The 56,886-nt window shown below is 73.8% G+C and carries 46 protein-coding genes (2 of these 46 cut by a window edge); 32 read left to right on the top strand and 14 right to left on the bottom strand.

The window, feature by feature from the left end:
* On the bottom strand, positions 1–689 hold the 5' portion of the coding sequence (locus AB0F56_RS17735; protein ID WP_362010126.1) for a DUF4118 domain-containing protein. The gene continues 64 nt to the left of window position 1, outside the view; the window shows 689 of its 753 coding nt (coding positions 1–689); the start codon lies at positions 687–689; its stop codon lies off the left edge, out of view.
* Between the two features lie 121 nt (positions 690–810).
* On the bottom strand, positions 811–2,649 hold the full coding sequence (locus AB0F56_RS17730; RefSeq protein WP_362010123.1) for an APC family permease: 1,839 nt from the start codon (positions 2,647–2,649) through the stop codon (positions 811–813).
* A gap of 216 nt (positions 2,650–2,865) precedes the next feature.
* On the opposite strand from AB0F56_RS17730, the gene AB0F56_RS17725 reads away from it, so the two are divergent.
* Positions 2,866–3,651: an ABC transporter ATP-binding protein gene (locus tag AB0F56_RS17725; protein ID WP_362010120.1), complete on the top strand. Its 786-nt coding sequence runs from the start codon at positions 2,866–2,868 to the stop codon at positions 3,649–3,651.
* Here AB0F56_RS17725 and AB0F56_RS17720 read toward each other — a convergent pair.
* Complete coding sequence (locus AB0F56_RS17720; protein WP_362010117.1) at positions 3,614–6,796, bottom strand: BTAD domain-containing putative transcriptional regulator; 3,183 nt, start codon at positions 6,794–6,796, stop codon at positions 3,614–3,616. The two genes, AB0F56_RS17725 and AB0F56_RS17720, sit on opposite strands and share 38 nt — an antisense overlap.
* 142 nt (positions 6,797–6,938) lie before the next feature.
* Between AB0F56_RS17720 and AB0F56_RS17715 the strand changes: the two genes are divergently transcribed.
* Together AB0F56_RS17715 and AB0F56_RS17710 are read left to right on the top strand one after the other, a co-directional pair.
* Positions 6,939–7,634, top strand: a complete 696-nt coding sequence (locus AB0F56_RS17715) for a DUF6338 family protein (protein WP_362010115.1) — start codon at positions 6,939–6,941, stop codon at positions 7,632–7,634.
* Positions 7,609–7,773, top strand: coding sequence for a hypothetical protein (locus tag AB0F56_RS17710; RefSeq protein ID WP_362010112.1), 165 nt, complete (start codon positions 7,609–7,611; stop codon positions 7,771–7,773). The genes AB0F56_RS17715 and AB0F56_RS17710 overlap by 26 nt, the downstream gene beginning before the upstream one ends.
* A 29-nt stretch (positions 7,774–7,802) precedes the next feature.
* On the opposite strand, the gene AB0F56_RS17705 is transcribed toward AB0F56_RS17710, so the two are convergent.
* Positions 7,803–12,842: a CHAT domain-containing protein gene (locus tag AB0F56_RS17705; protein WP_362010109.1), complete on the bottom strand. Its 5,040-nt coding sequence runs from the start codon at positions 12,840–12,842 to the stop codon at positions 7,803–7,805.
* Positions 12,843–13,017: 175 nt separating this feature from the next.
* Here AB0F56_RS17705 and AB0F56_RS17700 point away from each other — a divergent pair, with 175 nt between their 5' ends.
* From AB0F56_RS17700 to AB0F56_RS17690, 3 genes are read left to right on the top strand one after another with little or no spacing between them, the layout of a single operon-like run.
* Positions 13,018–13,653, top strand: a complete 636-nt coding sequence (locus tag AB0F56_RS17700; protein ID WP_362010106.1) for an ATP-binding cassette domain-containing protein — start codon at positions 13,018–13,020, stop codon at positions 13,651–13,653.
* Positions 13,650–14,528 (top strand): metal ABC transporter permease, encoded by an 879-nt coding sequence (locus AB0F56_RS17695; RefSeq protein ID WP_362010103.1) that lies wholly within the window; start codon positions 13,650–13,652, stop codon positions 14,526–14,528. The genes AB0F56_RS17700 and AB0F56_RS17695 overlap by 4 nt, the downstream gene beginning before the upstream one ends.
* Positions 14,471–15,301 carry a zinc ABC transporter substrate-binding protein gene (locus tag AB0F56_RS17690; RefSeq protein ID WP_362010100.1) on the top strand — a complete coding sequence of 277 codons (831 nt, stop codon included), beginning with the start codon at positions 14,471–14,473 and terminating at the stop codon, positions 15,299–15,301. Before AB0F56_RS17695 ends, AB0F56_RS17690 begins: the two co-directional genes overlap by 58 nt.
* Positions 15,302–15,366: 65 nt before the next feature.
* Here the strand turns inward: AB0F56_RS17690 and AB0F56_RS17685 are convergent, their stop codons facing one another.
* Both AB0F56_RS17685 and AB0F56_RS17680 read right to left on the bottom strand, forming a co-directional pair.
* Positions 15,367–17,118 (bottom strand): class I adenylate-forming enzyme family protein, encoded by a 1,752-nt coding sequence (locus tag AB0F56_RS17685; RefSeq protein WP_362010097.1) that lies wholly within the window; start codon positions 17,116–17,118, stop codon positions 15,367–15,369.
* A complete protein-coding gene (locus tag AB0F56_RS17680) occupies positions 17,115–18,908 on the bottom strand; it encodes a CoA transferase (RefSeq protein ID WP_362010095.1) in 1,794 nt (597 codons plus the stop codon). The genes AB0F56_RS17685 and AB0F56_RS17680 overlap by 4 nt, the downstream gene beginning before the upstream one ends.
* Positions 18,909–19,078: 170 nt before the next feature.
* Between AB0F56_RS17680 and AB0F56_RS17675 the strand changes: the two genes are divergently transcribed.
* Complete coding sequence (locus AB0F56_RS17675) at positions 19,079–20,272, top strand: acyl-CoA dehydrogenase family protein (RefSeq protein WP_362010093.1); 1,194 nt, start codon at positions 19,079–19,081, stop codon at positions 20,270–20,272.
* Here AB0F56_RS17675 and AB0F56_RS17670 read toward each other — a convergent pair.
* Together AB0F56_RS17670 and AB0F56_RS17665 are read right to left on the bottom strand one after the other, a co-directional pair.
* On the bottom strand, positions 20,259–21,362 hold the full coding sequence (locus AB0F56_RS17670) for a sugar ABC transporter permease (protein WP_362010090.1): 1,104 nt from the start codon (positions 21,360–21,362) through the stop codon (positions 20,259–20,261). The genes AB0F56_RS17675 and AB0F56_RS17670 overlap by 14 nt on opposite strands.
* On the bottom strand, positions 21,359–22,552 hold the full coding sequence (locus AB0F56_RS17665) for an MFS transporter (protein WP_362010087.1): 1,194 nt from the start codon (positions 22,550–22,552) through the stop codon (positions 21,359–21,361). The genes AB0F56_RS17670 and AB0F56_RS17665 overlap by 4 nt, the downstream gene beginning before the upstream one ends.
* Positions 22,553–22,696: 144 nt before the next feature.
* Here AB0F56_RS17665 and AB0F56_RS17660 point away from each other — a divergent pair, with 144 nt between their 5' ends.
* Complete coding sequence (locus AB0F56_RS17660; RefSeq protein WP_362010084.1) at positions 22,697–23,488, top strand: hypothetical protein; 792 nt, start codon at positions 22,697–22,699, stop codon at positions 23,486–23,488.
* 117 nt (positions 23,489–23,605) lie between these two features.
* Positions 23,606–24,328 (top strand): sigma-70 family RNA polymerase sigma factor, encoded by a 723-nt coding sequence (locus AB0F56_RS17655; protein ID WP_362010081.1) that lies wholly within the window; start codon positions 23,606–23,608, stop codon positions 24,326–24,328.
* A 138-nt stretch (positions 24,329–24,466) separates the two neighbouring features.
* Here AB0F56_RS17655 and AB0F56_RS17650 read toward each other — a convergent pair whose 3' ends face one another.
* A complete protein-coding gene (locus AB0F56_RS17650) occupies positions 24,467–25,165 on the bottom strand; it encodes a helix-turn-helix domain-containing protein (protein WP_362010078.1) in 699 nt (232 codons plus the stop codon).
* Positions 25,166–25,261: 96 nt separating this feature from the next.
* On the opposite strand from AB0F56_RS17650, the gene AB0F56_RS17645 reads away from it, so the two are divergent.
* The 6 genes from AB0F56_RS17645 (at position 25,262) to AB0F56_RS17620 (ending at position 32,267) form a co-directional block, all read left to right on the top strand.
* A complete protein-coding gene (locus tag AB0F56_RS17645; RefSeq protein ID WP_362010075.1) occupies positions 25,262–26,896 on the top strand; it encodes an amidohydrolase in 1,635 nt (544 codons plus the stop codon).
* Between the two features lie 116 nt (positions 26,897–27,012).
* Positions 27,013–28,647: an ABC transporter substrate-binding protein gene (locus AB0F56_RS17640; protein ID WP_362010314.1), complete on the top strand. Its 1,635-nt coding sequence runs from the start codon at positions 27,013–27,015 to the stop codon at positions 28,645–28,647.
* A complete protein-coding gene (locus tag AB0F56_RS17635) occupies positions 28,644–29,597 on the top strand; it encodes an ABC transporter permease (protein ID WP_362010072.1) in 954 nt (317 codons plus the stop codon). The genes AB0F56_RS17640 and AB0F56_RS17635 overlap by 4 nt, the downstream gene beginning before the upstream one ends.
* Positions 29,594–30,472, top strand: coding sequence for an ABC transporter permease (locus tag AB0F56_RS17630; RefSeq protein WP_362010069.1), 879 nt, complete (start codon positions 29,594–29,596; stop codon positions 30,470–30,472). The genes AB0F56_RS17635 and AB0F56_RS17630 overlap by 4 nt, the downstream gene beginning before the upstream one ends.
* 5 nt (positions 30,473–30,477) lie before the next feature.
* Positions 30,478–31,455, top strand: coding sequence for an ABC transporter ATP-binding protein (locus AB0F56_RS17625; RefSeq protein ID WP_362010312.1), 978 nt, complete (start codon positions 30,478–30,480; stop codon positions 31,453–31,455).
* Positions 31,456–31,472: 17 nt separating this feature from the next.
* A complete protein-coding gene (locus tag AB0F56_RS17620; RefSeq protein WP_362010309.1) occupies positions 31,473–32,267 on the top strand; it encodes an ATP-binding cassette domain-containing protein in 795 nt (264 codons plus the stop codon).
* A 13-nt stretch (positions 32,268–32,280) separates the two neighbouring features.
* On the opposite strand, the gene AB0F56_RS17615 is transcribed toward AB0F56_RS17620, so the two are convergent.
* Entirely contained in the window at positions 32,281–32,679 is a 399-nt protein-coding gene (locus tag AB0F56_RS17615; RefSeq protein WP_362010066.1) for a hypothetical protein, read from the bottom strand.
* Between the two features lie 169 nt (positions 32,680–32,848).
* On the opposite strand from AB0F56_RS17615, the gene AB0F56_RS17610 reads away from it, so the two are divergent.
* The 4 genes from AB0F56_RS17610 (at position 32,849) to AB0F56_RS17595 (ending at position 36,520) form a co-directional block, all read left to right on the top strand.
* A complete protein-coding gene (locus tag AB0F56_RS17610) occupies positions 32,849–33,604 on the top strand; it encodes a DJ-1/PfpI family protein (protein WP_362010063.1) in 756 nt (251 codons plus the stop codon).
* 74 nt (positions 33,605–33,678) lie between these two features.
* On the top strand, positions 33,679–34,434 hold the full coding sequence (locus AB0F56_RS17605) for a (Fe-S)-binding protein (RefSeq protein WP_362010060.1): 756 nt from the start codon (positions 33,679–33,681) through the stop codon (positions 34,432–34,434).
* Entirely contained in the window at positions 34,431–35,873 is a 1,443-nt protein-coding gene (locus AB0F56_RS17600; RefSeq protein WP_362010058.1) for a LutB/LldF family L-lactate oxidation iron-sulfur protein, read from the top strand. The genes AB0F56_RS17605 and AB0F56_RS17600 overlap by 4 nt, the downstream gene beginning before the upstream one ends.
* Positions 35,870–36,520: an LUD domain-containing protein gene (locus AB0F56_RS17595; RefSeq protein WP_362010055.1), complete on the top strand. Its 651-nt coding sequence runs from the start codon at positions 35,870–35,872 to the stop codon at positions 36,518–36,520. Before AB0F56_RS17600 ends, AB0F56_RS17595 begins: the two co-directional genes overlap by 4 nt.
* Positions 36,521–36,615: 95 nt before the next feature.
* Here the strand turns inward: AB0F56_RS17595 and AB0F56_RS17590 are convergent, their stop codons facing one another.
* Together AB0F56_RS17590 and AB0F56_RS17585 are read right to left on the bottom strand one after the other, a co-directional pair.
* Positions 36,616–36,912 carry a hypothetical protein gene (locus tag AB0F56_RS17590; protein ID WP_362010052.1) on the bottom strand — a complete coding sequence of 99 codons (297 nt, stop codon included), beginning with the start codon at positions 36,910–36,912 and terminating at the stop codon, positions 36,616–36,618.
* Between the two features lie 218 nt (positions 36,913–37,130).
* On the bottom strand, positions 37,131–38,066 hold the full coding sequence (locus tag AB0F56_RS17585) for a TIGR03564 family F420-dependent LLM class oxidoreductase (protein WP_362010049.1): 936 nt from the start codon (positions 38,064–38,066) through the stop codon (positions 37,131–37,133).
* Between the two features lie 227 nt (positions 38,067–38,293).
* Between AB0F56_RS17585 and AB0F56_RS17580 the strand changes: the two genes are divergently transcribed.
* The 6 genes from AB0F56_RS17580 to AB0F56_RS17555 all read left to right on the top strand — a co-directional run bounded on the left by AB0F56_RS17580 (position 38,294) and on the right by AB0F56_RS17555 (position 45,226).
* Complete coding sequence (locus tag AB0F56_RS17580; RefSeq protein ID WP_362010046.1) at positions 38,294–39,061, top strand: GntR family transcriptional regulator; 768 nt, start codon at positions 38,294–38,296, stop codon at positions 39,059–39,061.
* A gap of 43 nt (positions 39,062–39,104) precedes the next feature.
* Positions 39,105–39,332 (top strand): ferredoxin family protein, encoded by a 228-nt coding sequence (locus AB0F56_RS17575; RefSeq protein ID WP_362010043.1) that lies wholly within the window; start codon positions 39,105–39,107, stop codon positions 39,330–39,332.
* Between the two features lie 14 nt (positions 39,333–39,346).
* The gene (locus AB0F56_RS17570) at positions 39,347–40,732 is read left to right on the top strand and encodes an ABC transporter substrate-binding protein (protein ID WP_362010041.1); all 1,386 of its coding nucleotides are present in this window, start codon (positions 39,347–39,349) and stop codon (positions 40,730–40,732) included.
* On the top strand, positions 40,729–41,643 hold the full coding sequence (locus tag AB0F56_RS17565) for an ABC transporter permease (RefSeq protein ID WP_362010038.1): 915 nt from the start codon (positions 40,729–40,731) through the stop codon (positions 41,641–41,643). The genes AB0F56_RS17570 and AB0F56_RS17565 overlap by 4 nt, the downstream gene beginning before the upstream one ends.
* Complete coding sequence (locus tag AB0F56_RS17560) at positions 41,640–42,386, top strand: ABC transporter ATP-binding protein (protein ID WP_362010036.1); 747 nt, start codon at positions 41,640–41,642, stop codon at positions 42,384–42,386. The genes AB0F56_RS17565 and AB0F56_RS17560 overlap by 4 nt, the downstream gene beginning before the upstream one ends.
* A gap of 83 nt (positions 42,387–42,469) precedes the next feature.
* The gene (locus AB0F56_RS17555; RefSeq protein ID WP_362010033.1) at positions 42,470–45,226 is read left to right on the top strand and encodes a fumarate reductase/succinate dehydrogenase flavoprotein subunit; all 2,757 of its coding nucleotides are present in this window, start codon (positions 42,470–42,472) and stop codon (positions 45,224–45,226) included.
* Between the two features lie 7 nt (positions 45,227–45,233).
* On the opposite strand, the gene AB0F56_RS17550 is transcribed toward AB0F56_RS17555, so the two are convergent.
* A complete protein-coding gene (locus AB0F56_RS17550; protein WP_362010030.1) occupies positions 45,234–45,920 on the bottom strand; it encodes a class E sortase in 687 nt (228 codons plus the stop codon).
* 125 nt (positions 45,921–46,045) lie between these two features.
* Positions 46,046–46,759, bottom strand: a complete 714-nt coding sequence (locus AB0F56_RS17545; protein ID WP_362010027.1) for a hypothetical protein — start codon at positions 46,757–46,759, stop codon at positions 46,046–46,048.
* A 235-nt stretch (positions 46,760–46,994) separates the two neighbouring features.
* Here AB0F56_RS17545 and AB0F56_RS17540 point away from each other — a divergent pair, with 235 nt between their 5' ends.
* The 7 genes from AB0F56_RS17540 to AB0F56_RS17510 all read left to right on the top strand — a co-directional run.
* Positions 46,995–48,038, top strand: a complete 1,044-nt coding sequence (locus AB0F56_RS17540) for an iron-containing redox enzyme family protein (RefSeq protein ID WP_362010024.1) — start codon at positions 46,995–46,997, stop codon at positions 48,036–48,038.
* Between the two features lie 75 nt (positions 48,039–48,113).
* On the top strand, positions 48,114–48,800 hold the full coding sequence (locus AB0F56_RS17535; RefSeq protein ID WP_362010022.1) for a 2OG-Fe dioxygenase family protein: 687 nt from the start codon (positions 48,114–48,116) through the stop codon (positions 48,798–48,800).
* 74 nt (positions 48,801–48,874) lie between these two features.
* Complete coding sequence (gene dapF, locus AB0F56_RS17530; RefSeq protein ID WP_362010019.1) at positions 48,875–49,804, top strand: diaminopimelate epimerase; 930 nt, start codon at positions 48,875–48,877, stop codon at positions 49,802–49,804.
* Positions 49,801–50,913: an aminotransferase class I/II-fold pyridoxal phosphate-dependent enzyme gene (locus tag AB0F56_RS17525; protein ID WP_362010016.1), complete on the top strand. Its 1,113-nt coding sequence runs from the start codon at positions 49,801–49,803 to the stop codon at positions 50,911–50,913. The genes dapF and AB0F56_RS17525 overlap by 4 nt, the downstream gene beginning before the upstream one ends.
* A gap of 237 nt (positions 50,914–51,150) precedes the next feature.
* A complete protein-coding gene (locus tag AB0F56_RS17520; protein WP_362010014.1) occupies positions 51,151–54,324 on the top strand; it encodes an amino acid adenylation domain-containing protein in 3,174 nt (1,057 codons plus the stop codon).
* Positions 54,317–55,762: a serine hydroxymethyltransferase gene (locus AB0F56_RS17515; RefSeq protein WP_362010011.1), complete on the top strand. Its 1,446-nt coding sequence runs from the start codon at positions 54,317–54,319 to the stop codon at positions 55,760–55,762. The genes AB0F56_RS17520 and AB0F56_RS17515 overlap by 8 nt, the downstream gene beginning before the upstream one ends.
* Before the next feature lie 17 nt (positions 55,763–55,779).
* Positions 55,780–56,886: the beginning of an amino acid adenylation domain-containing protein gene (locus tag AB0F56_RS17510; RefSeq protein ID WP_362010008.1), read on the top strand. 1,371 nt of this gene lie beyond the right edge of the window; only the first 1,107 of its 2,478 coding nucleotides appear in the window; it begins with the start codon at positions 55,780–55,782; the stop codon falls past the right edge of the window.

Genomic DNA, 56,886 nt, shown 5'->3' with positions numbered 1-56,886 from the left:
AGGGCGACCAGACGGGACTCCAGCGACGGCGGTACGGAGCCGGGTGCGGGCCTCATCATGAAGCGACCCTGGTAGCGGCCGTGGGCGACGGCGCGCAGTTCGATCTCGCCCTCCGGCCAGCCCTGCCGGTCCAGGTCCCAGATCCAGCCCTGCACCTTCACCGATCCGTCCGGGTCGAGCCGCGGCGGGCGTCCGATCAGTGAGCCCTGCTCGAAGCGGCAGGCGCCCAGGTCCAGTACGTCGGTCAGTTCGGCGCGCACCCGGCGGACGATGTCGTCGGAGGAGGTGCTGAAGCGGGCGAGCCGTGTCGTGCCGTGCAGCCGCTCCAGGTGGGTGGCGTCGGTGACGGCGATCCGCTTCAGGGTCCTGGCGCGCGCCGCGAGTTGCGAGACGACGAGGCCGACGACCAGGAGCAGGACCGAGGTCTCGATGTCGGACCGGTCCTCGATGTGGAAGCTCTGGTAGGGCGCGGTGAGGAAGAAGTCGAACCAGGCGGCGGCCGACAGGGCCCCGATCGCACCGGCGATCCGGTTGCCGAGGGCCGCCACGGCGACGACCACGACGACGAGCAGCAGCGCCAGGTTGGTGTGCGTGACGCTGTCGCGCAGCGGCACCAGGACGAGCGCCGCGGCGAAGGGAGCGAGGACTCCGGCGGCCACGGCCGCGGTGTCCCGGAGCGGAACGGCCATCGTGCACCTCCGTACGCGCGGCTCCGTACACGTCAAGCCTCCGCCCGGTGCCGCGTACGCGGCACCGGGCGGAGGGGTCCTTGACGGATTTCTTACGGCGGACCTGGGCGGGCCCGCCGGGTCAGCAGCGGAACCGGAGCCGGCAGATCACCGCGTCGGTGTCGCGCCGGACGGCGTGGGCGACGACCGCGCCCCGCTGGTTCTGCAGGAGCCGCTGCCACAGGTGCGCGGGCTCGGCCTCCGGGATGAGGACCGTGACGCGGGTGTCCGGTTCGGCCTTCGCGAGCTCGCGGACGTACGCGGTGATGGGGCGGCCCAGCGAGCGGCGCTCGGAGGGCAGGCGGACGAGGTCGACGCCCGGGTTCCACAGCGCCCAGTCGCGCTCCAGGGCCTCGGTCGCGGCGCGGTCCTCCGGCTCCGGGTGGCAGACGGTCACGGCACGGACCTCGTCGCCGAGGGAGACGGCGGCGGTGAGGGCCTCGCTGGTGAGCCGGGTCAGGGAGGAGACCGGGACGAGGACCAGCGAACGCTCGCGGTGCGGGGGCTCGGGGATCCGGCCGACGCCGAGGCGCTCACCGATCTTGCCGTAGGCGCGGTGCACGGTCTCGAAGAGGACGACGAGCAGCGGCAGCGCGATCACGATCAGCCAGGCGCCGTCGTGGAACTTGGTCGCCGTGACGACGACGGCGGAGACACCGGTCAGCAGGGCGCCGAGGCCGTTCAGGAAGGCCTTGCCCGCCCAGCCGGCACCGCGTTCGCGGCTCCAGTGCAGCACCATGCCGGTCTGGGCGATCGTGAAGCCGACGAAGACGCCGATCGCGAAGAGCGGGACGAGGGTGTTGGTGTCGCCGCCGGAGAAGACGAGCAGGGCGGCGGAGACGACCGAGAGCCAGACGACACCGTGGCGGTGGACCTGGCGGTCCGCCTTCAGGCCGAAGACGTGCGGCAGGTAGTTGTCGCGGGCGAGCAGCTTCAGCAGGACGGGCAGGCCGCCGAAGGAGGTGTTCGCGGAGAGCGCGAGCAGGATCATGGTGGCGAACTGGACGACGTAGAAGGCCCAGTTGTGGCCGAGGGACGCGTCGGCGAGCTGCGCGAGGACGGTGACGCCCTCGACCGGCTGGAGACCGAAGCGGGAGATCAGCACCGAGAGGCCGATCAGCATGACGCCGAGGAGGACACCGAGGGCGACCTCCGCGCGCATCGCCCGCTTGGCGGCGGGGGCGCGGAAGGACGGTACGGCGTTGGCGATCGCCTCGACACCGGTGAGCGCGGAGCAACCGGAGGCGAAGGCCTTCAGGAGCAGCAGCGCGCCGACGGTGGTGGCGTTGTCGGCGAGGACGGAGGCGTGGCCCGCGGAGGCGGCCGTGGAGACGGGCGCGTCACGGAAGAGGCCGACGACGATCAGGACGAGGATCGCGCCGATGAAGACGGCGGTCGGCGCGATGAAGGCGCGGGCCGAGTCGACGATTCCGCGCAGGTTGACCGCGGTGATCAGGACGAGGACGACCAGGCAGATCCACAGCCGGTCGCCGTAGAGCTCGGGGAAGGCCGAGGTCAGGGCCGCGACACCGGCGGTGACCGCGACGGCGACGTTGAGGACGTAGTCCAGGACGAGCGAGCCGGCGGCGACGAGGCTGGTGCGCCGGCCGAGGTGGGTCTTGGCCACCGCGTAGGAGCCGCCGCCGTCCGGGAAGGCCCGGATGACCTGTCGGTAGGAGGCGACGAGCACGGCCAGCAGGCCCGCGATGGCGAGCGTGACCGGGAGGGTGAAGCCGAGGCCGTGGGCGCCGGCCGCCGCGAGGACGAGGACGATCGCCTCGGGTCCGTAGGCCACCGATGCCATCGCGTCGAGCGAGAGCGCGGCGAGTCCGGTGACGGCGGTCAGCCGGTGGCGGGCGCCGGTATCGGGGGGTTCCTCGGCGCTGGGGGCGGCACCGGGCTCGGTGGTCAGGACGGCCATCTTGCTCTTCCCTTTCGTGGCAGGTCCGCTCAGGTTCGGCCCCCGGGCGGGCGCGTTCAGGCCACCCTTGCGCCCTCTTGACGCACTCCTGGCCGGTCCGTACGCGTTCTTGACGACGCCGGTCGTCAACGCGCCGTCAGCGCGCTGTCAGCGGCGCCGGACATCGTGGGGCGGGTCCGTCGGGAACGCCGGGGAGCGGAAGGAAGGGGATGGACGATGTCGTACGCCGTCCGGGCGGAGGGCCTGGTCAGGAGGTACGGAGACACGGTCGCGCTGGACGGGTTCGACCTTGCGGTGCGGCCCGGCGAGGTGGTGGCGTTGCTCGGCCCGCAGGGAGCGGGCAGGACCACGGCCCTGCGCGTCCTGGCCGCCCTCGACCGGCCGGACGCGGGCCGCGCGACCGTCTGCGGCCACGACGTCGTACGGGAGGGGGCGCGGGTCCGCGAACTGATCTGGGGCATGGAGTGGCCGGCGGGCGGTCGGGAGGCCGGCCACCTGCTCGGAAGCCCCCGGGTCCTGCTCCTGGACGAGCCGGACGCCGGGCTGCTGTGGAACGTCGTCCGGCATCGGGCGGCGGAGGGGACCGCCGTCCTGTTCACGACCCGGCACCCGGCCGAGGCGGACGGGCTCGCCGACCGGGTTGCCGTCCTGGACGGCGGCCGGGTCGTCGCGGAAGGGCCCCCGGAGGAGCTCAAGCGGAGGCTCGGCGAACCGTCGCTGCGGGTGCGCCCGAGCCTGGCCGGGGACGGGGACGCGGTGCGGCGGATCCTGACCGAGCTGACCGGCACCGTCCCGTCGCACGACCGGCACACCGGCCTCTTCTCCGCACCGGCCGCCGATCCGATGCTCCTGTCCGCCCTCGTACGCCGTCTGGAGCGCGCGGGCATCGGCACCGAGGAGGTGGGCCTTCGCCGGCCGGACCTGGAGGAGGTCGTGACCGCTCTGACGGCCGGGACAGGCCCCGTCAGGCCCCGGTACCCGGCGGTGCCGCGCACTCGGTGAGCAGGGCCAGTGCCTCCTGGCGGGGCATGGTGACGCCGCGCTGGAACGCCTCGCGGTAGGCGTTCTCGCCGAGTTGGGCCGTCAGGCGTTCGGCCAGGGCCCGCATCTGCGGGTCGCCGTGGTCGAACGCGCCGCGGACGACACGGGACATCCCCTGGCCCACCGCCGCGCCGACCGGGTCCCCCTCCAGGGCGAGCAGCAGGGCGCGCTGTTCCACCACCCAGGTGAGGCCGTTGCTGTCGCCCCGGGCGACATAGCCGCGCACGGCGCGGGGCAGCAGGGCGCGCGCCTCCTCGGCCGCACCTCGCACGATCAGGTTGGCCATCCTGCCGGCGGCGATGATGTCCCGGCTCGTCTCCTCGGGGTACGGGAGCCGGTGCACGAGACCCTCCAGCTGGTCCAGGGCCGCCTCGGCGTGGTCCAGGTCGCCGGCCACCCGATGTGCGTTACCGAGCGCGATCAGGAGGCCTGCCTCCGCACGCCGGTGACCTCGCTCCCTGGCCTGGCGCCGGGCCGAGTGGATGTCGCGCAGGGCTCCTTCGTGGTCCCCCGAGCGTGAACGCTCCAGGGAGAGACGGTACTTGCTCCACATGAGGTGCTCCTCCGTTCCCAGTTCGGAGCTGATCGCCACGGCCCGTTCGAAGGCGGCGATCGCAGGACCGAACTCGGCCTTCAGCGAGTGGTCCCGGCCGAGCGGGAGCAGGCACATCACCAGGCCCCAACGGTCGCCCACCTCCTCGAAGCCTCGGAGCGCCTCGCCGCGTGCGTGGGCTCCCGAGTCGAGGTCGCCCTGCTCGGTGAGGACGAAGTCGTGGGCCCAGTGGGCGCTGGCCCGCACCCAGGGGTCCGGCGACTTCAGGGACTGCCGCAGCCCCCGTTCCCGCTCGCTGTCGCCGGCCAGTTGCGACATCCGCAGCAGCGGCAGCGCCGGGTGGAAGCCGAGCACCTCGGCGCGGTCGACGTCGGTCTTCTCCAGGAAGGGGTCGTCGGCGTCCGGAGGGCCGGCCGCGCTCCGGACGAGCCCGAAGGCCGTCCGCGTCTCCTCGGGGAGCGCGTCGCCGAGGTTCAGGACCTCCCCGAGGAAGGTCTCGAACTGGGTGGTCATGCCCCTGATCCCCCAGTACCAGAACAGCGCCCTGACGAAGCGGGCGGCGCGGGCCGCGTCCCGGGTGTCGAGGACCGCGCGGAGCGCGGCGACCATGTTGTCGTGCTCAGCGTCGAAGCCGGCGATCGCGCGGAGCTGTTCGCGGGTACGGAGGAGGGGTTCGAGCTCCTCGGCCAGGGCCAGGAAGTGGTCGGCGAACGGCAGGCCGACGTCGTCCCCGTCCGCGACGAGCCGGTCGGCGGCGAAGGCCCGTACGGTCTCCAGCATCCGGTACCGGGGCTCGTCCTCGCCCGAGCAGGTCACCAGGGACTTCTCGACCAGGGTGTCGAGGACGTACGCCACGTCCTCGGCGGGCAGGGTCTCGTCGGCGCAGACCCCCTCAAGGGCGGCGACCGTGGCACCGCCCGGGAAGACCGACAGCCGCCGGGCCAGGGTCCGTTCGGGCTCGTCGAGGAGGTCCCAGCTCCATTCGACCAGGGCGAGGAGCGTGCGCTGCCGGGGCAGCGCGGTGCGGCTGCCCGAGGTGAGGAGGCGGAAGCGGTCGTCGAGGCGGCGCGCGATCCGGTCCACGTTCATGGAGCGCAGTTTGGCGGCGGCCAGTTCGAGGGCGAGCGGCATCCCGTCGAGGCGGCGGCAGATCTCCACCACGGGGCCCACGGTGGTGGCGTCGAGGACGAAGTCGGGGCGGACGCCGACGGCCCGGTCCACGAAGAGCCGGACGGCGGTCGCGTCGGCGGACTCGGTGAGCTCGTCGGCGGTCGCGGGGAGGTCGAGCGGGCCGAGCGGGCAGAGCACCTCGCCGGTGATGGCGAGGGCCTCGCGGCTGGTGGCGAGGATCCTCAACCTCGGGAGCCGGTCGAGGAGTTCCTCGGCCAGTTCGGCGGCGGCCTCGACGACGTGCTCGCAGTTGTCCAGGACAAGGACGGCCTCGCCGCCCTCGAAGAGTTCGGCGAGGCGGTCGACGGGGGTGAGGCGCGCGCCCTGCCCACTGTCGTAGACGCGGCCGTCCTTGGAGCTGAGCGCGCCGAGGACCGCGTCGGCCAGCTGGTCCCCGGGGCCGATGCTCGCCAGCGGCGCGAACCAGACCCGGCCGCGGTCGTGGGCCCGGTGCCGGGCCGCGGCCTCCAGGGAGAGCCGGGTCTTCCCCGCTCCACCGAAGCCGACGACGGTGACGAGCCGGGACGAGTCCAGCAGACCGGCGACCCGATCCAGTTCCCCCTCACGACCGACGAAGCTCGTCAGCCGGGCCGGGAGGCGGCTCGCCACCGACTCCGCACGGGTGGGGGTCGTCAACTCGCCCCGGAGGAGGGCGAGATGGATCTCCTGGAGCTCGGGCGACGGGTCGACGCCCAGTTCGTCGGCGAGGCGACCGCGTATCTGCTCGTACACCGCGAGCGCGTCGGACTGGCGCCCGGCGGCGGAGAGCGCCTTCATCCGCAGCCCGGCGACACGTTCACTCAACGGGCGTTCCATGCCCGCCGTTTCGAGGTCGGCGAGGACCTCGGCGTACCGGCCGAGGCGGAGTTCGGCATCGAAGCGGTCCTCGGCGGCGGTGGCGCGCAGGTCGTCGAGGCGGGTGGCGGCGGCGCGGGCGAAGGGGGCGTCCAGGACGTCCGCGAGCGCGGGGCCCCGCCACAGCCCGAGGGCCGTACCGAGCAGCGACGCGGCCTCGTCCACGTGCCCGGCCGCCAGTTCGCGCCTGCCGCGCGCGGCCAGCTCCTCGAAGCGGTGGGCGTCCACGTCCTCGTCCCGTACCGACAGGCGGTAGCCGCCGGCCACGGACTCCAGGGTGGCCGCGCCCCGCAGGGCCTTGCGGAGCCGGGAGACCAGGGCCTGGAGGGCGTTCTGCGCCTCGGCCGGGGAGTCGGCCCCCCACAGGCCGTCGACGAGTGCGTCGACGGAGACGGGCCTGCCGCCCTCCAGCGCGAGCCGGGCCAGCAGCATGCGCAGCCGTACGCCCCCGATGTCGACGGCCGGACCGTCCTCGACCGAACCGTCGTCGGCCGTGGCCCCGACCGGCCCGAGCAGCGCGATTCTCACGACGGCAACCTCCCCCATGGTGCGGCGAATCGCGCCATCCTATCGATTCGATCACCCGTGCTCTCGTAGGAGACCTCGCACGACGTACGGTGTGGGCGGGGGAGTTGGCGGCGCGCGCGACGAAAGAGGGAGCGAGGGAACGATGGTTCCGGGAACGGTGCAGCAGCTGACCATTCTGCTGATCCTGGTGCTGCCCGGAGTCTTCTACCAGGCCGTAAGGGAACATCTGCGCGGCGCGGTCGCGGCGGAGCAGGAACCGCAGAACCGGATCGTGCGCGCCATCGCGGCGGGCGCGCTGCTCGACGCCGTGTACGCGGTGGCCGCCGGGCCCTGGCTGGTGCGACTGCTCGGCGGGCAGGGCGAGGGGCCGGTCGCCGGGGTGCTCGCGCACCCCAGGGAGGCGGGGAGCGCGGCCCTCCTCCTCGTGGTCCTGGTGCCCGCGGGGATCGCCTGGGCGGAGGCCGCCCTGGACCGCAGGCGCAGGCGGGCCCGGTACGAGCCGACGCCGACGGCCTGGGACGCGCTCTTCCGTGACCGGGGTTCGTGCTTCGTCCGGGCCCGGCTCAAGAACGGCCTGTGGGTGGGTGGTTGGCTGGGGTCGAGGTCGGCGGTCTCGGCCTATCCGCAGCCGGGCGACCTCTATCTGCAGGCCCAGTACCGGATGGGTCCCGACGGCCGGTTCCTCGGGAAGGTTCCGGACACCGGCGGGGTGTACCTGCGCGCCGCCGACATCGACGTACTGGAAGTGCTGCAGCGGCCGACGGCGCCGGCCGTCCCCATGGCCCGGGCGCACGCGGAGGAAGGATCCGGTCATGACACAGCATCACAGGGCCAGTGAGGACGAGGAGTTGGAGGAGCTGCTCACGGAGTTCTCCGGGCGCAGAACCTACCGGCCGTCCGACGACGCGGCGGAGCCGGACGACGTCCCCCAGGCACCGTCCGGTACGGCGATGGGCGAGGACGCGCCGTCCGACTGAACACGTCGCGGAGGACGAGCCCCGCCCCGTCACGGACCGGTGTGGATGTGCGCGGCCCACAGGTGCGGGGCGCCCGCGAGACGGCGGCGCAGCTCCCTGACCGGGCGGTGCAGGGCCGTCGCCGGATCGATCGGGCGGCCCCGCGCGAGGTCGTCCACGAGGCTCGCGTACAACTCCTCCGTCAGCCGGGTCGCCACCTTGTCGGCGACGGGCCACAGCGTGCCGATCACATGCGGGTACCCGGCCAGTTGGAACGACGAGGCCAGGTGGACCGACTCGTCGGGGAGGGTGAATCCGCCCTGGGAGGTCGAGCAGGCCGACAATACGGCGAGGACGGCCTCGCGGGGGCGCTGTTCGGCGGCGTCGCGGACCGTGAGCCGCCCGTCGTGGAGGATCAGCCCGCTCTCCGACGGCGTGTTCGGGTCGCTCACGCCGTGGCAGCTGAAGTGGACCCACGGGTGGGCCGGCAGGGCGTCGCGGACGGCCGCCACGGTGGCGGCCCCGCCCGCGAGTTCGCGGTGCGCGGGGAAGAGCCTCCGGAGCAGTTCCGCCTCCTGGGCGACGCCGGGCAGCGACGGGGCGCCGGGGGTGTCGGCGAGGCTGACGATCAGCGGGGCGGGGAGGGTCGTGGCGGCGCCGACGGGGGCGTTCCGGGCGCGGACCAGGGCGCGCAGGGTCGGGGTGTACGAGGAGACGACCCGGTCGAGGACGGTCTCGCCCGGCCCCGGGTCGGGGCGGCCCGCGGCGTGCAGCGGCAGGAGCGCCAGCCAGCCCGTGGGGCACCACCAGAGCCGGGTCGACGGTCCGTCCTCGCGCGGGGCGGCGAGCGGGCCGAGGCGGTCGAGGCGGTCGAGGACCGGTTCGGCTACGGCGGTCCAGAGCCACTCCAGGGTGTCGGACAGGGTCCGCATCGCGGCGACGGCCCGCCGGGCCCCCTGGTCTCCGTACGCCCGGTCGACGGCCTCGACGAATTCGGTGGCCCGGTTGAGGGACTCCTCGTGGTCGAGGGCGGGCAACGGGACGACCTGGATGCCCTCGGCGGTGACGAGGAGCGCGGCAGAGCCGTGCCGGCTGACGTTGACGACCACGACCGGTCCGCCGGAGGCCGCGCCGAGCAGATCCGCCGCCGTCGGCGCGGCCAGGAAGTCCTCCAGACCGGGCAGTCGGCGGATCCGGTCGAGGAGTTCGTCCCAGGTCCGGGCCAGGGCGTGCCGTGTCTCGGCGAGGAGTCCGGCCTCGTGCCCGGAGTACGAGGGGCCGTACGACGGGTCGTCGGGTGCGCCTGCATGCCGGGGAGCGGCGGGAATCGTCCTGAGGCCGCCGTTCGGATCGGCGCTCAGCGCGTCGCGGACGCGCTCGAACTCGGCGGCCAGGGCAGGGTCCGCCGCACGCAGCCGGGAGAGGTCGCCGCGGGTCTCCACGCCCTGGGCGAGCAGGATGCCGCGCCCCTCTTCGAGGAGGGTGAGCGCGGCCGACGGGTCCCCCGCCCGGAGCGCGAACGCGGCGGCGTCGGAGGCGAGCCCCGTACCGCCGGTCAGGCGTCCCTCCTGGTCGGCGCGGGCGAGACCGCGCGGGGCGAGCTTGGACAGCAGGCCGACGGCGTACGTGTAGCCGGCGAGCGCCTCGGCGTCCTCACCCGCCGCGGCGGCCGCGTCGCCCCAGGTGCGCGCGGCCAGCAGGCGCTGGGAGACCGGGGCGACCGTGCTGTGGGCGGCCTGCCGGGCGCACCGGATCGCCTCGCCGAGATCCGCGGCCCACGCGGCACCGCGGGAGTCCGCGCCGCCGCCCGCGCCCGCGCCCCCACCCGGCCCGTCGGCGAACCGGGCACGGGCCACCTGGAGCCTGGCGAGGATCCACAGGCCTTGGGTGTGGTCGGGGTGGCCTTCGGAGAGCCGGCCGAGTCCCTCCCGTACGGCGCTCAGCCCCCGGTCGAGCAGAGGGCCCAGCGCCGGGTCGGTGGCGCCCTGGGTCATCTCCGCGGTGCCCATGAGGGTGCCGGCCAGGTTGATCAGTGCCATCGCCCGGCGCGGGTGGCGGTCGTCCAGGCCCGCGAGGGCCTCCTCCAGGACGCGCCTCGACTCCACGGCGAGGGGGCGGTCCTGCGCCTCCGGGGAGAACGCGACCCGGTGCAGCAGGATGCCGAGGTTGATGCGCGCGAGGTCCCTGCCGTGCCGCTCGCCGTGCTCCAGGGAGATCGCCTCGCGCAGCAGGTCCGCGGCCTCGTCCGCGTCGGCGCGGTCGCCCGTCTCGCTGTATCGGGTGCTCAGTGCGTGGGCGAGGTTGGAGAGCTGGACGGGGCGGTCGAAGGAGTTCGGCGCCGACTCGTCCACGGCGCGGCGCAGGACGGTCAGGCCCTCGGTGAGCCAGGTGCGGTCGCCGGTGAGGCTGGAACGCCGCACGAGGGCGATGCCGAGGTTCATGAGGACCCCCGAGCGCCCCGCGTGGGAGGCGGGGACGGCGGCGGCCGCCTCGCGCAGGACGCCGAACGCGGTGTCCATGAGGGTGTCGTCGACGGTGTCGCCGGCGAGGGCGAAGAGGGCGTTGCCGTAGTTGGTGAGGAGGACGTGACGGTCGCCGGGTTCCTGGCTGTTCTCGAGCGCGGCGCGGTAGTGGTCCAGGGCCTCCTCGCGCTGGGACGGGTCCAGGCTGCGCTGGTGGAGCTCCAGGAGGACGTTGGCGAGGTTGGACCGGGCGCGCCACACGGAGGCCGGGCGGGTGCCGGCGGTCCTCGGGGCGGGCACCCGTGACGCGGCGACGGCCTGTCGCTGCCAGTGGACGGCCTCTTCGAGGGGCCCGGCGTCGCCGGTGAAGCGGGTGAGCGAGCGCAGGGCGTTGCCGAGGCGGGTGAAGTTGTCGGCCGCGCCCGGCACGGTGGGGCCCGCGTCGCGGACGGCCTCGCGGAGCACCTCGACGGCCTCCTCGAGGAGGGTGACGTCCGAGCGGTGCTGGGCCAGGCGCTGGAGCGCGTCGCCCAGGTTGCCGAGGCGGTGCGCCCGGTAGTGGTCGCGCGGGCCGGTCGCCGCGACCGCCTCCCGATGCGACCGTATCCCTTCGGCCAGCGGCGCCTCGTCGCCGGTGAGCATGCCCAGACCCACCAGCGCGGCGCCGAGGTTGGAGCACGCCACGGCCCTGTCGTGGACCTGGCCCGGCGGTGCGACCGCCACGGCGAGGCGCAGTGTGCGCACGGCCTCGGCGTAGGCTTCGGGGCTGCCGGTCGCCTCGCCGTGCTCCAGGAGGACGCAGCCCAGATCGGACAGGTACTCGGAGCGCCGGGGATCGTCGTCGCGCATCAGGTCGAGCGCCTCGTCGATCAGGGCGAGCCCCTCACGGCGCGCCTCCTCCGCGCGCGCAGCGGCAGGATCGGCGACCGGACCCGCGGTTTCGCCGTAGACCGCGGCGCGGTTCGCCCGTCGTACGAGCAGCTGCCCGAGGGCGTTGCGGGCGGCGGCGCCGACGCCGTCGTTCCCGACCGTCAGCGCGACGCACTCCCGGTACGTGCGCTCCGCCTCCGCCGCGTGCGCCTCGGCCCGCTCGCCGACGCCGTCGTCCGACGCGTCGAGGACCCGTGCCAGTTTGAGCAGCGCCCTGGCCCGCCCGGCGTCGTGCACCGGACTCTCGGCGGCGACGCGGCGCAGCAGGGCGAGCGCTTCGGCCAGCGCCTCGGGCGCGTCCCCGACGGCGCCCGCCCGCAGCCGCAGCAGGTCGGCGAAGTCCAGGGCCCGGCCCGCGTACTTGCCGTCGTGCGGCGGGGTGCCGTCCAGCGCGCTGCGGGCGTGCCCGAGCGCGGAGTCCAGCTCTTCGAGGACGCCGGTCTCGACGTACCGGGTGCGCAGGACCTCGGACAGGACGTACTCGGCGTAGGCGTGCGCCGGGTGTCCTGGCGGGGCGGTCGCCAGGGCGTCGCGGGCCGCGCGGTGGGCGTCGTCGAGGGCGGCGGGGTTCCTGGCCGTACGGCCGTTGAGGGCGAACGCGAGGTTCGAGAGGTAGAGGGAGGCCTCGACCGGGTTGCCTGCCGAGGCGGCCGCACGCCGGATGGTGTCGATGCCGTCGTCGTAGAGCCCGGTGCGGTCCTGCGGCCCCGTGGCCCGCTCCGGGGCGAGGGAGAGCCCGATCGACGCCATGCCCAGATCGGCGAGATGGGCCGCGGGCGGCGGCTGCCCCGGGGGCTCGGCGGCGATCGACCGGCGCAGGAAGTCGACGGCATCGATGAGGAGGGCAGGCTGGTCGAGCCGCGGCGCGGCGCTGAGTAGCGCCGAGCCGAGGAGGCCGAGGTGCAGGGCGTGGTACGGATCTCCCGGCATGCTCACGTCCAGCGTCCGGCGCAGGGTCTCGACGCTCTCGCGCGTCACCTCCGGATCGGAGTGCGCCTCCGCCACATGCCTCAGGACGAGGCCCAGGTTGCCCTGCCTGCGGGCCTGTTCGGCCCGTTCCGGGGAGGGGGCGGCCACGGAGGCACGGCTCTGGTGCACGGCCTCGTCGAGGAGCTCGGGGCCGCCGCCGTCCCGGAATCCGTAGAGGAGGACCAGACCGAGGTCGGAGAGGAACGTGCCTTGTTCGGCGCTTCCCTCGGGGACGCCCGCGACGGCGTGGCGCAGCAGGGCGGCCGAGGCGGGCAGCAGGGCGGGGTTGCGGTGCCGGGTGTACAGCAGGAGGATCCCGGCGCCCACGTCGTACGCGCTCCCGGGGTCGGCGTCCGCTCCGGCGGGCTCACCCGCGAGGAGCGCGAGCAGCGGGCTCAGCAACGGCGGCACGTGCGCGGGCGAGACCCGGTGGACGTCGAGGAAGCAGAGGACGGCCGAGCCGAGGACGGCGTGGTCCGTCGCGCCGCCCGCGAGGAAGCGGCCCCATTCGTAGTAGCCGATCGCGTTGACGGCGGCCAGCAGGACGCTGCCGTCCGGCAGCAGGCCGGCGCCGCGTACCGCCTCGGCGTCCGCCGCGGCCTCCTCGGTGAGGAACCAGGCGAGCGCCTCGGGGTCCTCCTCCGCCCGCTGGATGTGGTCCAGGATGCGCCGCGCTGTCTCCTCGACGTCCATCGGCCCCGCGCCCCGCTCCCCCGTCGGCTCCACCATCGTGCCCGGCCGAGGTCAACGTAGCTCAGTGGTACGGGTGTTGACCAAGGCGCTCCGCCCGCACCGAAACCTCCCGGCCACCCGCCCCGTGAAAACCGGACGGACGCCGGGAACCGGAGGGGCGTCGCGGCCGACTACCCGGGCGGACTCCACGAGCATGGCGGGAAGGCGGGGAATGGGCGGACTTGACGTTCACATGCGGGGGGTCGCCTGCCGCCATGGCCGGGTCGACGCCGTCACGGGCGTGGACCTGGAGATCGCGGCCGGCGAGCGGGTCGCGCTGACCGGCACCAACGGGTCGGGGAAGACCACCCTGCTGCGGGCCGTCCTGGGGCTGCACCGGCCGGTGAGCGGCTCGATCCTGGTGGGCGGGCGGGGCACCGACTCCGCCGCCGAGGCGGCCTGGCGGCGCCGGGCCTGCGCCTGGATCCCGCAGAAGCCCGCCGCCGGCCGGTTCCCGCTGCTCGCGAACGAGCTCCTCGCGAGCGGCGGCGCGCCGGCGGAGGCCGCCGAGGCCGCCGCCCGGCTCGGGGTCGCACAGCTCGCGGAGCGGCCCGTGCACACGCTCTCCGGGGGGCAGTTGCAGCGCGTGTACCTCGCGCGGGCGATGGGGTGCGTGGCCGCAGGGGCACAGGTGTTGCTCGCGGACGAGCCGACCGCCGCCCTCGACTTCGAGGGCCAGGAGGAGGCGGCCGACACGCTGACGGCCCTGCCGGTCACCCTGATCGTCGTGACGCACGACCGGGCGCTCGCCGAACGGTGCGACCGGGTCCTGGAGATGGCCGCCGGACGACTGCGGGAGGTCCGGTGAACCTCGCCGCCGACCTGGGGGAACTGCTCCAACTGCTGCCGGTGCAACGGGCCGGGTTCGCGTTGCTGCTCGCGGCGGTCGGGCTGCCGGTGGTCGGGGTGGTGATCGTCGGGCTCGACATCATGCCGGTGCGCTTCGCGATGATGCACGTGGCGCTGCTCGGCATCGCCGTGGGCCTGCTGACCGGTCTCGACCCGATGGTGTGCGCGCTGGTCGCGTGCGCCCTCGCGGGCGCCGGGGTCGCGCCCCTGGCCCGTACCCCCGACGGACTGTCCGGGGCGATGGGGCTGTTGATGAGCCTGGCCATCGCCGCCGCCCTGCTCGTCCTCGCCGTGTCGGGCGTCAACGCCTCCGGGGCGTTCGCCCTGTTGTGGGGGTCGATCCTGTCCGTCGGGACGGCCGACATCGTCGTGCTGGGTCTGCTCGCGGTGCTCGTACCGGGCCTCTTCTGGTGGAAGCGGCGGGATCTGGCCCTCCTGCTGTACGACCGTGAACTCGCGCTCTGCTCCGGCGTGCCCGTGCGCGCCCTGACGCTCGTCCTGCTCGTCCTGGTCGCGGTGGCCGTCGCCGGGGCGATCAAGCTGACCGGTGCGCTGCTCGTGGACGCCCTGACCCTGCTGCCCGCGCTGGCCGCCCGACGGCTCGGCACCTCCCTGAAGTCGATCACCCTCTGGGCGATCGCCATCGGCGTCGCCGTCAACCTGACCGGCTTCCTCATCGCCCTCTGGCTGGACTGGCCCCCCGGGCCCGTCCTCGTCCTGACGGCGGGGGCCGTCGTCCTCGCCGTCCATCTCATCCCCGAACGGAGAACCCGCTCATGGCGCGCACCCGCGTCCGCATCCGCATCGCTTCCCTCCTCCCCGTCCTCGCACTGAGCGCGGCCTCCGTTCTGCTGACCGGCTGCGGCGCCGACTCGGGCCCCGAGCCCGACGCGGGCCGCGGCGAGGCGCGCCCGGGCGACGGGAAGCCGGTCGTGGTCGTGACCACGACCTGGGAGGGGGCCTTCGCCAAGGCGGCGGGCGCCGAGGACATCACGGTGATCGTGCCGCCGTCCACCCACCACGCGCCCGACTACGACCCCAAGCCCTCCGACCTCGCCGCCGTCGCCAAGGCCGACTTCGTGCTGTACGCGCCCTTCGAGCCGTACGCCGCGAAGATCAAGGAGGCTGCGGGCTCCAAGGCCGAGCTGGTCGAGGTCGGTCTCGACAACGACGCCGACAAGGTGAAGGCCGAAGTCGACCGTCTGGGCAAGCTGTTCGGCACGGAGCAGGCGGCGACGACCTGGAAGACCGGGTTCGACACCGAATACAAGAAGCTGTCCGGGGAGCTGAAGGCCGCCTGGCCGGGCGGGAAGAGCCCGAACGTCGTCGCGCAGGTCTTCACCGCCTGGTCGGCCAAGCTGGCGGGTGCCACGACGGTCGGCACGTACGGCCCCGAGGCCGTCACGCCCGCGCAGCTCGCGGACCTCTCCAAGAAGAAGCCCGCGTTGGTCCTCGACAACGCGCACATGTCGACGGGGACGGTGCTGCCCGACTCCGGCGCCACGCAGGTGAAGATCGTCAACTACCCGGGCGAGGACCTCGATCTGCTGGCCGTGTACCGGACGGCGGCGGCCGAGCTGAAGAAGGCGATGGGCGCCACGTCCTGAGCCGGACGGTCGTAGGGAAGCGGTGAGGGTGGGGGCGGTCCGGTCGGACCGCCCCCACCGTCATGTCATCCGGCTGCGCGAACGCCCCTGTCTGCGTCGATGAGTTGAGCGCGCAGGGCCGCTCGGTCGGGCTTGCCCGCCGGGGTCAGCGGGAGTTCGGCGACGGTCAGCAGACGCTCGGGGTGCTTGCGCGCTTCGAGGCCGTACGCGGCCAGGTGCGCGCCCAGCGAGTCGAGCGCCAGGGGCGGGCCGGCCGGCCCGTCGGCGCGGGGCACCACGCAGGCCGCGAGCCGCTCCCCCATCAGCTCGTCCGGCACGCCGACGCAGACGACGTCCCGGATCCCGGGGTGGGCGGCGAGGGCGCGCTCCACCTCGGCGGGGCTGATGTTGGCGCCGCCGCGGATCACGATGTCCTTGAGCCGGCCGACCACGTGGAGGATGCCGTCCGGGTCGAGGAAGCCGAGGTCGCCGGTGCGGACCCAGCCGTCGGCGGTGCGGTAGCGGGCGTCGAGTTCGGGCGCGCCGACGTAGCAGAGCGGGGTCATCGGGCCGCGCGCGACGATCTCCCCGACGCCGCCCTCGGGGAGCGGCTCGTGGGTCTCGGTGTCGGTGATCCGGATCTCGGCCACCCGGGGGTCGGGCCGGCCGGCGACGACACCGGCCGCGTCGGTGGGCGGGGTGCGGTTCTCCAGGCCGGTGTGGCAGTTGACGCCGTCCGCCGATCCGTACAGGTTGACGACCGGGCAGCCGAAGGCCGCCGCCGCGTCGGCCGCGGTCGTCTCGTCGAGCGGCGCGCCGCCCAGGACGAGGGCGGTGGGCGTGGGGAGCTCGGTGGACGCCTCTTCGGCCGTCTCCAGTCGGTCGAGCATCATGCGGATCATCGTCGGTACGCCGAGGATGTGGGTCGGCTCGTGTTCCCGGATCGCCGCGAGGGCGGCCTCGGGGGTGAACCGGTCGAGCAGCACGAGCGTGCCGCCGTGCCGGGCCAGGGTGACGGCCGTGCCGTTGGAGCCGAACGCGGAGGCGAGCGGCACGAGGAAGAGGCAGCGCGGCGGGGTGCCGTCGGGGATGAGGGAGGCGAGGAAGTTGCCGCGTCCGCCCGCGAGGGCGTTGTGCGAGTACGCGATCATCTTCGGCTCCGCCTCGGAACCGGACGAGACGAGGATGCGGGCCGCGCTGTCGGGGTCGGGGCGGGCCGCGACGAAGTCGGCCGGATCCGAGCGCAGCAACTGGGAGAAGGCCACGGCCCCTTCGGGCCCGGTCCCGGGTCCGGCGGCGACGACGTGGCGCAGGGCGGGCAGCTGGGGGGCCAGGGCCAGGAGGTCGGCGGCTGGGTGGGCGTCGCGGTGCTCGGTCGTGGCGATCACGGCGACGGCCTCGGCGCGCCGCAGCAGGGACGCGGCCTCCTGCGCGCACCGGCCGGCCGGGAACGGCAGCGCCACGGCTCCGAGTGCGGCGAGGGCCAGGTCGGCGATGACCGCGTTGCGGTTGTCGGGGAGCTGGACGCCGACCACGTCGCCCTCGCGTATGCCGAGCTCTCTGAGCCCGGTGGCCAGACATCGGACCTTGCGGTCGAGGGCGGTGTAACAGAGCTTCCCTTTGGAGTCGAGGATGGCTGTGCGGTGCAGCTCGGCGATCTGGCGGGCGCGGAAGAGGCTGTAGAGGTCGAGGTCGGGGCAGGTGCCGTCGACGGCCCAAGAGCGGCGCAGCCGCGCGGGGAGGAGGTCCCGGAGGCCGGTGCCTTTGTTGGGGATGGTCGCGCCGACAGGGGTCCGGGCGGTGGGCAGGCTGGGGGCGGTGAGGCTGTCGGCGGTCATGCGAAGCTCCAGGGGTCGGGGACTGCGGGTGCGCCGTGCGCGTCGCGGCTGATCGAGCCGGCGAAGCGCGGGTCGTGGTGCAGGTCGGAGAGATCGGTGGTGACCGCCGTCGCGGTCAGGCCGCGGGCGCTCAACTGCCGTACGGCTTCCTCGGTGGGCAGCTCGCTCAGGTCGTACGCGGCCGCCGCGCCGGCGCACGCGTCGGCGGGGGTGACCCAGCCGTCGGCCGTGGGCAGCGGGTGGCGGAAGCCGGCAGGGCGGCGCGGGTCCGCGCCTCCGGCGGCCCGCCGCAGCGCGGGGGCGATCAGCGTGTCGGCGGCGCCGAGGAGGGAGGAGTCGACCCGGACGCCGTGACCGGTGCGTTCGCGCAGCAGGAGCCCGGCGAGCACCGCCTCCGCGCCGACGAGCCCCCCGAGGACGTCGAGGAGGGTCATCAGGGAGGGCGCGGCGGTTTCGCCGTGCGGGCGGACGGCCTCGCCGACTCCCGTCCGGGCCTGGACCATGAAGTCCGTACCCATCGGGGCGTCGGTCAGCCGGTCGGCCCAGCCGCTGGTGTACGCGTGGACCAGGGCCGGGTTGACGGCGGCGAAGTCCTCGGCGTCGAGGCCGAGTTCGGCGGCCTTGCCCGGGGCCCAGTTGTGCAGGAACACATCGGCCTCCGCGGCCATCTCCCGCAGCCGCCGTCGGTCGTCGGCGGACTTGATGTCGATCTCGACGGCGCGCTTGCCCCGGTTGAGGGCGAGCCAGCGGGCCGAGACCCCCGAGCAGGCGGGCGGCATGCCGCGCAGCGGGTCACCGCCGGGCGGTTCGATCCGGACGACGTCGGCGCCCAGGAGTCCGAGGAGGTGGGCGGCGAGCGGGGCCTGGATGCGGCGGCCCGCCTCCAGGACGGTCAGGCCCGCGAGCGGGCGCTCGGGGCTGGGCACGCTCCCCGGGGGCGCGGTTGTGCCCGGTCGCAGGAGGCCGAGCGACCAGGGGGCGGCGCCGTCGTCCTCCGCCGCGCGCTCGGCCAGGGTGCGCAGGGCGCAGACCTCGGCTCCGGAGGCGCTGGCGGCCCGGCGTACGCGCTCCCAGCCGTGGGCGCGCGTGGTGGCGTGGAGCGTGGCGGGGAAGGGTGCGCAGGCGGTGGCGTAGCGGAACTGGAAGGGCTTCCAGCCCGCCCGTATCGCGTCGGCCGGGGCGTCGAGGGCCCGCCAGAAGGCCGCCCAGGCTCCCGGGTCCAGGGTCTCCAGCTCGAACAGGACGCCGTCGGCGGAGGTGAACGGTGGCCCGCCGGGCGCCAGTTCGGCGGCCTCGCCTTCGTCGGCCCCGGCGGCGGCGAGGTATTGGGAGACGGCGAGGAGCCCGGCCCGGTCCGCCGAGGTGCCGACCCGCGCGGGGCCCTTGCCGCCCCGGGCCTGGGCGAGGAGGCCGGCGAGCATGCCCTGCACGGTGAGGACGCCGGTGGCGGTGGCGGCGAAGTCGGCGGCGAGCCCGCGCGGAGCGCCGTCGCGCCGGCCGTGCACCGCCATGATCCCCGTGGCGGCCTGGACGGTGGCCTCGTCGGCGATCCCGTACGCGGCGGGCGCGCCGCTCCAGGACATGACGGCCCCGACGCCGGCGAAGCCGCCCCCGCTCAACTGGGCGCCGGCAGGAGCACGTTCGCGGCCGGGGGCGGCGAGCGTGGTCGCCGTGGCACCGAGCAGCCGCAGGTGACGGGCGACGACATCGGTGAGCTCCGGCGGCCCGACGGCGTCGAACTGGAGTGTGTCGAGCGGCCGGACCGTCTGGGTGGTGACGGATGTCGCCATGCCTCTCCTCTCCCGGCGCGGCGGTCGCGGCGCCCGGTGGGTGTTGGGTGAACGGGAACCCGAAGGGCTCCGCTCCCGACCAGTTCCACGCATGAGTCAGTCGGACAGCCGTTCCCACGGGTTCCCGGCGACCTGGACCCTGGCCCCGAAACCCGAACCGGAGGAGTGACGTGGCTGATACGGCCGTACAGGAGCGGGTGGCCGCGTTCGTACGGACGCGGGTCGTCCCGCGCGAGGGCGTGCTCGACGCCGGCGGCCCGGCGGCCTCGGCCGCTCTCCGCGAGCTGCGGGAGGAGGCGGTGGCGCAGGGGCTCTGGGCGCTGCCGCTGCCCGCCGAACTGGGCGGTGGTGGCCTTGGGTTGGCGGAATACGCGGCGTACGCCGAGGTGGAGGGGGCGAGCGACCACGGGCCCGCGGCGCTGGGGTCGGCCCCGCTGCTCGACGTACGGATGCTGGCGCGGCACGGCAGTGCGGGGGTACGGGACCGGTATCTGAAGCAGCTCGTGGCCGGGGAGGCACGGACCTGTTACGCCATGACGGAGCCGGACGTGCCCGGTACGGACCCGTTCCTGACCGCGACGCGCGCCGAGCGGAGGCCGGACGGGAGTTGGCGCGTCACGGGGCGGAAGTGGTTCACGTCGGGTGCGGGGGACGCCGACCTGGTGACGGTCCTGGCCCGTACGGACGGAGCGGACGGCGACCGGGAGGGTCTGTCGCTGCTCCTGGTGCCGACGGGCTCGCCCGGGTTCCGGGTCGTGCGTGAACTGCCGGTGTTCGGGGTGGGCGGTCAGTGGGAGATCGAGTTGGACGGGGTCGTGGTTCCGGGCGACCATCTCGTCGGCGGGCGGGGGCAGGGCCTGACCGTCGCCGGTGAACGGCTGTTGTGGGGGCGGACGTTGCGGTGTCTGCGCTGGCTGGGCCAGGCGCAGCGTGCGTTCGACCTGATGTGTGACCGGGCGGTGTCCCGGGTCGGTTCGCGGGGGCCGCTGGCCGGTCACCAACTGGTCCAGCGGCACGTCTTCGAGGCCCTGCTCGCGCTGCGCACGACCCGCCCCCTCGTGCACGAGGCGGTGTCGCTGCTGGTGGCGGGGCGGGACGCGCGGACCGAGGTGGGCCTGGCCAAGGTGGCGGCCGCTCGGATGCTGCAGAAGGTCGCGGACGCGGCGATCCAGGTGCACGGCGCGGCGGGGCTCGGACCGGACACCGCGCTGCCGGCGCTCTTCCGCACCGGCCGCGCGGCGCGGATTCTCGACGGCCCGGACGAGCTCCACATCACGTCGGTCGCCCGCCGCGTCCTGCGGGACCGCGACGCGGGTGGTACGGCGGGTGGTGCGGCGGGCGGTGGCGCGGCTATACGGCCGTGAGGTCGACGAGACCGGTGAGCGCGGCGAGTCCGAGGGCCAGGAAGAAGTCGCCCCAGACGAGTTGATGCCGTACGGCGGTGCCGCTCCCGGCGTCGTAGCAGCCGTCGAGGAGCCTGCCGTCAACGAGGTGCGCGGAGACCAGTCGGTGGAGCACGTCACGGGCGCGCTCCGCGTACCACGCGGAGCGGCTGTCCCGCAGGAGGGCGAGCTTCGCGAGGGCTACGGCGGTGATCGCGGCGGCGGAGGTGTCGAGGGGCCCGTCGCCAAGGCCGGCGTGTGCGGGAGGCACGAGCGGCTCGTCGGGGTGCGGCAGCAACAACTCCAGTGCCTCGTGGACCAGTTGGGTGGCTGCTGGGGACTCCGCTGCCAGCAAGGCGTCGGCCACGGCGAGGAGGAGCCAGGCGCGGCCTCGGGCCCAGTCGGGGGGCGGGTCCTCGCACTGCTGCCAGCTGGCGGTGTCCCACTGCCAGGCGGGGCGTGGCCCGCCTGGGCCGTGGACGCAGAGGTCGAGGTGGGTGCGGAGATGCGCGTCGGCTGCGGTGGCGTTCTCGGTGGCCAGCAGCGGGACCAGGCCGGGGACGCCGTCCGCCCGGGCGAGGAGGCGGGGTCCGCCGAGCGCGGCGCCCCAGGGGACCAGGCGGAGTTCGGGGTCGAAGTCCCGCAGGCAGGCGCGTGCCGCGCGCGCCTTGAGGGCGTCGGCGCCCGGGTCGCGGTCGGCGAGCGCGGTCCCGTACCAGAGGATGAGCCCGCGCGTCGCGGTGTCGGCCTCCGCCCAGGGCGCGAGCCGGGCCGTGCACTCCGTCGCGGCCGCTCGGTCCCGCTCGTCGCCGGTGTGCCGCGCCCTCAGCCAGAGCAGCCCGGCCCAGAACCCGCCGGTCCAGGAACCGCGCCCGGTCGTGGTCCAGCGACCGGTTCCGGGGTCGGCGAACAGCGGGAAACGCGCCCCGACTTCGACATGGCTCAGCGCCACCCGGTCGAGCACCGCCCCGAGCGCCTCGGAGGCCCAGTGCTCCGGCTCGCGCGCGTGCATGCCCGGGACGTCGAGCCCTCGCACCTCATCCGCGCCGGGCGCCTCCCCCGTCGCCCTCATGACGCCTTGAGGACCGGGCTCGGGGCGCGGTCCCTGTTCGCCCAGACCAGGGCCACGGCGCTCGCCGTGGCGAACTCGGCGGCCACCAGGAGCCAGCCGGTGCCGTAGCGGCCCGATTCCGCGAGGAGGCCGAACAGCGGCGGGCCCACGGCGAAGCCGGCGAAGAAGCCGGCCGCGACGAGGGCGGAGTCCTGGCCCGCGCGGCCGGGGGCGGCGCGTTGGAGGACGAGGACCATGGAGACCGCGTTGCCCGCGACCGCGAAGACACCGACGGCAGCCGCGCCCATCCAGGCGGCCGGTTCCACGGCCCCCGCGGCCACGAGCAGGAGCGCGGCGCCGACAGCGCCGGCGGCCAGGAGGCCCGGGAGCCACTCGGCGCGGCCGGGGCGGGCCGCCCGCGACCAGCCGACGCGGCCGACGATCCCTGCCACGCCGAGGACCGCCACCAGCGCGCCGGCGGCGGTCGGCCCGAGGCCCAACTCCCGTGTGCCGAAGAGGGCGAGGTAGGTGTTGACGGAGGCGATCCCGCAGCCCAGGAAGAACGAGAAGACCGCGAGCCAGGCGATCAGCCCGCGCGGCACGAGCGACGGGCGCCCGCCCGGCGCCGGGGGCGCGGGAGGGTCCGCCGGGAGCGCCCGCCACGCCCACAGGCCGGTGAGCAGCGCCGTACCGGCGGCGATCCACACGGCGCCCCGCCACCCGATCCCGCCCGCGAGGGCGGCCAGCGGCAACCCCGCCGCGAACGCTCCGAGTTGGACGCCGGACTGCTTCGTCCCGGTCACGGCGCCCCTGCGCTCGGGCGGAACTGCGGCCAGGACGGCCTTGTTGGTCGCGGGGTTCGCCAGCGCCTGCGGCAGCCCGCCCAGCGCGACCGCGCCGAGCAGCAGCCCCGCCCCCGGCGCCGCGCCGATCAGCGCGAGCGCGGCCGAGGAGACGAGGAGGAGCAGGACGAGGGAGCGCCTGGGGCCGATCCGGTCCACGACCCGCCCGCCCGAAGGCGACAGGACGGCGGCCGTGCCGAACCCGATGGTCGTCGTGAGCCCCAACACCGTGGGCGAGATGCCGAGTTCGTCGACCAGGCGCGGTCCGAGCGCGCCCAGCAGGAACAACTGCAGCATCGAGAACGCCATCGCGCAGGTCAGCAGTGCCGTGAGCCGGCGCTCCGCCCGCGCGTCCCCCTCCATGGTCATGAGGCAAGGGTCGGATCGGGAGGCGGCTCAGTTCCCCGACCCGGCTGTGACCTGTGCCACAACTCCTTTGCTGAGTACGGCATCGGGAAGGTTCCGTACCTACCGGTGCCTACGGACGGGGGGAATGCGAGGATGGCCCCCGCCATGATTCCGGACCAGTGGTGTCGAGGGATACGGGCCGCGGTGTTCGCGGCCGCCTGTGTGTTGCTCACAGCCACCGGCCACGTCCTCATGTCGGACACCTCCGTGCCCTGGTGGGCGCTGGCGGCGGCGTTCGCCGTGACGGGCGGGGCGGCGTGGTGGCTCGCCGACCGGGAACGCGGTCCCGTCGGGGTCACCGCGGCGACGGTCGCCGCGCAGGCGGCCCTGCACACCTGCTTCTCCCTGGCCCAGGGCGCCACTTGGGCGCCGGGCTCCTGGCTCTCGTACCTGACCGGCGGCGCCTCGGGCCCGGCCACCGCGACCACTGCCTCGACGCACACAGCCCACACTTCGCACACGGTCCTGGGCCACGACCACATGGCCCACGCGACCATGGGTCACACCACCATGGGCCGCGACCCCATGGGCTACGCCTCGACAGGCCAGTCCGCCATGGGTGGCGGCCCCATGGACCTCAGCACCATGGACCTCACACCCATGTCCGGCCACGACATGGCCGACATGTCGGCGAGCGGCATGCTCGCCGCCCACCTCTTCGCCGCGCTGCTGTGCGGCCTCTGGCTCGCGCACGGCGAGCGCGCCGCGTTCCGTGTCCTGCGCGCCCTCGCCGCCCTCGTCCTGGCGCCGCTCCGCCTGGTCCTGCACCTTCCCGCACCGCCCCACCGCCCCCGGATCCGCGCCCGCCGCCACGAGCGGGCCCGACGGCTCCGGCAGCTCCTCCTCGCCCACGTCCTCACCTCCCGGGGTCCACCCCCGGTTGCCGCCGCCCTCTGACGGCCGGCGGCAACCGGAACCACCGGTCGAGCGCGCCCGCGCCCGGCCGTACGACACACCGGCCGCGCCCCACACGCGCGCCGCCGGGACCCCATTCCTCACGAAGGACCCGAGGCGATGACCCCTGCCCCGAACCAGCCGCGCGTGTCGCGGCACGCCACCTGTACCGCCGACGAGGCGGTGACCCTCCTCGCGCTCGCCGCACGCAACGGCGACCCGCAGGCCGTGGACCGCTTCGTGCGCGCCACCCAGCGCGACGTCTGGCGGTACGTCGCCTTCCTCAGCGCCGACACCCAGGCGGCCGACGACCTGACCCAGGACACGTTCCTGCGGGCCCTGGGCGCGCTCGGCCGCTTCGAGGGCCGTTCGTCCGCGCGGACCTGGCTCCTCGCGATCGCCCGCCGCACGGTGATCGACAGCGTCCGGCACGCCGCCGCCCGCCCGCGGCTCTCGGGCCGGGACGACTGGCAGACGGCGGCCGAACTGGCCCAGCCGCGCGGTCTTCCCGGCTTCGAGGACGGCATCGCGCTCGCCGAGCTCCTGGCGGGGATACCGGCCGAGCGCCGCGAGGCGTTCGTCCTCACCCAGCTGCTCGGGCTTCCGTACGCCGACGCGGCCGCCGCGATCGGCTGCCCGGTCGGCACGGTCCGCTCCCGGGTCGCCCGGGCCCGCGGCGCGCTGATCGCCCTCCTGACCGAGGAACCCACCACGACGCCGCCCGCGCTCGCGCCGTCGTCGGCGGAGTCGCCCGCGACCGCGGTCTCGACATCGACCGCGCCCTCCCGTCCCCGTACCCCCGCCCGTACCCGTACGAGCGACAGGGCGCCCCTGGTGGCCTGAGCCACCGAAGCCACCCGCGCACACCCGCCGAGGCCGCGAGCCGCCACCCCAGCCGCTCGCGGCCTCGGCCGTCACCCGAGCGCCGGGGCTCCTGGCTCCTGGCTCCTGGCTCCTGGCTCCTGGCTCCTGGGCGGGCCCCTACCCCCGCAGCCGCGCCTCCGCCGCCTCCAGCATCAGGTCCAGGGCGAACGGATACCCGCTCTCGCGCATGTCGGCCGCGAGGAGCGGGAACGTCGCCGCGACGTTCGGGTGGGTGTCCGCCGGGAGCTTCCCGTACGAGGAGTGCCACACCTCCTCGTCGGCCTCGCGGGCCGGCCTCGGCAGGGCGTTCGCCGCCGCGTCCAGGGCCGCGAAGGCCAGCGCCTGGTCGACGAAGGCGTGGTAGAGCCGGACCGCGGTCGGATCGGGGAAGCCCGCCCCGCGCAGGATCCCGAGGATCTTCTCCACCGCCGCCGTCTCGTGGGCGCGCCCGGTCGTCCGGTGCGCCGCGAGCAGCGCGACCTGCGGGTTCTCCACGTACACCCCGTGGATCCGCAGCCCCATGTCGCGGAGATCCACCCGCCAGTCCCCGGTGGGCGTCCACCTGTCCTGGGCGAGCCCAATGAACTCGTCGGCAAGCCGGAGCAGCAGGTCGTCGGTGTTGCGGAAGTACCGGTAGAGGGAGCTGGGGTCGGCGCCGAGGGCGGTGCCGAGCCGCCGTACGGAGAGCGCGTCCGCGCCGTGCTGCGTGACGAGCCGCAGCGCCGTGTCGATGATCAGCCGTTCCGAGAGGACGGCGCCTTGCTTGGTGGGCCTGCGGCGCCGCCGCTGCCCTTCGGGAACCACTCGCTCGGCCATGGGCGGACCTTACGACAACACCATTGACATGTAAACGCACCGACCAGTTCCATATCCGTTCACCAGACCCCTCCGCACTCTCGTTCTGGAGCCCCCATGTCCAAGGCCGATCTGGTCTTCACCCATGGCCCCGTCCACACCGGCGATCCCGCCCGCACCCGGGCGAGCGCGCTCGCCGTCACCGGGGAGCGCATCACCGCCGTCGGCCACGACGACGTCCACGCCCTCATCGGCCCGGCCACGGAGGTCGTGGACCTGCGGGGCAAGGTGCTGCTGCCCGGCTTCCAGGACGCGCACATCCACGCCGTCTTCGGCGGGACCGAGCTCGCCGAATGCGACCTGACCGGCACGGTCGGCGTCGAGGAGTACCTGGCCCGGATCCGGGAGTTCGCCGACGCCCACCCGGACCGCCCGTGGATCACCGGTGGCGGCTGGTCGATGGAGAGCTTCGAGGGCGGTCTGCCGACCCGGCAGCTCCTCGACGCGGTGGTCGCCGACCGCCCGGTCTACCTCGTCAACCGCGACCACCACGGCGCCTGGGCCAACACCCGCGCCCTCGAACTCGCCGGTCTCACCCGGGAGTCGGCCGATCCGGTCGACGGCCGGATCGAGCGCGAGCCGGACGGCACCCCGAGCGGCACCCTGCAGGAGGGCGCCACCGGCCTGGTCTCACGGCTCGTCCCGCCGAGCACCCCCGCCGCCCGGCTGGCCGGTCTGCTGCGTGCGCAGGAGCTGCTGCACTCGCTCGGCATCACCGGCTGGCAGGACGCGATGCTCGGGGTGTACGGCGGCAACCCCGACCCCTCCGACGCCTATCTCGCCGCCGCCCGCGCCGGGACGCTCACCGCCCGCGTCAACGGAGCGCTGTGGTGGGACCGCGAGCGGGGCGCCGAGCAGATCGACGAACTCGTCGAACGGCGCCGCACATTGTCGTACGGGCGGTTCCGGGCCGACTCCGTGAAGATCATGCAGGACGGCGTCGCCGAGAACTTCACGGCCGCCATGACGACGCCCTACCTCGACGGCTGCGGCTGCGCGACCGCCAACGCGGGCCTGAGCTTCATCGATCCGCTCGCCCTGCGCTCGTACGTGACCCGACTGGACGCCCTCGACTTCCAGGTGCACTTCCACGCGCTCGGCGACCGGGCGGTGCGCGAGGCCCTGGACGCGGTCGAGGCCGCGGTCGAGGCCAACGGCCGGCGCGGGAATCGGCACCATCTGGCGCATCTCCAGGTGGTGCACCCGGACGACATGGAGCGCTTTGCCCACCTCGGCGCCGTCGCCAACATCCAGCCGCTGTGGGCCGCGCACGAACCGCAGATGGACGAGCTGACGATCCCCTTCCTCGGACCCGAACGGGCCTCCTGGCAGTACCCGTTCGGCTCCCTGCTGCGCGCCGGGGCCACCCTGGCGGCCGGCAGCGACTGGCCCGTCTCCAGCCCCGACCCCCTCGCGGGACTGCACGTCGCGGTGAACCGCAAGGAGCCCGGCACGACCGACGAGCGCGTCTTCCTGCCGGAGCAGCGCCTCGACCTGACCACCGCCGTCGCCGCGTACACCGCCGGTTCGGCCCATGTGAACGGCCACGACGAGACCGGCACGCTCCTCCCGGGCATGCTCGCCGACCTCGTGGTGCTCGACCGCGACATCTTCACCGCGCCGCCGGAGGAGATCGCCGAGGCGAAGGTGGACAGCACCTACGTCGGCGGCACGCGCGTGTACACCGCCTGACGCCTCTCCACACCCTCCACTCCACACCCCCACCCCCCGCACCCCCGCAGTACCGCTCCTCGCTCGATCCCCCAGCGCCCGTCACTACACCCGTAAAGGGGTGGGTCTCCTTGCGCATGTCCAGAGCCACCGCACTGCTCGTCCGTACCGCCACCGCCGTCGCCCTCGCGGCCGCCACCGCCGGCTGTTCCGGCGCCACCACGTCCGGGTCGGGCTCCGCCGCCTACACGGTCACCCCGACCTCCCCGCCGGCGAAGGGAGCGCTCACCTCCCTCACCTGGTCGCTCTACGCCGAGCCGTACACGCTCGACTACGCCCTCGCCTACGACTACCCGCCCAACACCGTCCTCGCCAACGTCTGCGAGCAACTGCTCAGGGTCACACCCGAGTTGAAGATCGAGCCCGGTCTCGCCGTGAAGTACGCCAACCCGGACCCGAAGACCTGGGTGTACACGCTGCGCCCGGGTGTGACGTTCCACGACGGCACGACGATGACCGCCGACGACGTGGTCGCCTCCCTCACGCGCCACATGGATCCGGCCACCGGCTCCCCCTGGGGCTCCGCGTTCAAGAACGTCGCCTCCATCACCGCCTCCGGGCCGCTTGAGGTGACGATCAAGCTGAACAGGCCCGACGTCCTCCTCAACGAGCTGCTCGCCGCCTCCCCGGGCACGGTCGAGAGCGCCGCGTTCCTGAAGAAGGCCGGCAAGGAGTACGGCGGTCCGAAGGGCAAGGTGAACTGCACCGGCCCGTACGCGCTCGACGGCTGGGCGCAGGGCGAGAGCGTGACGCTCAAGAAGTACCCGAAGTACTGGGACGCGTCCCTGGTCCCGAAGAACGACACGGTGACCTTCACCTTCATCGAGGACCCGGCGGCCCGCACGAGCGCCTTCCTGTCCGGTACCTCCGACGGCGGCTACATGGTGCCGTCCTCCTCGATCGCGCAGTTGCGGGGGACGACCAAGGGGAAGCTGTACTTCGGCCCCAACACGGCGGCCGCCGACCTCTCCGTCCTCGACCTCAAGGGCCCGCTGGGTGATCTGAAGGTCCGCCGGGCGCTCTCCATGGCCCTCGACCGGAAGAACATCGTCAAGGCGGCGGCCGGTGGTGTCGGCATCCCCGCGAAGGCCCCCACCGCGCGCGGCGCGTGGGCGCTGGTACCGGACAAGACAGAGGCGTACTTCGCGGCGCTCCCGGAGCCGGTGTACGACGTGGCGGCCGCGAAGAAACTGATCGAGGAGGCGGGTGCCACCGGGCGGACGGTCACGCTCGCGACGAGCACGCTCGCGCCGGAGATCAGCGTCGTCGCCAACGCCGTCCAGGCGGCGGGCAAGGAGATCGGCCTCGACGTACGGCTGAAGTCCGTCGCTCCGGAGGCGTACAGCAGCATCTTCGTCGACCCCACCGCCCGGGCGGGCCTGGACCTGGTCGTCACCAACGGGTACGACAACACGCCGGACCCGCTGGAGTTCTACCAGTACCTGCGCACGGGCGACTTCGGGAACTACGGCAACTGGTCGAACGCCGAGTACGACGCCGCCTTCGACAGGGCGAACGCGGAGCCCGACCCGGCCCGCCGGGCGGATCTGACGGCCGAGCTGATGAAGATCGCCGTACGGGAACTCCCGGTCATCCCGCTCTACGAGGCGCCGTACTCGGTCTTCCTCGGCAGCCGGGTGACCGGCGCGCCGACCGGGATCGCCCAGCTGTACTACCCGTGGGCGGCGACGATCGGGGCGGCCCAGTCATGACGCGTTATCTCGCGGGCCGGCTGCTCGGCCTTGTGGCGGTGCTGTTCGTGACCTCGGTCGTGGTCTTCGGCGCCGTGCACCTCGCTCCCGGCGACCCGGTGTCGTTCCTGCTGCACGGACGTCCCGCGACGCCCGAGGCGGTCGCGTCGCTGCGCGCCCAGTACCACCTGGACGACCCGGTCCCGGTCCAGTACGCGAAGTGGCTGGGCGGGGTCCTCCAGGGCGACTTCGGCCGCTCCGCGCAGTTCCACCAGGACGTGGGCGCGCTGATCGGCTCGCGGCTGTCCGGCACGGGCGTGCTGATCGGGTACGCGGCGCTGCTCGTCGCCCTCCTCGGGGTGTCCGCCGGCGTGCTCGCGGCCCTGCGGCCGGGGGCGGTGGACCGGGCGGTGCTGCTCGGCACCGGTGTGGCGACGGCGACCCCCTCGTTCGTCAGCGCCATCGGCCTCGTCTCGCTCTTCTCCGTCCAACTGGGCTGGTTCCCGGGGCCCGGCGGTACACCGGAGGGCTTCGGCGACCGGGTGTACCACCTGACGCTGCCGGCCTTCGCGCTCGCGATCACCTTCGCCGGGCTGCTCGCCCGGGTGACCCGGTCGGCGATGCTCGACGAGATGGGGCGCGAGCATGTCGAGGTGGCGCGCGCCCGGGGTGTCGCGGGCCGCACCGTTGTCCGCCGGCACGTGCTGCGCAACGCGCTCGGTCCGATCGTCACCGTCGGCGGCACGATGCTCGCCTCGCTGCTGATCAGCACGTCCATCGTGGAGACCGCGTTCAACGTGTCCGGGGTCGGTTCGCTGCTCGTGCAGTCCGTGACCGCGAAGGACTTCGCCGTGGTCCAGGCGATCACTCTGCTCGGTGTCACGGGCTTCGTCCTCGTCAATCTCCTCGTCGACCTGCTCGTTCCGCTGGTCGACCCCCGCCTTTCACTCCACGGGGAGGCCTCCGGATGACCACCACCCTCTCGCCGCCGTCGAGCGCGCTGCGCCGCCGCCCCGGCATGCGCGGGCTGCGCGTCCTGGGTCAGGGCCCGCTCTTCACGGCCGCCGTCGTCGTCCTGGTCGCGCTCGTCCTGGTCGCCGTCCTCGCGCCCGTCCTCGCGCCGTACGACCCGGAGGCGCTCGACCTGTCGGCGAGCCTGGTCGGCACGAGCGGCGACCATCTCCTCGGCACCGACCAGTCGGGCCGGGACATCCTGTCGCGGCTGTTGCACGGCGCCCGGACCGGGCTCCTCGGACCGCTGCTCGTGGTCGGCGTCTCGACGGCGCTCGGCACGCTCCTCGGTCTCGTCGCCGCCTGGCGCGGCGGCTGGGCCGACGCGGTGCTCTCCCGGTCGATGGACCTGGTCTTCGCGCTGCCGGGACTGCTGCTCGCGATCCTGCTCGTGGCCGTCCTCGGCTCGGGCATGACCGCCCCGGTGATCGCCATGGCGGTGGCGTACACGCCGTACGTCGGCCGGCTCGTGCGCGGGATCGCCCGTCAGGAGAAGGCCCGTGCGTACATCGAGTCGTACCGGGTGCAGGGCTGGTCGGGCTGGACGATCTGTCTGCGCCATCTGCTGCCCAACATCGCCCCGACGGTCTTCGCGCAGTCCGCGATGAACTTCGGGTACGCCCTGATGGACCTGGCCGCGCTGTCGTACCTCGGCTTCGGCGTACAGCCGCCCACGGCGGACTGGGGCGCCATGATCAACGAGGGCCAGGGGGCGCTCCAGCAGGGCGCGATGCTCCCCGCGATGGCGCCGTCGGTCTGCGTCGTCCTGGCCGTGGTGGCGTTCGGCATCGTCGGCGAGGGGATCGCCGACCGGATCGCGAAGCGGGAGCGGTGAGCACGATGGACAAGCAGTCTCCAGTCCTGCAGATCGACGGGCTCGAGGTCCGGCTGCCGGGCGCGCAGGCGGCCCGGCCGCTCCTCGACGGGGTGACTCTGCGGGTCGCGGCCGGCGAGACCGTCGGCCTGGTCGGCGAGTCCGGCTCGGGCAAGTCGGTCGCGTGCCGCAGTGTGCTCGGCCTGTTGCCGGCCGGGACACGGACGAGCGGTGAGGTGCGGGTCGGGGGCCGGGACGTCCTGACGATGGACCGGGCGGACCTGAACCGGCTGCGGGCCCGGCAGGTGGCGATGATCTACCAGGACCCCCGGGCCTCGGTGAACCCGCTGCGCCGCGTCGGCGACTTCCTCACGGAGGGGCTGCGGGGCGCGGGAGCCCCGGCCGCGGTGGCGCGGGCCCGGGCCGAGGAGCTCCTCGACGCCGTCGGCATCCGCGACCCGCGTGGCGCGCTGCGCCGCTATCCGCACCAGTTCTCGGGCGGCATGCTCCAGCGGGTGGTGATCGCGGCGGCGCTCGCCGGCGAGCCGGAGCTGCTGGTCGCGGACGAGCCGACGACGGCGCTCGACGTCACCACGCAGGCCGAGATCATCTCCATCCTCACCCGCCTCCAGGCGGAGCGGGGCATGGGTCTGCTCTTCGTCACGCACGACCTGGAGCTGGCGTCGGCGATCTGCGACCGCGTGTACGTGATGTACGCGGGCCGGATCGTCGAGACGGCGGCCACGGACGCGCTGTTCGACCGGCCGCGCCACCCGTACACGGCGGGCCTGCTGGCCTGCACCCCGCGCATCGAGGCCGGGGCCCCGACCCCTCGCCCCATCCCGGGCCGCCCGGTCTCCCTGGCCGAGGCACCCCCGGGCTGCGCCTTCGCGGCGCGCTGCGCGCACGCGCTGCCGAGGTGCGCGGAGGAGCCCCCCGCACTGATCGCCCAGGGCGACGGCCTGACGGCCTGCCACCGCGCCGACGAAGGAATCGAACTGTGAGTGGTACGTCGGAGGAACTGGTCGTCGAAGGCCTGCACAAACGGTACGGGGACCATCTGGCCGTGGACGACGTGTCGTTCACCCTCGCGCCGGGTGCCTCGCTCGGCATCGTCGGCGAGTCCGGCAGCGGCAAGACGACGACCGTGCGGATGCTGGTCGGCCTGGAGCGCCCCGACGGCGGGACGGTCCGCGTCGGCGGCCGGGACCGCTCGGCCCCGGCCCGCGGCCGGGCCGAACGCCTCGCGCGGGCCCGCGAGATCCAGATGGTCTTCCAGGACCCGTACCTGTCCCTCGACCCCCGGGTCCCGGTGGCGCGGTGCGTGGAGGAGGTGCTCCGCCTCCACCACCCCATGGACGCCCGGTCCAGGGAGGCCCGGGTGGCCGAACTCCTCGACCAGGTGGGCCTCGGCGAACGGGAGGCGTCCGCCCTCCCCGGCCGCCTCTCCGGCGGCCAGCGCCAACGCGTGGCGATCGCCCGCGCACTGGCCGCCGAGCCACGGGTCCTCGTCCTGGACGAGGCGGTGGCGGCCCTGGACGTCTCGATCCAGGCGCAGGTCCTGGAACTCCTGACGAGGATCCGCCGCGAGACGGGCATCGCGTTCCTCTTCGTGACCCACGACCTGGCGGTGGTCCGCCACATCACGGACGAGGTGATGGTCCTGAAGGCCGGCAAGGTCGTGGAACACGCCCCGACCAACGACCTCTTGGAGTCCCCGACCCACCCCTACACCCGCCTCCTCCTCGCCTCGGTCCCCCACCGAGGGTGGAGTCCGACGACCCTGGCGTCTGCGGGCCGGGGTCAGCCGGACTAGTCCTCGTGCCGCATCAGGTCGACCCGTTCCGGACCGCCCGGGACCGCGCCGCACGATCCCGGGCGCGAACGATCAGCAGCGGTACGGACCCGACCAGCACCATCGCGAAGGCGCCGACCCAGTGGCGGGCCTGCTGCCCCATCAGCAGGCCCGACACGGCACCGAAGACGGCGCCCGCGATCGGGATCAGCGCCGCCTTCCAGGGCGCGAGACGATCGGTGAGGTCGGCGATGCAGAAGTACGCGACGATGAACCCCGCGAATAGGGCGACGGCGTACCACTCGCCGCCGTCGGGGAAGGACCAGCCCCTGCGGTTTCGCTCGAGCCCCAGGTCGACGCCCCCGGCGACTCCCCAGAAGAACGCGCAGGACCCCACCACGCCGAGAACGACGCGCCACCCCGTGTCTGTCATGCCGAGATCATATGAAGGACGCCGGAGTGCGTGAACGTCCGGCGGGACGAACCTCGCAGCGGGCAGCGTGAGATGCACGCGCGGAACTCCTGTGTCCCCGGCCGCGACCAACTACCCATGATGCCGCTGGTGTTCAGTGGCGAGGCTCGTGACGGGTGGAGGCAGGCGCATGGTGGGGATCGATCGCCGGAAGGCACTCGGGTCGATGGCGGGGGCGGGGGCCGTCGTCGCCGGGTGGGGTGCGGGCGGCGGGACCGCGTCGGCGGCCACCGTGACCGCGAGCGGGTCGCCCGCGTGGAGCGCCGAGCGGCCCTTACGGGTGCACATCGTCGCGTTCGACGGCGCGGAGGAGCTCGACATCTTCGGCCCGCTGGAGGTGTTCGGGGCGGCCAGGGCCATGGGGTATCCCGTACACCCCCTGCTGGTCACCAGCGGGAAGCGGCACGGCCGGGTCACGGCGAGCTTCGGCACCGAGATCGCCGTCCCCGGCGGCTGGGACCCGAGCGCCGCCGACGTCCTCGTCGTCCCCGGCGGCGGCTTCCGTAAGCGCGACGCGCCAGGCATCTGGACCGAGATCGCCAAGGGCGTCCTCCCCCGCGCCCTTGCCCGCGCCGAGCGGCCGTCCCTGACCGTGCTCGGCGTGTGCACCGGGGTCGTCGTCCTGCACGCCGCCGGGCTCATCCGCGACAGGCCCTGCACGACCCACCACGGGGCACAGCAGTACCTCAAGGACCAGGGCGCCGACGTCCGTACCGTCCGCGTGGTCGACGACGGCAACCTCGTCTGCGCGGGCGGCGTCAGCTCCGGCATCGACGGTTCGCTGTGGCTCCTGGAGCGGGAGCTCGGCTCCGAGGTCGCCACCCGCGTCGAGGCGCTGATGGAGTTCGAGCGTCGGGGAACGGTGCTGCGTACGGCAGGCTCATGAGTTCCGAAGGGGTACGTTCCGGGGAGAGGATCAAGGGATCGACGGACGTGACCTGACCTGACCCTAGGAGCCCGATGCGTGTCGCTCTCTTCCTGACCTGTGTCAACGACACGCTCTATCCCGGCACCGGCCGCGCGGTCGTACGGCTGCTGACCCGTCTGGGCGTCGACGTCGACTTCCCGCCGGGTCAGACCTGCTGCGGGCAGCCGCAGTACAACACCGGCTACCGCCGCCTCGCGGAGCCGCTCGCGCTCCGCTTCGCCGAGGTCTTCGGCGGGTACGACGCGATCGTCACGCCCTCCGGTTCGTGCGGGGCCATGGTGCGCGAGCTGTACCCGCGCATGGGCGAGCGGGCCCGGGCGGAGGGGCGTGGCGGCGGGCTCGCCACGGCCGTCGCGCCGGTGGTGCCGAAGACGTACGAGCTGACCGAATTCCTCGTCGACGTCCTCGGGTTGACGGATGTCGGCGCCTATTACCCGCACAAGGTCACCTACCACCCCACCTGCCACGGCCTGCGCGGTCTCGGCCTCGCCGACCGGCCCCAGCGGCTGCTGGCGGCGGTCAAGGGGCTTGAGCTCGTGGAGCTGCCGGGCGCGGAGGAGTGCTGCGGCTTCGGCGGCACCTTCGCGGTGAAGAACCCCGACGTGTCCGCCGCGATGGGCGCCGACAAGGTCCGCAGCGCCGTCTCGACCGGTGCGGACGTGCTCTGCGCCGCCGACAACTCGTGTCTGACGCACCTGGGCGGCACGATGAGCCGGCTCGCGGTCGGCGTCCGGCCCGTCCACATCGCCGAGATCCTGGCGAGCACGGAAGAGGAGCCCATGGTATGAGCAGTGCGAGCGATACCTTCCTCGGCATGCCGGCCTTCCCCGAGGCCGCGCACGAGGCCGTACGGAACCCCACCCTGCGCGCGAACCTCCGGCACGCCACCCACACCATCCGCGACAAGCGCGCCAAGGCGGTCGCCGAGCTGGACGACTGGGCCGAGCTGCGCGAGGCCGGCAAGCAGATCAAGGAGCACACCCTTCGCCATCTCGACCACTACCTGGTGCGGTTGGAGGAGGCCGTCACGGCAGCCGGCGGAGTCGTGCACTGGGCCGCCGACGCCGACGAGGCCAATCGGATCGTCACCGACCTGGTGAAAGCAACCGGGGAGACCGAGGTCGTCAAGGTCAAGTCGATGGCCACGCAGGAGATCGGGCTCAACGAAGCCTTGGAGGCGGAGGGCATCGCCGCCTACGAGACCGATCTCGCCGAGCTGATCGTGCAGTTGGGCAAGGACCGGCCCTCGCACATCCTCGTCCCCGCCATCCACCGCAATCGGGGCGAGATCCGGGACATCTTCCGCGCGGAGATGGGGAATTGGGGCCGTCCGGCGCCCGAGGACCTCACCGACCGGCCCGCAGACCTCGCGGAGGCCGCCCGACTCCACCTCCGGGAGAAGTTCCTGCGCGCCAAGGTCGGCATCTCCGGCGCCAACTTCATGGTCGCCGAGACCGGCACGCTGGTGGTGGTCGAGTCCGAGGGCAACGGCCGGATGTGCCTGACCCTGCCCGAGACGCTGATCTCCGTCGTCGGTATCGAGAAGGTCGTACCGACCTGGCGGGACCTGGAGGTCTTCTTCCAGACCCTGCCCCGCTCCTCGACCGCGGAGCGGATGAACCCGTACACCTCCATGTGGACGGGGACGACGGACGGCGACGGGCCGTCCACCTTCCACCTCGTCCTGCTCGACAACGGCCGCACCGACGCCCTCGCCGACGAGGTCGGCCGGCAGGCGCTGCGCTGCATCCGCTGCTCGGCCTGCCTCAACGTCTGCCCGGTGTACGAACGGGCCGGCGGCCACGCCTACGGCTCCGTCTACCCCGGCCCCATCGGCGCGATCCTCACGCCCCAACTCCGGGGCACGGCAAGCGAGATCGACGCCTCACTGCCGTACGCCTCCTCCCTCTGCGGGGCCTGTTACGACGTGTGCCCGGTCGCCATCGACATCCCCGAGGTCCTCGTCCACCTCCGTGAGAAGGTCGTCGAGCAGGGCGGCCACCGTCTGGAGGGCGCGGCGATGGGGGCGGCGGCCTGGGCCTTCGACCATCCGCGCGCGTACGAGGCCGGGCAGCGCCTGGCCGCCCTCACCCGCCGTCTCCACCCCTCGCGGCTGCCCGGTCCGGGGCGCGCGTGGACGGACAGCCGCGACCTGCCCGAAGTCCCGGCGGAGTCCTTCCGCGCCTGGTGGAAGCGCGAGCACGAACGAAAGGAGGGCTCCGCGTGAGCAGCAGGGACCTTGTCCTGGGCCGGATCCGCCAGGCCCTGACCGACGTACCCCCGGCCGACCCGGACACCGCGTACGCAGCGGCCGTACCGCGTTCCTATCTGCGGGAGCACGGCGACCGGGACCTGGACCGGACCGTCGACCTTCTCGCCGAGAACCTGGCGGAGTACCGGGCCGTCGTCCACCGCTGCCGGCCGGAGGAGCTCGCGGAGCTGATCGGCCGCCTCCTCGCCGAGCGCGGCGCGCGCCGGGTCCTCGTACCGGCGGGGCTGCCCCGTGCGCTGCTCGACCGTACGGACGCCACCGTCGTCGCGGACCGGGCCGACCTCACCCCGTACGAACTCGACGCCGTGGACAGTGTCGTGACCGGCTGCGCGGTGGCCGTCGCCGAGACCGGCACCGTGGTCCTCGACGCCGGCCCGGACCAGGGCGGCCGTCGGCTCACCCTCGTCCCCGACCACCACGTGTGTCTGGTGCGCGTCCCGGAGCAGGTCGTCGGCTCGGTCCCGCAGGCCCTCGAACGGCTCGACCCGGCGCGCCCCCTGACCTGGATCTCGGGGCCCTCGGCGACCAGCGACATCGAACTCGACCGGGTCGAGGGAGTCCATGGGCCGCGACGGCTCGACGTCGTCCTGGTCGGCGGATGATTGTCCGCATAGCTGAGTAGCTGGGTACCTGAGTACCTGAGTACCTGAGTGCCTGAGTACCGTCCCGCCGGGCACCCCGCCCGGCGGGACCCCCCTCACTCTCCCGCTGCCGCCGCCAGCGGCTCACGGGACAGCGGCGCCCGTTCGGCAGGCCGGTGGACCAGGGTGAACGGGATGGAGAGGCTGTCGCACATCCTCTTCGCGCGGGCGACCGCGCTCATGGTCGCGGCGGAGGCCGGGCCGCCGGGCAGGTCGAGGACGACGGCCGCCGGCCGGTGGGCGTCGACCAGGGCCTGGATGAGGAGAGCGGCCGCGGCGCGATTCGTGACGTCGAGGCCCTGATGCAGTGTGACGCGGAGCGTGCCGACGTCGATGTGGTGGGTGAGAAGCATGCGACCTCCAGACGGAACCTCGGGTGTGCCCCGGCAGTCCGACGACGGAGCCAAGGGCAAAAGGGCTGGTTCCCGGCATTTGACCCGGGAAAACCCAGGTCAGGCCCCCTTCCTGCGCCTGGCCCCGCCGGCCACCGCCGCGCCGGCCCACCGCCGGTCCCGCCGTCGCCCCCGCCCCGGCCCACCGCCGGTCCCGCCGGCCGTCTGCGGCCCGCCCGTCAGGTGCCGGACGCCAGCTCTCCGAGCAGCTTCCAGGTGCGGCGGCGGTCGTCCTCGCCGCCCAGGTCGGTCGCCGTGAACACCACCTCCGTCGCCCCCGCCTCCCGGTAGCGCCGAACCTCCGCCGCGACGGTCTCCTCGTCCCCGATCGCCGCCACCTCGGCGGCCCGCTCGGCGCCGGACAGGCCGATGACCCGCTGGTAGGAGGGGATCTTCTCGTACAGCGCCAGCGTCTCGGCCGCCTTCTCCCGTACGGCGTCGGTGTGGGCGCGAGCCGTGACCACGCCGGGGACGAGCGCCACGACACGCGGTGCCGGCCGCCCGGCCGCCTCGGCGGCGGCGGTGAGGGCGGGGACGATGTGCTCCGCCAGGGCGCGCGGCCCGGCCAGGAACGGCAGGGCGCCGTCGGCGAGTTCCCCGGTGACCCGCAGGGCCTGCGGGCCCATCGCGGCGACCAGGAGCGGCACGGGCGGGGCGGCTCCGGGTACGGCCGCCGGGAGCGGGGTCGTGGCGGTCAGCAGCTCGCCGTGGAAGTCGGCGGTACCGGTCTCCAGGAGCGGGCGCAGGGCGGTCAGGAACTCCCGGAGCAGCGCGATGGGACGCGCGTACGGGATGCCGAAGCCGTCCTCGGTCAGATGCCGGGTGCCGAGGGCGAGCCCGAGGTGGTAGCGGCCGCCGGTCGCGGCCTGGGCGGTCTGCGCCTGGCTGGAGACGAGCAGCGGGTGGCGGCCGAAGACCGGGATCGCGGAGGTCCCCACCTGTAACCCGGGCACCTCGCGCCCGACGATCGCGGCGAGCAGGGGAGAGTCGTACGAGAAGGTCTGCCCGAACCAGGCCGAGCGCAGGCCCGCGTCATGGGCCTCCCGCGCGAGCCGGACGGTGCTGTCGATGTCGAGCTGGTGGGCGGTCGAGCTGAGCGTCACTCCTGTGGTCATGTTCCGGGCAACAGCCAGCGGCGCGGGAGGCATTCCTCCACGGGAGCGCGCGCAGGGGCCTGCGGTGTCGCATCGTGGGCGGCGTGTGTCCAGCTGGTGGGCCCGTGGGTGGCGGATCTTGTGAGGTCGCCGAGGAAACCGCAGGTCACAGCCGTGCCTTCGGGGCGTCAGGTGGCGCAATACCGCCGCAACACCACGCTCGCGCCGGCCCCGGTACGTTCCCGGACATGCCAGCCGAACCCACCCCCGCCTCCCTCCCGGTCGCCGCCGCGCGGCGTCGGCGGCTCCGCGCGGACCGGGCCCGGCAACTCGCCGACCTGCTGCGCCACCAGATCCTGACCGGCGGCTTCCCCGGCGGCGTCCTCCCCCTGGAGGACGTCATCGCCGCCGACTACCGGGCCAGCCGGAACACCGTCCGGCAGGCCCTGGACCTGCTGCGCGGCGAGCAGCTCGTCGAGCGGCAGCCCGGGGTCGGCACGGTCGTCGTCTGCGAGAAGTACCCGCACGGCCTGAACCGGCTCCAGGGCCTGGCGGAGACCTTGCACGAGCACGGCACGGTCACCAACGAGGTACGGACGATGGGGCCGGTCGCCGCGTCCGGTCCCGTGGCCCACCGGCTGCGCCTGCCCGAGCACACGGACGTGCTCTGCATCGAGCGGCTGCGCCGCCTCAACGGGCTGCCGCTCTCCCTGGACCTGTCGTACCTCCCCATGGACATCGGCGGCGAACTCCTCGGCTGCGACCTGGAGAACACGGACGTGTTCCGGCTCCTGGAGACGCTGACCGGCCGCCCGCTGGGGCACGCCGAGATCACCCTCGAAGCCGTCAACGCCGACGCGCACTCCGCCGCCGTGCTCCAGGCCCCGCGCGGGGCGGCCGTACTGATGCTGGAGCGGCTGACCTGTCTGCCCGACGGGCGGCCCGTGGATCTGGAGTTCATCCGGTTCCGGGGCGACCGCATCACCATGAGCGGCCTGCTGCACCGCTCCCTCTGACCCCTGCCCGAAGCACCCCCGCCCTTCCTTCCTGGAGACAGCCATGCCTCTGCTGCCGCAACGCGCCGACGTGCCCGTGACCATCGACGAGTCCCTGTGCATCGACGGCTGCACCCTCTGCGTCGACATGTGTCCGCTCGACTCGCTCGCGATCCGCGAGGACAACGGCAAGGCGTACATGCACGTGGACGAGTGCTGGTACTGCGGCCCGTGCGCCGCCCGCTGCCCCACGGGCGCGGTCACCGTCAACATGCCCTACCTGCTCCGGTGAAAGGCCCGACTCCCATGCCCGGCACCCGCCTCACCCCGCTCCGTTCCTTCTCTCGCTCCCTCTCCGTCTCCCTCGCGCTGCTGCTGCCGCCGGCCACCGCCTGCGGCGGCGCGGCGGACGCCGACGGCCCGGCCGGCGACGGGCGCACCGTCACGGTGACCGTCGGCTACCAGTCGAAGACCATCAACACCGTCACCGCCGGCACCCTGCTGCGCTCGCTCGGCTACTTCGAGGAGGAGCTCGCCGCGCGCGGCAAGAAGGACGGCGTCAGCTACAAGGTCGTCTGGCAGGACTACGCGACCGGTGCGCCGATCACCGCCCAGATGACCGCGGGCAAGATCGACATCGGCTCGATGGGCGACTTCCCGCTGCTCATCAACGCGGCGCGCGGCAAGCAGCTGCGGCAGCCGACCCGGCTGGTCTCGGTCACCGGCTACAACCTGCGCGGCGGTCTCAACACCGTGGTGACCAAGCCCGGTTCGACCGTCCGGTCGCTGGCCGACCTGCGCGGCAAGAAGGTGTCCACGAGCGTCGGCTCGGCCGCCGACGGGACGCTGGTACGAGCCCTCCAGCGTGCGGGGGTCGACCCGGCGAAGGACATCAGGAAGCTGAACCAGCAGCCCAGCGTCGGCGCGTCCGCGCTGACCGCCGGGAGCGTCGACGCGCTGTCCCAGTTCGTCGCCTGGCCGGGCCTGTTGGCCTTCGAGGGGCGCGCCACGGCGTTGTACGACGGGGCGGAGCTGAACCTGCCGACCTTCCACGGGGTCACCGTCCGGGAGAAGTTCGCGAAGGAGCGTGCGGGGGTGCTCGACGACTTCCTCACCGCTCAGCGGCGGGCCACCGACCACCTGCGCACACGCCCGGTCGCCGCCGCCGAGTCGGTGGCCCAGGAGACCGGTCTGCCGGCCGAGGTGGTCTACCTCTACAACGGCGCCCAGGGCATCGCCACCTTCGACCCGGAGCTGCGCCCGGAGCTGGTCGACGCGCTGAAGCAGGACGTGCCGCTCCTGAAGGAGGCCAAGCTGGTGGGCGACGTCGACGTGGACGCCTTCGTCGACCGGGCCCCGCTGGCGCGGGCGGCGTCGAAGAACGCTGCGTACCCGAAGGCGGCCGCCGCCCGGCCCGAGCTGTGGCTGAAGGGGAAGAGCGAGACCCGTACGTTCGACAGCCCGAAGGCGCTCCTGAAGGCGGTCGGTGACGCGGGCTCCGCCGTCCGGGCCGCGTACGTGCCGGACGCGGTGACCGGCACGTCCTGGTTCGCCGACAAGGCGGTCTGGGTCGCCGAAGGCGCCGAGCTGCGGGCTTTCGTGACCCCGGCGGGAGCGCGGGCGTACGTCGACGCGCATGCCGGGTCCCGGGTCGTCGACCACCCGACGGCCCTCCGGCTGGCCGCGTCATGAGCGCGGTCGGCCGCCGGCTCCTTCGGGCCGGCTCGCTCGTCGCCGCGCTCGTCCTGTGGCAGCTCCTGACCACCCTGGACGTCAACCTCTGGCTGCGGTTCGAGCAGTTCCCCACGGTCGGCGAGGTGGCCGCCGCGTTCGCCGACCGGGTGGGCACGGAGGCGTACTGGCAGGATCTGGGCCACAGCCTGCGCCGGATCGTGGTCGGCTTCCTGCTGGCCTCGGTGCTCGGCGTGGCGGTCGGGACGCTGATCGCCCGCTCCCGCTGGGCCGCCGATCTGCTGGGCCCGGTCCTCGAGGTCGCGCGGCCGATCCCGGCCATCGCCCTGGTCCCGGTCGCCATCCTGCTGCTGCCCAGCAACGAGCAGGGCATCGTCTTCATCACCTTCACCGCGGCCTTCTTCCCGGTCCTCGTGTCGACCCGGCACGCGGTGCGCGCCCTCTCCCCCGTCTGGGAAGAGGCCGTGCTCACCATGGGCGGCGGCCGGGCGCGGGTGCTGTTCTCGGTGGTGCTGCCCGGCGCCCTGCCGGGGGTCTTGGGCGGGCTCTCGGTGGGGGTCGGTGTCTCGTGGATCTGTGTGATCTCGGCGGAGATGATCTCCGGTGAGTACGGGGTCGGCTACCGCACCTGGCAGGACTACACGGTCGTCGACTACCCGGGGGTCTTCGTCGGCATGGCCACCATCGGGGCCCTGGGCTGGCTCACCTCCACCGCCGTGGAGCTTCTCGGCCGCCGGGTGACCTCCTGGCTGCCCCGGCCGGCCGCGCGGCCCGTCTCCCGCCGGCGCCGTCGCGGCCCCGGTCGATCGAACTTCCGGCGGAGCGACTCCGGTTCGGCGTCGCCCGCCACCGCGAGCGTCACCGTCCCCGCCCCTGTCCCCGCCGCCGCCGACAAGGAGCCGGTGTCATGACCAGTCCACTCGCATCGGACACCACTGGCGCCGAACTCGCCCTGCACGACGTGCGGCTCGGGCACCCGGACGGTCCCGTCGTGTTCGCCACCGCCGAACTACGCGTGTCGCCGGGTGAGTTGCTGGCCGTGGTCGGCCCGTCCGGGTGCGGCAAGTCGACGCTGCTGCGCACCCTCGCCGGGCTGCTCCCGCCCCTGGGCGGGCGGGTGACCCACGACGGCCGACCGATCGAAGGGCCGGACGCCGACCGGGCGTTGGTCTTCCAGGACGACGCCCTGCTGCCCTGGCGGGCCGTCCGCGCCAACGTGGAACTGCCGCTCGCGATCCGCCGGGTCCCCCGGGCCGAACGGCGCCGGTCCGCCGCCGAATGGTTGGACCGCGTCGGCCTCGCCGACCACGCGGGCAAGCTGCCGCACCAACTGTCCGGCGGGCAGCGGCAGCGCGTCCAGCTGGCCCGCGCCCTGGCGGGCAGGCCGCGGGCGGTCCTGATGGACGAGCCCTTCGGCGCGCTCGACGCGCACACCCGCGCCGGGATGCAGGACCTCCTCGTGGAGATCCTGCGCGGCACGGGAGCCACCGTCGTCTTCGTCACGCACGACGTGGACGAGGCCGTCCACCTGGGCGACCGCGTCGCACTGCTCCCGTCCGGCGAGGTGCTCGACGTACCGCATCCGCGCCGCAGGGACGCCCGGCAGGCGCCCGACACCGTCGAGCTGCGCCGCCGCGTCCTCGCCTCCCTCTGATCCGAGCCCCTCTCCGATCCGAGCCTCCCTCCGATCCGAGCGTCTCTCCTTATCTGTACGTAGAAGACCCCGAAAGGCACCCCGTGGAGACTCCCCCGGCCGCCGCCGCACCCGCCCTCACCGTCCCCGACCTCGCCGACGCGACCGAGCTGAGCTGCGACGTCCTCGTCATCGGCGGCGGCACGGCCGGCACCATGGCCGCGCTGACGGCCGCCGGGCGCGGCGCGAACGTCCTCCTCCTGGAGAAGGCGCACGTCCGGCACTCCGGCGCCCTCGCCATGGGCATGGACGGGGTCAACAACGCCGTCGTCCCGGGCCGTGCCGAACCCGACGACTACGTCGCCGAGATCACCCGCGCCAACGACGGCATCGTCGACCAGTCCACCGTCCGGCAGACCGCGACCCGCGGCTTCGCGATGGTCCAGCGACTCGAGTCGTACGGGGTGAAGTTCGAGAAGGACGAGCACGGCGAGTACGCGGTCCGGCAGGTGCACCGCTCCGGTTCGTACGTGCTGCCGATGCCGGAGGGCAAGGACGTCAAGAAGGTCCTGTACCGGCAGCTGCGGCGCCGCGAGATGCGGGAGCGGATCCGGATCGAGAACCGGATCATGCCGGTGCGCGTGCTCACGCACCCGGACGACGGGCGGGCCATCGGGGCGGCCGGGTTCCACACCCGTACCGGCGCGTTCGTCACCGTGCGGGCCGGCGCGGTGATCCTGGCGACGGGCGCCTGCGGCCGGCTCGGCCTGCCCGCGTCCGGGTATCTCTACGGGACGTACGAGAACCCCACCAACGCGGGCGACGGCTACGCCATGGCGTACCACGCGGGCGCCGCGCTGACCGGCATCGAGTGCTTCCAGGTCAACCCGCTGATCAAGGACTACAACGGGCCCGCCTGCGCGTACGTGGCGAACCCGTTCGGCGGGTACCAGGTGAACCGGCACGGCGAGCGCTTCGTGGAGTCGGACTACTGGTCCGGGCAGATGATGGCCGAGTTCGCGAACGAACTCGCCTCGGACCGGGGGCCGGTGTACCTGAAACTCAGCCATCTGCCCGAGGAGACGATCGGCGCCGTCGAGTCGATCCTGCACACGACGGAACGCCCCACGCGCGGGACCTTCCACCAGGGCCGGGGGCACGACTACCGCACCCACGACATCGAGATGCACATCTCCGAGATCGGGCTGTGCGGCGGTCACTCCGCCTCGGGGGTACGGGTCGACGCGCACGCCCGCACCACCGTGGACCGCCTCTACGCGGCCGGTGACCTGGCGTGCGTACCGCACAACTACATGATCGGGGCGTTCGTCTTCGGTGACCTGGCCGGCGAGGACGCGGCCCAGTACCGGGCGTACGAAGGGGAGTTGCCGCACGAGCAGCTCGCCGCCGCCCACGAGCTGGTCTACCGGCCGCTGCGCAACCCCGACGGGCCGCCGCAGCCGCAGGTGGAGTACAAGCTGCGCCGGTTCGTGAACGACTACGTGGCACCGCCGAAGACCGGCGCGAAGCTGTCGCTCGCGGTGGAGGCGTTCACCCGGATGTCGGCGGAGATCGAGGGTCTCGGGGCGCACACCGCGCACGAGTTGATGCGGTGCGCGGAGGTGTCGTTCATCCGGGACTGCGCGGAGATGGCGGCCCGGGCCTCGCTGGCGCGGACCGAGTCCCGCTGGGGGCTCTACCACGAGCGCCTCGACCACCCCAAGCGGGACGACACGGACTGGCTGCACCACATCGACCTGCGCAAGTCCCCTTCCGGAGCGATGGAGTTCACGGCCCGCCCGATCGAGCCGTACGTCGTCCCGGTCCCGGAGTTCACCCCGGAGCAGGGCCCCGAGCGGTGGCTGGGTGAGGTGGAGCTGGTCCCGACGGCGACGGCGGGCCGCCGGGACGCGCCTCCGGCGGCGACCGCGCGGACCGTGGCGGCCGCGACCCCGTCCCCGGTCTCCCCCACGCCTTCGGACGGGACGAACCCCGCCCTCCTGCGCCTCCTCACCCTCGCCGAGGAGGCCCCCGACCTGGACGCACTCCGCCCGTACCTCGCCGACCCCGACCCGGCCGTGCGGACCGCCGCCGTGGTCGCGCTCGGGGAGACCGTGCCGGCCGGCGCCGGGCCCGCGCTCGCCGGGCGACTGCGGGACGCCGCGCCCCAGGTCCGGCACGCCGCGGCCGCCGCCCTGCGGGAGCTGGTCGAAGTGCTGCCCGCGGAGGCCGAGTTGGGTACGGGGCTGCGGGATGCCCTGGCCGGGTCCGACCCGGTCGTCCGGTCCGCCGCGCTGGAGGTGCTGCGCGCCCTCCGGCTCGGCGGCGCCGCCCTGTACGCCGGCGCGCTGGCCGACGCCGACCTCGACGTCCGCGTCCACGCCGTCCGCGCCCTCGTCTCGGTGGACGCCGTCGCGGAGCTCGCGGTCGCCGCCGCCGACCCGGCGCGCGAGGTCCGGGTCGCCGTGGCGCGTGGCCTCGCCGCCGTACGGACCCCGGAGCCCGCGCCGCTGCGCCCGCTCCTGGCCGACCCGGACCCGCTCGTTCGGGGTGCCGCCCTGGCCGCGCTCGCCGTCACCGGCTGCCCGCCCGCGTACGCCGAGCCCGCCGTGGCCGCGCTCGCCGACCCCGCCTGGCAGGTACGGGCGGGCGCGGCGACCGCTCTCCGCGCGGCCCCGGCCGAGCTGGCCGTCCCCGCGCTGGCCAAGGCCGTGGCCGACCCGAACGCGGACGTCCGCAAGGCCGCCGTCCTCTCGCTCCACCCCCACCGCACCGCCCCGGACGCCCGCACCGCCCTCACCACGGCCACCACCGACCCCGACGCGGACGTCCGCGCCCACGCGGCGCGGGGCCTGTCCTGACCACTCCCTACGCGGGCCGCTCCGCGGTCAGGACGCCGATCTTGTCGATGCGGTGCTCGGGGTTGCCGTTGGAGTCCCGCCAGAAGTTGCCCGCCGCGTTGTCCTCGGGAGTCGCGCAGGTGGAGAGCGTGATCATGGCCTTGGTGGGCTTCTCGCCCGGCTCGCCCGGCACGGCCGCCCGCTGCTCGGCGAGGGAGCGGTCCGAGCGGAAGGACGTGCTCCGGGTCTCGACGATCGTGTACGTGTACACGGTGCCGGCGGCGGTGACGTGCACGACGTCCCCCACCTTGACGGCGGGCAGCTCGCGCAGGGCCCCGCCGGCCGAGAGCCGGTGGGCGGTCACCAGGTAGTTGCCGATCTCCCCCGGTCCGACGCCCCCGCGCGCGCCGTGGGGGCTGGCGGCCACGCCGCGGTCCTGGATCCGGGTGCCCGCCCGGTCGTCGGTGGTGCCCTGGTACGGCACGACGTCGAGGCCGTCGACGCCGATGGACGGGATGGATATCTCGGCGGGGACGGGCTGCCGCGGCGAAGGCGGCTCCGACGACGTCGGAGCGGGCGCGGGCGGGGGCGGGGCCGTGGGCGCGGGGCCGGTCTCGGAGACCGTGACCGAGGGCGCCGGGGCGTTGTCCTGCGCGGTCGGTGTGCCCGTACAGCCCCAGAGGGCGGCGACGACCGCGACCGAGGCAACGGACACGGCCGGGACGCGGCGTGCGCCCCGGCCTCTCCTCAGACCCCGACGGAGGGTCCCACCACCCTGGGCACCCATGTCCCCAGGATGGCCTAATCCCGACCGCCTGGCACCCCGGCGCCCCCAGGCGATCAGCCGACGCGGTCCCCGGCCGCCACCCGGTGCGCCTCCAGGCCAGGCGCGGCAAGCAGCTCGGCGATCAGCTCCTCCGAGCCGCACACGTACGTGCTGACCAGGTCGACGTCCCCGCCCACGCACCAGGCCCGGTCCCGCGGCCACCACAGATCGGGGAGCTCGGCGAACGGCTCCTCCGCGTCGACGGAGAGCACGTCGGACAGCGGTCCGGAGAGCAGGATCTCGTCCCGCTCCGGGGTGCGGAAGGTGGGCGTCCGGTGCCACTCCCGGCGGCCGTAGCCGTCCCAGAGCCCGAACCAGCACGCTTCCGGGGTGGCCGTGTGCCGGGTCAGTACGGGGATCAGGGCCTCGGCGACCTCGGCCGGCGTGGGCCCTTCGGCGGCGTGCTCGTCCCACACCCCGGGCAGGCCGTACTCCTGCGCGTTCTGGTAGAACCGTTCGGCGCCGATCACCTCGTACCAGTCCGTCAGCGCTCCGACCCGCCGCCCGTAGGCGGCGGCGACGGTCTCCCAGCGCACCGGGCGCTCGTCGAGGGCCGCGGGGTGCAGGACCCGCGCGTACGCCGCGAACCCGGGTGCGGCGACTCCGCCGACGGTGGCGAACTCCCCGAATCCGGCGCGCCGTTCGGTCAGCCAGTCGGCCGGGCCGAGGTCGTCCCGCTCGACCTTCAGCCGTCCGTACGTGAGGGATGCCTCCGCGCTCCCACCCATCACCGCCATCACCTCCGTCACCACGTGTCAGGGCTGCCCAAGGGCAACGTCAGCCTAGTCGCGAGCGGCGTCGGGGGTCGTACAGAGCACGTACACAGGACGTCCAGCGGGCCCCTTGCAGAATGGCAACGCCCGCCGCCCCGGTGGCCGCCGTGAGGCACGACTTCGCCGCGGCGGTGGTGCGCGGACCACATGTCGAGAATCTGATTCGTCCAGTGAATCCAAGGGGAAACACATGCCAGAAGTCGGCGGCTCCAAGGGTCTGAATGTCTCCGGTGACCCGTTCCTGTCCACTGTGGACAGGGTGTGCGCATGGCTCGGCTCCGCGCCCGAGAAGGTGGACGCCCTGTCGGGCGGCGAGCGGATCCAGGTCCTGGGCGAGGTGGCCGACATCAACGCCGCCGCTGCCGCCGGGGACAGTGGCGCCCTGTACGCGCAGCAGTATCTGCTCGACAGGATCTACCAGTTGTACACGAAGATCCCCGGGCAGCAGAGCGCCGAGGGCTCGGTCGTCGTCTACGAGATAGCCCGGCTCCTGGAGACCGCCACGGCGGCCGCCCAGGACCTGCTGATCGAGCCGGGTCTGCTCGAAGAGGCGCCCACGGAGCCCCGGGAGTACCTGACCTGGCTCAAGAACACGGCGAAGAACCACCGGGTGTACAAGCACCCGTACTACCACGAGTTCATCCGCAACACGGCCACGGAGGCCGACCTCCGTAACTACGTGATGCAGGAGTCGGTCGTGGACGGCCGCTTCGACGACCTGCTCGCCATGATGCAGGTGGGCACGGCCGGCGCCGCCAAGTTGGAGATCGCCGCCAACTTCTGGGACGAGATGGGCAACGGCAAGCCCGAGGAGGTCCACACCCACCTCTTCAACAAGATCTACGAGGTCTTCGAGATCTCGGAGGACGAGCTCGCCCGCTCGCTCACCGCCACCTCGCTGCTCAACGGCAACCTCGCGGTCATGCTGTGCCGCCACCGCACCCTGTACCCGGAGGCCGTGGGCTTCCTCGGGATGACCGAGTGGATGGCCCCCGACCGGTTCGTGCAGGTCGTACACGCCTGGGAGCGGCTCGGGCTGCCCGAGGTCGGGATCACCTACCACAAGCTGCACATCACCATCGACTCCCAGCACGCGCAGGGCTGGTTCCACAACGTGGTGCTGCCCGCCGCCGAGTCCGCGGACATGCGGCGTGCCATCGCCCGCGGGATCCTCTGGCGGCTCAACTCCTCTGCCGCGTATCTGGACGAGCGCATGCCTTCCGTCGCCGCCTGACGTCCGACGACCGGCGTCCTGCGCCACCGCCCGACGTCCGTCTTCGTCGCCACCCCACCTTCTGGAGGAGAGACCATGCCCCTCGGCAGCGAACGGTTCACCATCATCGACCTGCCGGAAGTCTCGGCCGACGTCCTGCCCAGCTACGACGACTGCCCGGTCGACGAGTACATGGGACACGGCACCCGCTTCAAGCGCTTCTCGCAGTACCGCCTCCGCCCGCAGGGCGAGGACGCGTGGTCGTTCGAGCGGCTCGCGCACCGGGACTACACCACGTACAAGAAGTTCAACTCGGTCGGCGGCGGCATCCGCCGCGTCTACGAGCCGATCAAGGTCGACTTCACACCGCTCATCGAGCACGGCGTCCGCGAGCTCGGCCTCGACCGGTCCGAGGACTGGCAGATCAACGTCCACCAGAACCGGACCAAGGCGGACGGCGGCAAGCCGGGCCCGCTCACCCCGGAGGGCGTGCACCACGACGGGCACGAGTTCGTGATGATCGCGGTCCTCAACAAGGTGAACGTCGGCGGCGGTCAGACCCGGCTGTGGAACCCGGGGGCCGACGAGCCGTTCTGGACCGGCACGCTGCAGCCCGGGCAGGCGGTCCTCCTTGACGACCGCGCGCTGGCCCACGACGTCACCGACGTGCTCTCCGGCGACGGCGGCCCGGGCCACCGGGACATCGTCATCATCGCGTTCTCGCGGTGGGCGGAGAAGTGGTACGGCGAAGAGCACGACAACGCCGCGCTCGCCGAGCAGTGACCTGGGGCGCCGCTCCGGGGCGGGGCACCACGCCTCGGAGCGGCGCCGCGCCCAGCAGCCAAGGGAGATCATCCGTGATCGACTTCTACAAGTACCAGGCAGCAGGCAACGACTACGTCGTGATCGACCCCCGCCAGACCGACATCCCCGTGACCCGTGAGGCGATCCGGCTGATCTGCGACCGGCACCTGGGGATCGGGGCGGACGGTGTCCTCCACGGGCCGCTGGAGCCGCCGAGACCCGGCGTCCCGGTGGTGCTCGACCTGTACAACTCCGACGGTTCCGACTGCGGCCGGAGCGGCAACGGGCTGCGGATGTTCGCGCTCCACCTCGCCGGCCAGGAGCCGGCGGCCTGGGCCGACGGGCGGGAGTTCACGCTCCGTACCGGCGCCGGCGAGTCCTCGGCGCGGGTCGTCGACCTGGCCGCGGGCCGCGTGGCGGTCGGCATGGGGCGCCCCAGCTTCGACGCCGCCGATGTGCGGCTGCTCCAGGAGGACGGGACGACCCCGTTGGACGGCCGGGCGGTGGGCGTTCCGCTGACGGTGGACGGCGAGAAGCTGACCGTCAGCTGTGTCTACAACGGCAACCCGCACACGGTGGTGCCGGTGGACGAGCCGACGGCGGAGCTGGCGCGCCGGCTCGGTCCTGCCGTCGCCGGGCACGCACGGTTCCCGCAGCGCACGAACGTCCAGTTCATGCGGATGGTGAGCCGGTCGGTGATGGAGATCGAGGTCTACGAGCGGGGTGCCGGGTATGTGACGGCGTCGGGCGCCAGTGCCTGCGCCGCGGTCTCCGTGGCCCGCGAACTCGGGCTCTGCGAGGCCCGGGTGGAGGTCAGGATGCCCGGGGGCGCGGTGGAGATCACCGTCGCCGAGGACGGCCGGGTCACCTTGACCGGCGACGCCGAGCAGGTGGCCGCCGGCTCCTTCGCGCCCGCGCTGCGCGCACGGCTCGACCGGACGGCGCGGGAGACCGCGCCGGTGTCCCCGGGGGCCGCGCGATGACCGTCTCCCCGTCGCGCTCGCGCGACTACCCCATCCAGCGCTGGGTCTTCGAGGACGCCGCCGGGCGCTTCGACATCGACCTGGGCGACAGCAACATGGTTCCGGGGCGCCTCGACGCCCTCTCGGTGCCGCCCGGTCTGGAGCTGGACTACGGCCACGACCGGGGCGTCCGCCCGCTGCGTGAGGCGGTCGCCGGACTGTACGGCGGTGCGGCCGACCAGGTCCTGATCACGCAGGGCGCGCAGCAGGCGCTGTATCTGGTGTACGCGGCGCTGCTCGAACCGGGCTCGCGGGTGATCGCCTTCCGGCCGGGCTGGCAGCAGTCCTGGGACGTGCCGCCCGAGCTGGGGTCCACGGTCGACCTCGTGGGCTTCCGGCCGGATCTCAGCTTCGACGTCGAGGCCGCCGAGGCGGTGGCCGGGCCGGACGTGCGGCTGATCGTCGCCAACAGCCCGTGCAATCCGACCGGTCGGCGCATCGCGGAGAAGGACCTGCGCGCGCTGGTCGACCTGGCGGAGCGGACGGACGCCCACCTGCTCCTGGACGAGGAGTACGCGCTCGACCTCTCGTCCTCCGCGGCCGTGGGCTCGGACCGGGTGATCTCCGTGTCGAGCCTGTCGAAGGTGTACGGCTTCCCCGGCCTGCGGGTCGGCTGGCTGTACGGCCCGCAGGCCGTCGTGGAGCGCTGCGCCCGCCGCAAGTTCCTGTCCACCATCTCCAACTCGGTTCTGTGCGAGACGCTGGCCTGCGACGTCCTGGCGCACCGTTCGGACCACCTGCGCAACTACCACGAGCTCACCCGCCAAGGCCTTGACCTCGTACGGGAGTTCGCCCGCCGCAACGCGGACGCGGTGACGCTCGTGGAGCCGGAGGACACCCCGTTCGCCTGGCTCTGGCTCACCACCGGGGAGGAGCCGCTGACGATGTGCCGCCGCGCGCTCGACCTGGGCGTGCTGCTGATGCCCGGCGAGACGCTCGGCGCCAGTGACGGCTTCCGGATCTGCTTCGCGCGCTCGCCCGAGGCCGTGGCGGAGGGACTGAGCCGCGTGGAGCGGGTCCTCAGACCGCCTACTCCCCCGGCCGGCTCGACCCCGGCACCCGGACGCTGACCCGCCGGGGCCCCGGCCCCCAATCCTGGGAGCCGCCGCCCCGGCCCGTCAGGCACCACCTCAAGCAGCCCCAGCCAATGGCTCGGGCGCTCCCTTCCGCGCCACCCAGGACGATGCGCTGCCCGGGCGTCGGACCCGCGCCGCCCCGCCGCGCCCTGCCGTGCCGTAGCCCTCGCGCCCCACCCCTCGCTCCGCCCTGCCCTGCTTCGCCATGCCCCGAAATGGAGTTCTGTGACGATGAGCAACCACACCGCCGAGTCGCGTATCCAACTGTCCTTCGGACAGGAGCAGTTGTGGTTCCTGGACCAGATGAGCCCCGGGGAGACCACGTACAACGTCCCGATCGCCTACCGGCTGCGCGGCCCGCTCGACACGGCCGCCCTCGAAGGCGCGCTCAACCTCCTGGTGAAGCGGCACGAGCAGCTCCGGGTGACCTTCCACGCGGCGGACGGCGTGCCGTACCAGGTCGTCTCGCCGGCCGAGGACCGGCCGCTACCCCTCCGGGACCTCTCCGGTCTGGCGCCCGAGGAGGCCGAGGAGACCCTGCGCAAGGAGCTGCAGGTGGAGGCGGACACGCCGTTCGACCTGGCGGCGGGGCCGATCTCCCGGTTCCAGCTGTTCCGGCTCGCCGCCGACCACCACGTGCTCGGCCTCAGCTTCCACCACATCATCACCGACGGCTGGTCCGGCGGTGTGGTCAGCCGGGAGATCTCCCAGGCGTACGCGGACCTCGCCGCCGGCCGGGAGCCCTCGCTGCCCGAGCTGTCGATCGGCTACCACGACCACATCAAGCGCCAGCGCAAGCAGCGGGCCGACGGGGTCTGGGAGGAGGAGCTGAAGTTCTGGGAGGAGCGGCTGTCGGGCCTCGAAGCGCTCGAACTGCCCGCCGACCGGCTCCGCCCGGCCGAGCCCACCCAGAACGGCGAGACCTTCGTCGTCGACTTCCCGGCCGAACTCCTCGCCAAGGCCCGGACGTTGGCGCACGAGCAGGGCGCGTCGCTCTACATGGTGGTGGCCGCCGCGCTGAACGTCGTACTGAGCCGCTACAGCGGGCAGGACGACATCGCGCTCGGCGTGCCCATGCTCGGCCGCACCGACCCCGAACTCGAGGACGTCGTCGGCCTGTTCATCAACATGACCGTGCTGCGCTGCGACCTGTCCGGCGGGGTCACCTTCGCCGAGCTCCTGGAGCGCATCGCCGACGCCAACCTCGACATGTACGACAACCAGGACGTGCCGTTCGACCACGTCGTGGACCGGGTGCAGACGACCCGCGACGCGGGGCGCAACCCGCTCTTCCAGATCGCCTGCCAGCTCCTCGGCGAGGCGGCCACCGGTGACGCCCTTGAGCTGTCGGGCCTGACGTCCGAGTCGATCACCCTGGCGACCTCCCGCTCGCGCTTCGACCTCTCCTTCAGCTTCGTCGAGGGCGCCGAACGGCTGCGTCTGATCGTCGAGTTCGCCACCGACCTGTACGACCGCTGGCGCGTCGAGGCCATGATCGGCCACTTCCGGACCGTGCTCGACGCGGCCTCGGACGCCCCCGAGACCCCGGTCTCGGAGCTGCCGCTGCTCTCCGCGGAGGAGCGCCGCGAGCTGCTCGACGTGGGGCGCGGCGCGGACTTCGACTACCCGACGGAGCCGGTGCACGCGACGATCGCCCGGATCGCGAAGGAGAACCCGGAGCTGGTCGCGCTGGTCTGCCGGGGCGTGGAGATGACGTACGGCGAGCTGATGCGCCGGGCCGACAAGCTCGCCCGGTACATCCGGTCCCGGGGCGTGCGCCAGGAGGAGGTCGTCGCGATCGCGATGGACCGTGACCTGGACGCCCTGGTGGCGATCCTGGGTGTCATGGTGTCCGGCGCGGCGTACACGATCATCGACCCCTCGCACCCGAACGCCCGCCTGGACCACATGCTGCGGGACACCAAGAGCCCGCTGGTGATCACCCGGGAGGGCTCGCTCGGCGACCTGCCGGACTCCTGCGGCTGGGAGAGCGTCCGGATCGACGCCGACTGGGCGGCCATCGAGGCGCTGCCGGACGACGAGCCGCTGGAGGAGTGGGCCGAGCCGACCTCCCTCGTGTACATCCTCTACACCTCGGGCTCGACCGGGCGTCCGAAGGGCGTGATGATCGAGCAGCGCGGCCTGCGGATGTTCATCGAGGCGTACCGGCGCACCTTCGGCGAGTGGACGCACGAGGACCGGCTGCTGCAGCTGCCCGCGCTGACCTTCGACATGTCCCAGGGCGAGATCTTCGCCGGTCTGATCAGCGGCTCGGCCCTGGTCCTGGTGGCGCCGGAGGACGCCTCGTCCCCCGAGGCGCTCGGCGGTCTGATGCGCGACCAGCGGGTGACCTACGCGGGTCTGTCGCCGGCGATCCTCTCGGTCGTAGAGGCGGGTCCGTACCCGGATCTGAAGTACATCATGGGCGGCGCGGAGGCCCTGCCGGCCGAGCTGGTCAACAAGTGGAACCTGCCGGGCCGGAAGTTCGTGAACCTCTACGGCCCCACCGAGGCGTCGGTGGCGACGACCGAGTACCTCTGCGAGCACAAGGAGTGGCAGTCCTCGCCGCCCATCGGCCGGCCGGAGTTCAGCCGCCTGCACTACGTCGTCGACAAGGAGTTCAACCTGGTGCCGGTCGGTGTCCCGGGCGAGCTGCTGATCGGCGGTGACGAGGGTCTGGCGCGCGGCTACCTCAACCTGCCGGAGATGACGGACGAGAAGTTCGTGCCCGACCCGTTCCTCGGCGAGGGCCGGGTGTACCGCACCGGTGACCTGGTGCGCTGGACCCGCGATCTGCAGATCGACTTCATCGGGCGGCTCGACAACCAGGTGAAGCTGCGCGGGCTGCGGATCGAGCTCGGCGAGATCGAGTCCGGTCTGCTGACGCACCCCAAGGTCCGGATGGCCCTGGTCCTGCTGCGCGAGGACTACGGGGAGAAGCAGCTCGTCGCGTACTACACGGTCCTCGGCGACAGCGCGCCGACGGTGGCCGAGCTCCGTGAGCACCTGGGCCGCACCATGCCGGAGTACATGGTGCCGACGGCCTGGGTGGAGCTGACCGAGTTCCCGCTGACCGCGGCGCGCAAGATCGACCGGGCCAAGCTGCCCGCTCCGGTCTCCGGTTCGGGCGACGGTACGGCGAGCTTCGTCGCGCCGGTGACCGCGACCGAGGAGAAGGTGGCCGAGGTGTTCGGCGCCGTCCTCGCGGCGCAGCAGATCAGCGCCGAGGGCAACTTCTTCGAACTGGGCGGCAACTCGCTCCAGGCGATGCGGGTGGTGAGCCGGCTCAACAAGCACTTCGGGGTCAAGGTCAACGTCCGTCTGCTGTACGGCGGTGCCTCGGTCGCCACGGTCGCCGGTGCCATCGACGCGCTGGTGGAGGCCAAGGCGGGTTCGCGTGCCTGAGGCTCCAGGGGCGGCGCTCCCGCCCCCGCGACCGCCGGTGACGGGCGCCCTGCCCGGCTCCGCGCAGGATCTGCTGCTGCGCCAGGGGGCGGAGCTGCTCAGCGGCTCCGACCCCGAGCTGGCCCTCCTCCTCGACCGCGAGGTGGAGGAGCAGGCCATGACCCTGGCGATGGTGGCCTCGGCCAGCGCCGCGAACCCGGCCGTGCTGGCCACGGGCGGGGCCGCCCTGTCGAACGTGACGGCGGAGGGCTACCCGGGGGCCCGCTACCACCCGGGCGCGGCGCGGTTCGACGGCGTGGAGCGGCTGGCGGTGTCGCGGGCCCGGCAGGCCTTCGGCGCGCAGTACGCCAATGTGCAGCCGCACTCGTGCTCCTCGGCCAACCAGGCCGTCCTGGCGGCGCTGCTGCCGCCGGGCGGCGCCCTGCTCGCCCTCGACCTGGACTCCGGCGGCCACCTCACGCACGGTTCGGCCGCCTCGGTGACCGGTCACCACTACCGGGCCGTGCACTACGGCCTGGACTACAAGGGGTTCATCGACTACGAGCAGGTGGCCGAGCTGGCCCTGGCCCACCGACCCCAGGTGCTCATCGCGGGGGCCAGCGCCTATCCGCGGACCCTGGACTTCGCCCGGTTCCGGGCGATCGCGGACTCCGTCGGGGCGTACCTGGTGGCCGACATCTCGCACATCGCGGGCCTGGTGGCGGCCGGGGAGCACCCCAGCCCCATCGACCTGGCGCACGTCACCACGACCAGCACCTACAAGCAGCTGGGCGGGCCGCGCGGCGGGCTGATCCTGATCGGCGCGGAGCACCGTACGGCGGGTCCTGACGCCCGCCGTACCCCGCTCGCCCGGCTGATGCAGCGGGCGGTCTTCCCGCAGTCGCAGGGCACGCCGAGCCCGGCCGGGATCGCGGCCAAGGCGCACGCGCTCAAGCTCGTCACCGAGCCGGCGTTCCGGGAGACGATGCGGCTCGTCCGGGACGACGCGGCGGCGCTCGCCGACGCCCTGGACGAGTTCGGCTACCGGGTCCTGACCGGCGGCACGGAGAACCACATGGTGCTGCTCGACATCTTCGACCGGGGCGTCACCGGGGTGGTCGCGGAACGTGCCCTGGAGGAGTGCGGGATCCTCACCAACCGCAACCGCATCCCCAAGGACACCAAGGCCCCGCTGGTCGCCAGCGGGCTGCGGCTCGGCACGAACGTGCTGGCGCAGCGGGGCATGGGGCCCGACGAGATGCGGACCTGCGCCCGGCTGCTGCACGAGGTGCTCGGCGCCACGACCGTGCTGAGCGACACCGAGTTCCAGACGGACCCCGAGGTCCGGGACCGGGTCAAGGCCGAGGTGGCCGCCCTGTGCCGCACCCACCCCCTGCCCTTCGGCGCCGGGCTCCCCCCGGCCGGCGCCGCCGACCGCGAGCCAGGTGAGAGGTCTTGAGCCGGAACCCCGCCCCCGTGACGTCCCCTGCGACGTCCCCCGAGTCGTCCGAAGACGCGACGACTCCCGTACCGGCGCCCTCCGCGGCGCCCGTACGGGCCCCGGCGCCGCCCGCGCTGCTCCCGGCCGACCGGCCGCGCATGCCCGGAGCCACTCCGGAACGCACCGCCTCCGCCCGGGTGCGGCTCGGTCCCTCGGCCCGTACCGCTCCGGAGGAGGTGCTCCTCGCCGGCTTCACGGCGCTGGTGCACCGCTGGAGCGGCCAGTCCGCCTTCGGCCTCGTCGTCCGCACGCCCGGTGCCGGTCCGGTCCGCCTGGAGCGGACGGTCAGCGGTACGGAGACGCTGGCCGGGCTGGCGGCCGCCGACCAGGCCGACGTCCTGGCCGCCGACCGGCGAGATTCGGCCGAACGGATGCCGGGCCAGGACGAGTTCGAGCTCGTGCTGCACGCACCCGAAACGGCCGAGGTCGGCTCGCCCGGCGCGGAGCTGCGCTACGCCCCCGAGCTCTTCGACCGGGAGACCGTGCTCCGCGTCCTCGCCTCCTACGTCACGCTCCTGGAGGACGGGCTGAACGACCCGGACCGGCCGGTGGCGCGGCTGCGGCTGCTGCCGGACGAGGAACTGCGCCGGATGCTCGTCGACTGGAACGACACGGCGACGGAGCTGCCGTACGAGGTGTGCCTGCACGCCGCGTTCGAGGAGCGCGCCGCCGGGGCGCCCGACGCCCTCGCCCTGATCGGGCCGGAGCGGACGTGGACGTACCGCGAGGTGAACGAGGCGGCGAACCGGCTCGCCCACCACCTGCGGACGCTCGGTGTCGGCCCGGACGGGCGGGTCGGCATCTGTCTGGACCGCTCCGCCGAGTTCCTCGTCGCCGTCCTGGGCGTGCTCAAGGCGGGCGGGGCCTACGTGCCGCTCGACCCCGACTACCCGCGGCAGCGCCTCGCCACCATGGTGGCCGGCACGTCCTGCGCGGTGGTCGTCAGCCGTACCGGACCGGCCGACAGCCTCCCGTCTCCGGACGACGGCGACGGCGGACCGGGCACGCCCGTGCTGCTCCTCGACCGGGACGCGGCGCTCCTCGCCGCGTACCCGGCGCACAACCCCGAGGGCGGGGCGACG

Source organism: Streptomyces sp. NPDC026092 (genome assembly GCF_040638605.1).
In the GTDB taxonomy this organism is placed as follows: Bacteria; Actinomycetota; Actinomycetes; order Streptomycetales; family Streptomycetaceae; genus Streptomyces.
The sequence above is the reverse complement of the archived record's forward strand: the minus strand, read 5'-3'. Positions and strand labels throughout refer to the sequence as shown.

Bases quoted from the DNA above. Each gene is read 5' to 3' on its own strand.
- AB0F56_RS17650 (WP_362010078.1), bottom strand. From the start codon at position 25,165: ATGGCCGAGCGAGTGGTTCCCGAAGGGCAGCGGCGGCGCCGCAGGCCC.
- AB0F56_RS17645 (WP_362010075.1), top strand. From the start codon at position 25,262: ATGTCCAAGGCCGATCTGGTCTTCACCCATGGCCCCGTCCACACCGGC.
- AB0F56_RS17605 (WP_362010060.1), top strand. From the start codon at position 33,679: ATGCGTGTCGCTCTCTTCCTGACCTGTGTCAACGACACGCTCTATCCC.
- AB0F56_RS17655 (WP_362010081.1), top strand. From the start codon at position 23,606: ATGACCCCTGCCCCGAACCAGCCGCGCGTGTCGCGGCACGCCACCTGT.
- AB0F56_RS17540 (WP_362010024.1), top strand. From the start codon at position 46,995: ATGCCAGAAGTCGGCGGCTCCAAGGGTCTGAATGTCTCCGGTGACCCG.
- AB0F56_RS17625 (WP_362010312.1), top strand. From the start codon at position 30,478: ATGGACAAGCAGTCTCCAGTCCTGCAGATCGACGGGCTCGAGGTCCGG.
- AB0F56_RS17700 (WP_362010106.1), top strand. From the start codon at position 13,018: ATGGGCGGACTTGACGTTCACATGCGGGGGGTCGCCTGCCGCCATGGC.
- AB0F56_RS17670 (WP_362010090.1), bottom strand. From the start codon at position 21,362: ATGAGGGCGACGGGGGAGGCGCCCGGCGCGGATGAGGTGCGAGGGCTC.
- AB0F56_RS17560 (WP_362010036.1), top strand. From the start codon at position 41,640: ATGACCAGTCCACTCGCATCGGACACCACTGGCGCCGAACTCGCCCTG.
- AB0F56_RS17660 (WP_362010084.1), top strand. From the start codon at position 22,697: ATGATTCCGGACCAGTGGTGTCGAGGGATACGGGCCGCGGTGTTCGCG.
- AB0F56_RS17535 (WP_362010022.1), top strand. From the start codon at position 48,114: ATGCCCCTCGGCAGCGAACGGTTCACCATCATCGACCTGCCGGAAGTC.
- AB0F56_RS17690 (WP_362010100.1), top strand. From the start codon at position 14,471: ATGGCGCGCACCCGCGTCCGCATCCGCATCGCTTCCCTCCTCCCCGTC.
- AB0F56_RS17565 (WP_362010038.1), top strand. From the start codon at position 40,729: ATGAGCGCGGTCGGCCGCCGGCTCCTTCGGGCCGGCTCGCTCGTCGCC.
- AB0F56_RS17665 (WP_362010087.1), bottom strand. From the start codon at position 22,552: ATGACCATGGAGGGGGACGCGCGGGCGGAGCGCCGGCTCACGGCACTG.
- AB0F56_RS17520 (WP_362010014.1), top strand. From the start codon at position 51,151: ATGAGCAACCACACCGCCGAGTCGCGTATCCAACTGTCCTTCGGACAG.
- AB0F56_RS17580 (WP_362010046.1), top strand. From the start codon at position 38,294: ATGCCAGCCGAACCCACCCCCGCCTCCCTCCCGGTCGCCGCCGCGCGG.
- AB0F56_RS17610 (WP_362010063.1), top strand. From the start codon at position 32,849: ATGGTGGGGATCGATCGCCGGAAGGCACTCGGGTCGATGGCGGGGGCG.
- AB0F56_RS17585 (WP_362010049.1), bottom strand. From the start codon at position 38,066: ATGACCACAGGAGTGACGCTCAGCTCGACCGCCCACCAGCTCGACATC.
- AB0F56_RS17575 (WP_362010043.1), top strand. From the start codon at position 39,105: ATGCCTCTGCTGCCGCAACGCGCCGACGTGCCCGTGACCATCGACGAG.
- AB0F56_RS17630 (WP_362010069.1), top strand. From the start codon at position 29,594: ATGACCACCACCCTCTCGCCGCCGTCGAGCGCGCTGCGCCGCCGCCCC.
- AB0F56_RS17710 (WP_362010112.1), top strand. From the start codon at position 7,609: ATGACACAGCATCACAGGGCCAGTGAGGACGAGGAGTTGGAGGAGCTG.
- AB0F56_RS17680 (WP_362010095.1), bottom strand. From the start codon at position 18,908: ATGGCGACATCCGTCACCACCCAGACGGTCCGGCCGCTCGACACACTC.
- AB0F56_RS17635 (WP_362010072.1), top strand. From the start codon at position 28,644: ATGACGCGTTATCTCGCGGGCCGGCTGCTCGGCCTTGTGGCGGTGCTG.
- AB0F56_RS17705 (WP_362010109.1), bottom strand. From the start codon at position 12,842: ATGGTGGAGCCGACGGGGGAGCGGGGCGCGGGGCCGATGGACGTCGAG.
- AB0F56_RS17545 (WP_362010027.1), bottom strand. From the start codon at position 46,759: ATGGGTGGGAGCGCGGAGGCATCCCTCACGTACGGACGGCTGAAGGTC.
- AB0F56_RS17715 (WP_362010115.1), top strand. From the start codon at position 6,939: ATGGTTCCGGGAACGGTGCAGCAGCTGACCATTCTGCTGATCCTGGTG.
- AB0F56_RS17685 (WP_362010097.1), bottom strand. From the start codon at position 17,118: ATGACCGCCGACAGCCTCACCGCCCCCAGCCTGCCCACCGCCCGGACC.
- AB0F56_RS17525 (WP_362010016.1), top strand. From the start codon at position 49,801: ATGACCGTCTCCCCGTCGCGCTCGCGCGACTACCCCATCCAGCGCTGG.
- AB0F56_RS17570 (WP_362010041.1), top strand. From the start codon at position 39,347: ATGCCCGGCACCCGCCTCACCCCGCTCCGTTCCTTCTCTCGCTCCCTC.
- AB0F56_RS17725 (WP_362010120.1), top strand. From the start codon at position 2,866: ATGTCGTACGCCGTCCGGGCGGAGGGCCTGGTCAGGAGGTACGGAGAC.
- AB0F56_RS17730 (WP_362010123.1), bottom strand. From the start codon at position 2,649: ATGGCCGTCCTGACCACCGAGCCCGGTGCCGCCCCCAGCGCCGAGGAA.
- AB0F56_RS17640 (WP_362010314.1), top strand. From the start codon at position 27,013: ATGTCCAGAGCCACCGCACTGCTCGTCCGTACCGCCACCGCCGTCGCC.
- AB0F56_RS17600 (WP_362010058.1), top strand. From the start codon at position 34,431: ATGAGCAGTGCGAGCGATACCTTCCTCGGCATGCCGGCCTTCCCCGAG.
- AB0F56_RS17615 (WP_362010066.1), bottom strand. From the start codon at position 32,679: ATGACAGACACGGGGTGGCGCGTCGTTCTCGGCGTGGTGGGGTCCTGC.
- AB0F56_RS17590 (WP_362010052.1), bottom strand. From the start codon at position 36,912: ATGCTTCTCACCCACCACATCGACGTCGGCACGCTCCGCGTCACACTG.